Raw genomic sequence first — 57,671 nt, forward strand, 5'->3', positions numbered from 1 at the left:
AACATTTACTTAGTGTAGATTGATTTGATACAATTTTGTTATCCATAAAATTCTCCTTATTGTAAAAGTCACGGATAACTTTGGCTTTGCTTTTACAATAGGAGAATTTTTTTTATTCGTCTAGTGTTTTCTTCAAATTTTCACTTTGTTAGTTGAAATGTAAAGCATAAAAATATAGTGATTCCACTGAGTGAAATGGAGCGAAAGCCACTCGACTCCTGCGGGAAAGAGAGGAGCGGCGAGACCCCACAGGCGTTAGCCGAGGAGGCTCGCCACCTCCCCGCGGAAAGCGAGTGGCTGTAGCGCAATGGAACGGATATGTTATTTGTGCTAACTAGAAGCTAGGTAAGAATTAAACCTGTGGATATATTTGCAACGCCAGTGAACATACGTCCGATAAAGCAATAAAAATACAACCCACTTGTCTTCCACAAGTGGGTCATATTACTAATGTATATATTTCAAAATGAGCGCAATAAGCGGATGTTTACTTTCCAATCCACATACTTGTTGAATTGCCTTTTCATAGCCATTTTCCATAATGGTTTGTTGTAACGCTACAGCTTCCTCATCCTGTGCATAATCATACTGCAAAGCCGCAGCAATTGCTTTCGCTAAATAAACAGGCTCGCCTTCAACTACTTGAAAATATTGAACAGCCGGACTGACGAGGCGATCACCATGACTTAATTTGCGAAGCGGTCCTCTTGCTACCCTTGGAATTTCATCATTTATATGCGGGTTCGTAAAGCGTCCGATAATTTTTTTTCGATATTTCTCGTGTTCTATTGCATCGAATTGATATTTTCCAACTAACAATTCCCCAGTTTCCCGTATTGTTTCTTTTACTGCATGAAGGACATCAGGATGCTCCATTGCTTCTTTAATCGTTTGTAATCCAGCTTGATAGCCTATATACGCGCAAACAGCATGCCCTGTATTGACTGTAAACAGTTTTCGTTCAATATAAGGAGTTAAATCATCGACATATGTCACACCCTCAATCACGGGGACATTACCAACCATCGCTGCTCTGTCGACAACCCACTCAAAGAAAGGTTCCACTTTAACCATCAGTTTATCGTCATTCGTTTGATTCGGAACAATGCGGTCAACCGCGGCATTTGGAAAGCCATAAATACGGTCAAACTGTTCTTTTTCCTCTGGCGTTACGTTTTCATAAATCGCTTCTTTTAAAAACACACTGCCGCCGACCATGTTTTCACAAGCAATAATATTAAGTGGGGCTTCAGTTTGCTTCGCACGTTCTTTCAACCCTTTTCCCAACACCCCCGAAATAATCTTTAAAATCGTTGGCCCAACGGCTGTTGTTACTAGGTCTGCTTTTTGAATCGCTGCAATAACTTGTTCTGGATGTTCCATACTATTAATGGCACTTACGTTCGTCACCATCGTTTCTTCACTTTTTTCATCTGCTAACACTACACGATATTCTTTTTTTTCATTTAGCAAACGGACGACTTCTTCATTTACATCTACAAAACATACATCGTACCCTGCATCAGATAGCAGTTTCCCAATAAACCCTCTACCAATATTACCTGCACCAAAATGGACGGCTAACATATTAATTCACCTCAGAAAATAAAGCTAAAATTTCAGCTTCAGTTTGTGCTTCTACAATCTTTTCAATGTTTTCTTCTTCTGAACAAACAATCGCAATTTGCGATAAAATTTCTAAATGCTCTCCATCTTTTCCAGCGATTCCGATTAAAACTTTTGCAATATTCCCATCACCAAAATCTACACCTTCTGGAACTTGAACGATCGATAAACCTGAAGCAAGAACAGCCTTTTTTGCATCTTCTGTACCATGTGGAATCGCAACAAAATTCCCCATGAACGTAGAAGTTAATTGTTCTCTTTCTAGCATTTTTTCAATGTATTCTTCGTTAACATATCCTTTATCGACGAGAATTTGCCCTGTTTGACGAATCGCTTCTTCTTTTGATGTGAACTGTTGGTTTAATACGACATTTTCTTTTGCTAAAATTTCTTTTGTCATGTTGTCCCACTCCTTGTGAATGTTTTATATCTTTTTCTTAAAAAACGATGATAGTTCTTCTACTAGTAATGTTTTTACTTCTTGCTCTGTTCCTGTTTCAAAGAAACGAATCGTTGGCTCATCTCGAATGACGAGTGCACTAATTGCACTTAACATTTCATTTGTTTCTTCGTTACTATTCAATGGTGATAACAATAATAGAATCGTGTGCATCGAAAGGTCATCGCCATCCATCGCTTTTACTTGAAGCGGTTCTTCCAGATGCCCTACTGAAAATGTTGGGGTTTGAACAGATTCGCTTTTTGTATGATATAAAGCAAGTGATGTATTTGGGATACCAAGTCCCCCTATTTGTTCTCGTCTTAAGAGCTCGGTTACGACTTGTTCTTGACTGTTAATCGTCTGTTTTTCCTCCAATGGTTCACAAAGCATTTGTAAAGCCAACTCCACTGTCGATACCATTTCTAGCTTACGAACATTAAATTGAGCCAAAAGCGAATAAATGGCAGTTGAATAGTTTTTTATTTTTTCAACATATTCGATAAAGTCCCTATCCGTGGCCCTTTGCCCTGCCCTGTTTGTCCGTTGTTTTTTTCGCGGTTGAACTAACTGCCGATTTTTTAACAACCGTTTCACTTTCTCGATTTCTTCTTCAGCTAAAAGCGGGCTTACAACTAAATACTCATGTTGAAAATTTTTTAATGGAATCGTAGAAATCACGGCATCAAAGTCATGAACATCAACATTTTCAAGGTCAAACAATGACGCATTTACAGTTGTTATCCCTTGAATCGCTTGTTGTAGCTTTGTTGATAACATTTTTGAAGTACCAATGCCACTTGAGCACACAACAAGCGTCCGATAATTCATCTTGTCTTCTTTGTTTAAAATGGCTGATGCAAAATGTAACACGAGATAACCAATTTCTTCTTTTGGTACGTGTAATTCAGGAAAAACCTCGCTAACCCCTTTTTCTAATACGACAAACATATCATGATAGTCAGATTCGATTTTCGATAAAAGCGGATTAGAGATACCCATATTCTGTTTGATACGATGTAATGCTGGTTTTAAATGGGCGACTAACCCATGAAACAATGATACATTGTCCTGTAAATCATAATCTAACTCTTGACTGACAAAACGGATTAACTGTTGCGCTAATAAACCAACATGAAGGCTGGAATCTTCCAACATGTCATCATGCTCATTTCTAAGTTTCGCTCCCATTAAATGCATCGTAATATAGCCAAGCTCTCCTTCAGAAATGTTGATGGAAAATAAAGATTCTAACCCGGCTACGATTTTTTCTGCAGCGTGATATTCTTTTGTTTTTTTGAGCGTTTGCAAATAGTCATGATCAAATGTTATCTCTTCACCTTGTTGAATTCGTTCGATTGCCAAAGCGAGATGAACAACTAGCCCAATATATGCACTGTCGGCTATCGAATACGGCAAGTCACTTTTAATCGAATCAATTTGCCTTTCAATCATAAGTAGTTTTTGTTTTTCTACTAGCCCTAGCAACCGGTCTGTCACCGTATCAATTGTTTGCGATGCCTTTTTTTGAATCGTCTCTTTTAAAATCGTAATAAACTCAAATTCATCGATATTCGTAATAATCAGCTTGCTCATCGCTTTTCGTTTTGCCGATTCAGGTCCTTGAATTTCTACCCCATAGCCTCTTTTTCTAACGAGTGACAAGCCAAAAGGCGTAACTTGTTCTTCGATTTTATTTAAGTCATTACTAATTGTTGCAATCGTTACATTTAAATCATGGGCTAGTGCAATTAATTTAACCGGATCTTTTGTTTCAAGCAATGATGACAATATCAATGTTTGTCGTTCTTCCGGTGTATATTCTTGATGTGATAACGTAAACAAAAGCTGTTGCAAATGTTCTTTACCGGCTTTGTCACCGCTCACTTGGATGCCAATACCTGACTTCTTTACAAGCTGTAGGCCATGTTCTGTTAAAATATCTTCTACCCCTTTTAAATCACGGTGAACGGTTCTTGGACTGACATCTAATTCAGAAGATATTTCTTTTACCGTTGTCTCTTCGGATTTCATTAAGAGCAACTCTAGTATTTTTCGTTCTCTAGCCGCTATATACATCATTCTCACTCCACTACTATGACTAATCATACGCTAAGCAAAGTTGATGACAAAATATAAATAACATCCTTCATACTTCTATTATCTATAATTTGTAACCTCTTTCTCAACAAAAGAAAGATTCAATTTCGCCTTTTGACTTGTTGCCAAAATTAAATAATATCGATTCGTTTTATAAAGAAAAACGCGGGATCTTCTTTTCTTTTCAAGTGAAGTACGGAGCCCTGCCAGCTTTTGAAAGTGAACCCAAAGTGTTCTACTTGGGGTGAAACGCGCAGGTGCACAGCCTTCGCTCTTAAAGATAAGCTTTCAAAGCATCGCTACTATACCAAGATTTTTCTTTCTTATATGCTAAAAACAAGACTAACTTTTTTTTGAAGTCAGTCTTGTTTTGATGTTATTTTAATTTTTCCATTAACTCATCATATTTTGGACTATTTAAGAAGTTTTCAACCGAAATATGATAAGCCGTAGGTAATTTTTCTTTCGCACGAGAAGTTAAATCTTTGTGAGTGATTACTATATCCGCATCATCTGGAATATTGTTAATCGACGTATTCGTAATGTTTACATCTAATTCTGCTTTCTTTGCTTTATTTTTTAAAATCGATGCTCCCATTGCACTTGAGCCCATACCAGCATCACAAGCAAAGATGATTTTCTTCACATTGTTCGGGTCAAAATCCGTTTTCGTATCAAATGAACTCGCTACTGAACTTTTCTTTCCTTTCAGTTGCTCCATTTTTGCAGCTGCTGCTGTCATATCTTCTTCTTCGTTTTTCTTACCTGTTTTTAAAATAATTGAAGCGACTATAAAGGAAACAGCAGTTGCCACAAGTACCCCTAATAGAACTCCTAAATGATCTCCTCTCGCTGTCATACCCATTAAAGCAATAATACTTCCTGGTGATGGCGGCGCTACTAATCCTACATTAAATAATGTGAAAGTGAAAACCCCACTAATTCCACCAGCGATAGCGGCTAAAATTAACATTGGTTTCATTAAAATATACGGGAAGTAAATTTCATGAATCCCACCTAAGAAATGAATGACGATAGCACCAGGAGCTGTTTGTCTTGCCGTCCCTGCACCAAAAATCATAATCGCTAATAATATTCCTAACCCCGGTCCAGGGTTCGTTTCTAATAAGAATAAAATTGACTTTCCAGCCTCTGCAGCTTCTTTTGCTCCTAATGGACTTAAGATTCCATGGTTAATCGCATTGTTCAAAAACAAAACTTTAGCTGGTTCAATAAAAATGTTTGCTAATGGTAATAACCCTGCATTCACAATAACTTCTACACCTGCTGCTAACACTTTATTTAATGCGAGCACAACAGGACCAATTCCTAGGAACGCCGCTAATGTCAGTAACATCCCTAAAATACCAGCTGTAAAATTGTTTACAAGCATTTCAAAGCCTTGACGGACTTTCGGTTGAACGACTTCATCAATTTTCTTAATGAGCCATCCACCAAGTGGCCCCATAATCATCGCTCCAAGGAACATTGGGATATCTGCTCCGACGATAACCCCCATCGTCGCTGTTGCCCCAACAACTCCCCCACGGTCACCATATACCATTTTACCACCAGTATAACCGATTAAGAGTGGTAGTAAATACGTTATCATCGGTCCGACAAGTTGAGCTAAACTTTCATTTGGCCACCAACCTGTTGGGATAAAAAGTGCGGTAATAAACCCCCAAGCAATAAAGGCGCCGATATTTGGCATAATCATGCCACTTAAATAACTTCCAAAACGCTGAATTTTAACACGGACATCTTGTTTTGAGCCGTTTGCTGAATTGGACATTGTAGTTCCCCCTTAAAAAATGTTTATGATAAGATAATTGCGATTTCTCTTACACCTTAATCATAAGCTCCGTGTGAAGCGTTTTCAATTTGAAGAAAAACGTATTTTGTCATGCACAATGTTGTCATTATTAAATAGCACCTCAGCTTGTCAACCCTTTTCTAAAGAAATTTCTATTTTTTTCAAATATCCATTGGCTTTTCGTACATAATAATAGCGAAAATTGAATCCAAAGGAGAAATGCCCCATGTTCTATCATGTCAAAGAGCTTCAATACAATGCAAAACCTTCTCAACCTGACCCGGTATATGCAAAAAAACTCCAAGAAATACTTGGTGGCCAATTCGGGGAAATATCTGTCATGATGCAATATTTATTTCAAGGGTGGAACTGCCGTGGAGATAAAAAGTATCGTGATATGCTTTTAGATATAGGAACAGAGGAAATAGCGCATGTTGAAATGTTAGCAACGATGATTGCCCAGCTTGTCGATGGTGCCCCTGCTCATGATCAAGAAGAAGCAGCAAAAAATCCTGTCGTTGAAGCGGTGTTAGGTGGAATGAATCCACAGCATGCCATTGTCAACGGCCTAGGCGCACAACCAAATGACAGTGTCGGATTCCCATGGACCGCTCGCTATATGATTTCAAGTGGTAATTTACTTGCCGATTTCCGCGCGAATTTAAACGCAGAATCCCAAGGCCGACTTCAAGCAGTTCGTTTATATGAAATGACGACAGACCCTGGTGTGCGTGACATGTTATCTTTCTTAATCGCTAGAGATTCGATGCATCAAAACCAATGGATGGCTGCCATTCATGAACTTGAACAAGCGGAAAGTGTAATTGTCCCGAGCACCTTTAACCGTGAATATGAAATACAAGAAGTCGCTAATCAATTTATGAACTTCTCAACAGGGGAAGAAAGCAGCCAAGGTCGTTGGGCAAATGGACCAACATTTGATGGTCAAGGGAACTTCGAATACGTCGCAAATCCTGAAGCAATGGGCCAACACCCACAATTGCAGCCAGGTCCTGCTTATATTCATGGAACAAACCCAACGAACATGCAAATGATGCAACAACAAGCAAAAATGACTGATAATCAACCATCTGATCAGTCGTTTATGCAATAATATAGAAAAAGTCGAGGTCACTAAGAAGGAAGTGACCTCGACTTTTTTCTCATGTAGTGTAACGGACATCTGTTCTGCTATCTTTCATTTTTTTCGACTTTTTCAAGTCGTATCGGACATCTGTTCCGTTACTTTGCCCATTTAGGGTGCAAAAGCTTGTATTTTAGTGTATTGCTGAAAAGATGTCCGATAGAATATTACGAATGGCAAAAATTAGTGAAATAACGGAATAGATGTCCACAAGAGTTTTCCTACTTTGAATAAAGTGCGATCATTTTTTCAATTTCCTGCTCTATCTCCTGTTGTAACGACAGCGGCGACACCACCTGAACTTGGCTCCCCCATGATAAAATCCAAGCTTTCAACCCGGCACTTTTTTTTGCCTTTGCTTTCACAAGAAACGATTTTTCACTTACTTGTTTAACATTGGAGTCCATACCAAACTTATCAAAAACACCATTTAACGTGACTCGGTTTAACTGAAATTGCAATGTAATCCAATCATCCTGACCACCAAACATATGAAATGAATGTTGAATATATTCACTTAAGTCTTTTTTTTGCTGTGTGAAGCTTTCATCTGATATAACAACATGTCGCATTCGGTCTAAGCGGTAATTTCTTGGGTTCTCTTCTTCCCCATAGTTCACATCATCACCTATTAAATAATAAAAGTCAGACTCCCATATTAATGCATGCGGTTTAATTTTATACAGTCGCCCATCATGACGTAGTGTAAATGTTTTCTCAAGATTAAAGTCACCGTATTGAAAATAGACGATTTTTTTCTGTGAAATTGCTTCATGTAGGATATCAATATGATGTTTAATAAGGTTGTAATTCGTATTAATCGATTGCTGGTATACAACCGGATCTGGTAGTGTTTTGGCGATTTGCTTACTCGTTAACTGTTTTAAACATGACACTAGATATTTTTTCTCCTCGGTTGTAATAAATCTAGCCGAAAGAACAGGATCTATTAAAAGTCGAAGCTGGTATGTTTCAAATAACCGGTCTTGATGGCTATAAAAGAGCTCACCATGTTTTCCTGTGTTTTCAATAATATCAAACCCGCTATCTCGTAATGTATGAATATACTTTTTCACCGTTTTTGCATCAGCAGGAAACTCTGGCACATACATTTTCAACTTGGCAATTAATTCTTTCATTGAAAGCTGATGGTGTTCATCTGTTTCAACTAGCAAAATTTCTCTTAAGGCAAGTAATCGCAAAGCCGTTTTATTCTCACTCATCTCTTCACATCCTATTAAGGAGAATTCATACTACTTTACATCATTTCAACTACTTGTTGATGCGTCACGTAATAGAGCAACACTTTGGCGACGTCTTCATTCGTTAGTTTTTCCCAAACTTCCTTGTACAGCTGTACTTGATTATTATAGTAGCTCGTCAATTTTGATAGTTGATTTATATCTTTAAGTCGGTCTGTTTTATAATCAACTATTTTCCATTGCCCCTCTATTTTATACACCAAGTCAATGATTCCTGATAAAAATATCTGTGATGTCCCTTGTGTGTCTAGCTGTTCATATAATGGGTCTCCCTGGTGAATTGGTAAAGTAAAAGGAACCTCAGTTAAAACTTCATCTGCCCTTTGCAACTCTCGCCATATATCCGTTTCTTCTAACTTTTCTACGAGTAAGCATACTTCCTCTTTTCGTTCAACCGGCAGTTGATGTTTTTGGAGACTTAAACGAATATGTTCGTCCGTTAAAATTTGCTTTACATGTTGTTCAAAAACATCGTGAATTACTAGCCCCCACTGCAGCCCACCACCTTCTTCTCTATCAATATCTCTAAAATGAATGGACTCTTTTTCATCCGTAGGACTGACCTTTAGAAAAGAAGGTGTTGCACTTTCTTGTACCCAATCAAACAAACTCTCCGTTTCCTGTAGGTAGGATTCAAGGGTAACAGTAGCTAGCACCGGTTCTTTTTGAATCGTACTTGCTTTATTAATTTCCACTTCTTCTAGATTAGGTAGTCCTTTTAACAGCAAAGTCCATGGGTTCTGACTATCTTTTTTTTCGCAACTACTTATAATCATTAACTTTTCTGCCCTAGTCGCTGCGACATAAAGAATTCGTATTTCTTCTTCTACAAGATACGCTTCTTCCTCTGCTTTATACTCATCCCAATTCTTTGGTTGTGCGATTGGTGTTTTTGTAAAACCGCTTTGTTTCGTAAAAAGAAAATAGCCTTTTGAAGCTTGTTGTTCCCGTTTAATATGAGAAGAAATAAACTTACCGACATCTGTTTTCTTCCCAGGATGAGCTAGAAATACAATAGGTGCTTCTAACCCCTTTGCTTTATGGACATTTAAAATCCGGACCGCATTCGCATCTTCATCTAAATTAACGACCTTCACTTTCGCTGATAAAAAAGTAGTCAAACTAGAAACGACTTCAAAATAAAGCGTATGACCGTTTTCCTCTTCTTTTCTAAGCGCCTCGATGATTTGTACAAATTGTGTATATTCTCGGGCTCCGTAACTATGCGCGACTAACAACGGATAAAACCCAACATCCTCAATGATTTTTTCAATCGCAACTAATGGAGAATAAGAGCGTACCCATTTGGCATATTGCTTAAGCTTGCTAAATGCCTTTTCAACCGGATGAATTGGCTCATGTTCTGCATTTGATAGAGAACTGTAAATAGAAAATGAACCACCTTTTTGTTTCCACTCATATAACTGTTCATCACTAATACCAAACCAACAACTTCGTAATGTGGCGACTAGAGCAACTGAATTAGTAAGATCAACAAATGTTTCTAGTAAAATAAGTAACTCTTGAAATACTCTACTCGTACCAATTTTCATTTCACCACTTACACTTATTGGAATTCCGGCTTGTTCTAACTTTGAACTATACACACCAATACCGGAATGATACCGTGTAATTATCATCATATCTTTTGGCTCATACCCTTGCTGTAACAGTGCTTGAATCGAAGCGCAAATATTTTCCGCATCTTTTTCGATAATCATCGCTTGATTTTTTGTAAAATCAACAGGAACAACAATTTTCTTAATCTTACTCGTTTCTTGTTCGCCGGCATGAAACGAGTGCAATGGACGATATGCAGCTTGGTATTTTGATTCCTGTTCTGGTAAATGCTCTTGAAATACTTGATTTAACTTCTCAGTAATACTGTCAATCGTACGAAAATTCATTGTAAGCTGTAAGACTTCCCCACCATGCAAACAAATCAGTTCTTTTACTTTATTATAAATATCAATATCTGCCCTGCGAAAACGATAAATCGCTTGTTTTGGATCTCCTACAACAAAAAGAGAACCAGATCGTGGCTTACATTTCACCCATTCTTGTTCTGTCACATTTTCCCCTGTTAAAAAAAACATCATTTGCGCTTGAATCGGGTCGGTATCTTGAAATTCATCAACAAGCATACATCTGTATTTCTCTTGAAAATAAGATCGAACTTCAGGATTGCACTGTAATAGCTTTGTTGTTTGAATAAGAAGATCTTGAAAGTTTAAGAGTGATTGCTCTTTTTTCATTTGCTCATACACTAGTAATGCTCCTTTTAGAAAGGAGATAATAATCGGATGGCAGTATTCACGCCAATGCTGTAATAAAGGGGCAATGACGTCTTCTACAAATAATTCAATTCGTGCTTTATATTCTTTAGCATCTTCTTTTGTTGTCCATTTCTTTTGAGTAATCGCCAAAGCTGATTTTGACTCAAACAGCTCAAATACCTCAATTATAAGAGCTGGGGTTTCTTTTCGATATCGAGCTTTTCGCAATGCTTGTAGGATGTTTTTTTGTAATGAATCTGGACCTTTTTCAACGATATCTGGAATCGTTCGTTTTGCTTCCTTAAGCAGTGTGATTAATCGGGTAAAAGCTGTTTCTAACTGTGGCATTTCCATTGGTGTTGCCACCCACTCGACATCAGGATAATGTTTTATCATTTGAAATCGGTCAAGAAGTACTTCTTCTGTTACACCAATCTCATGTAAAGTCGTTATTTTTTTCTCATCTTCCGCTTGTAGTTTAGAAAGATAGACAGTCCATGCTTCTTCGGCAAGTTGTTTGTCCTCTTCGTCCTCAAGTTCACGGAACATCATATCAAGATTTGCTTCAATCGGTCGCTCCCGAAGTAGCCGAGCGCAAAAAGCATGGACTGTTCCAATAAAACATCGTTCTACATTTTGAATAGCTTCCTCAAGCTTTCTTTTTGTTTTTGGGTTTCCTTCCTTCTTCCACACTTTTTCTAATTCGTTTTGAAATCTCGTTTTTAATTCATCTGCCGCTTTTCTTGTAAACGTAATGGCAACGATTTCTTCGATTTGATTTGTTTCTGTGTAAATCAGATTAACCATGCGGTCAACTAAACTTGTTGTTTTCCCTGAGCCTGCTCCCGCTTCAACTAAAAAATTTTGGTGTAAATTGAATTTGATTTTGTCTCGGTCTCGTTGGTCAACAATTTGTTTAGTCATATGCTCGTACCCCCTTAAAACTCCGTACACCTGCTGACTGTTGGTCTTGATGTTTCTTTTCAATGACGTCAGCCTCATACTGCTCTCTTCGACAGATTTGCTTAAACTGACAAAACTTACAGTCATTTTCGTCATCTGTCATTGCAAAATGACCCAACTCAATAATTGTTAACAGCTTTTCTAAAATGGCGTGACCATTTGTTCGTAATTCTTTTTCTTGTTTACGCTCAAAAGCTTGTCCTAATCCTTTTTTCGTTGGAAACAAGTAAGAACTTCTTTTTACCGTTCCTTCCTTTAATCCTAAATGATTTTCAATCGCTAACGAATAGAGGAAGTGCTGTAATTGCCGCCCTCCGTTAAACTGCTTTTGTTCGTCATATCCCCACGTACTGCCTGTCTTATAATCGATAATATGAATTGAATCATCTTGTTGAATATCCACTCGGTCAATTTTTCCTGACAGAGAAAATGGTCCAGAAGCTAATTGTATTGTCGCTGGGGGTTTCCCATCAACTCCAAACGTATATTCCAAGTATTTCGGTTCGGCTTCATGCGCTCGTTCTTCTTCAATTTTTAAAAAAGTCTCACAAGATTCTATGATTTCTTTTGTTTCCTTCCATTCAACTTGAGAGTTTGGTGGTGGTAACTGTTCTTTTACATTGTGTAAACAGTCTTGCACTATAGCGAGTAGTAATGAATGATGCAATTCGTACACAGGTTTTTGCATCTGTTCTTGAAGCATTCGATAAAAGCGCTCGAATATTTCATGTAATACAGTTCCTCTAGTTGCTGGGCCTAACCATTGTTTTTCGTTATATTCCAGCTCTTCTATCGGTTTAATCTTTAACACTTCTTGCAAAAAATACGAGTATGGGCATGTTGCAAGCATTTCTAATTTCCCTGCTGAAATTTGTTGTTCTCGATTTTTGCGTGGGTCCCATTGAGTCGTGTCACTTTCGACTTTGCCATCGTAAACAGTAAACGAACTACTATTACGAAACTCTTCAGCTTCCATCCCATGTATTAGTTGGTCAAACTGCTCGAGCAGTTCCCATTCGATTTCATTTGTTTCTCTTCTAGTTAATTTTGTTGTCCACCAGTCTTTTTCTGTTACTAGATCAACCTCTTTGCAAGGAAACTCTTTCTGCAGATGTGTAAAATCGATATCGTGCTTACCAGTTACAAAGCGATAACATTGCAAAAACAAATGGGACGGTGCTAACATTCGATTGTCATTGATATTAAACTGACTACAACTTAAATGAACATGACCAGAGCTTGAAGCAATGAATTGCAGCATCGCATAATTTTTTTCTATGATGCTATTTTGGAGCAATGGGATGTTTTTGCCTAAGTTCGTTCTTTCTTTGTCAAGCAGTAACGGATTTTCACTTTGACTTTTTGGAAAACGGTGTTGATCTAACCCCACAACAAATCTATGATGGCGACTTATATATATTCCTTTTTGATAAGAAGAAACATGCAAATGCCCAGGTTTTGCCCGAGATGCTCCAATATTTATGGTGATTAACAGCTCTTCAATATGAAACAATGCTTCTTGGACTGGTATGACCTCATGTATATAAGGAATCATTTGTTCAATTTTTTCTAATAAGCTCGTTTTAGCAGCTTCATCATAAAAGGATGTGCTATTTGCCATTTTTGAAATGATAAAATGTAACCCTTGCAAAAGTTCTCGTAGTGAAACCTGATTATCATTCACCGATGTTGGCAAAGCACTGAAAATCGAATCATACCATCGTTTCATCCATACTAAGTCTTTATGTAATTGTTCTAAGTAAGGTTGGTGTTGTTCATTTTCATCAAGTCGCTCTTTTACTTTCTTTATTTCAGTTTGTAATCGTTCCGAATACCTTGCTTTTCCCCAGCCAATATCCAACTGACGAAGAAGTGTTGTCCATCTTGTTTTTGAAGGTGCATCATCTTCTAAATGAAACAAACCTTCTTGTAATAGCTTTACAAAAAATGAAGTTTCGTACGATGTTCTTATCCATTGAACTACACCGTTTATCAGCTTACCCGGCTTTGTAAATTGAACAGGAATTCCATCTTGAAAGGTGACAGGGATGTTATATGATTGTGAAAGATGGAATATCGTTGCTACATATGGATGAGGTGTTGTATAAAACATCGCACACTCATCCAAACGCAATTGTTTACATTTTATTTGAAATAACACTTCTTTTATCTCTTGTTCTTCTGTTTTACATTTACTTAACGTTATCGATTGATTTTCTTTTTCACATGAATTGAGTTGATAAAGATAACTGAGTGTGGTCGGTTCACCTTCCGCAATGAAAGAGTATTTCGTTTCTTTTGGTTTTGGCACTCCGTAAACAGGGGGGACAGGCATAAATAACATGGTAGGACATAGATGTTCAAGAAATTGTTCTTGGACATATGCTAAAGATAACTGACTTTGTAGTAAAAATAGACGTTCTGAACGAGCTACTTTTTCTTTAGCTTGTTTATATAAGCTCGCTTCATCTTTGATTTGATAATCCACCATCACTTTTTCAAACCGTTGCATAATCCGAATGATATCTTGTCCTTTTTGTTCGGAAACAAAGGCGTTTGGCTGTATCGTTATGCTCGTAAATCCTGCCAGTCGCAAATCTTGAATCAAATTGAACATGTGATAACTAAATGCTGTTGTTATTTCTAACTGTTGAAAATAGTGGAGTTTCTTTTCTTGTTGCATTGATTTTACGATAGAATACATAAAATGAGCTCCTAGTGTTGTTGTTATATATTCACTATGTGTCTGAATCGTATCTAAAGCTAAATCCCGGACTGTTTTTATTTTTACATTGATCGCATGATGACCGCTTTTTACATAATCGAGCATGATTTGATCCCCAATAAGATATGAATCGACTACGAGGATTTTTTCTTTTAGTGGATGTTGTTCACAAGTTTCCCGTAACATTTCAACTACTTCCTTCAAGCGCCGTCACCTCTCAACTTGAAATGTATTTTTTACATTTTTACTATAACGAAAAAGGTATACCAGATTTGGGATAGCTAATTCATTAATTTCGATAATCTATCAATCTCTTAATCCAGATATCATGATATTTCTATTTTTAACAACTATACGTCTTTCCATACAAAAAGCGGAAAAGTTAACGGCCAGCCTTGTTAAAAGGAGTTGAAGAGGATTTTGTGGAAGAGTAGGAGTTTTTTTGAGGAACTACTTAAGAAAAACACGGAGCGTCTTTTCTTTCAAGCGAAGTACGGAGCCCTGCCCGCTTTTGAAAGTGAACCCCAAGTCCTCTTCCTGGGGTGAAACGCGCAGGTGCGCAGCCTTCGCTCTTCTTGAAATAGCTTTCAAAGCTTCACTGCAATACTAAAATTACTTTCTTATCTCTTAATAAAATTTGTAACATATCCTAAGCTCATAATTCATTTACATATTTTTTTACGAAACGAAAAAAATAAAGCTATACTTTGTTTGAAAGGAGGACTTACAATGGGAAAAAAATCAAAATCAAAACGTAATATGATCGAAAGTAAAGATGCGGCTCAACCAAACAATGGAAAAGAAAGAGAAACGATTTCAAAAGTGAGCCGAGAGCTTGAGGACCGCGAACGCTAAAGCAGGACTCCCTCCAAGGAGGGATCACTCTACTCTCTCTTCCTTTATTCTTCATCAGGTGCCGCACTAAGAAGTGTTTCTGGAGCCATCGTAAATCCTTCAATAACCGCATCTTCATCAATTTCAATAAGCAAGCAACGTTTTCCGTTATAGTTCACTTGCTTCACATACTTTAAATCTTGAGGGCTTACTGAAATATTTGCTACTTTTGTATTAATTTTAATTGATTTTGATTTATAACTTGGAACAATATTGCTTGCTTTCAACTCATATTTCTCATCATCAATCACTTTTTTATATGCCATCTCGACTTTATCGAGATTGACATCTTCAACCCCACTTACTTTTAATACTCGTTCTACATCTTTATAATCAAGTTTCGGGATATCTTCTTCCTCATTTTCATCCATGACCTTTTGAATTTCTTCATAGACGTTTGAAAGTGTTCGAGTATTAAACTGCTCACCAACTACATCTTTTACAATTTCCTCAAACACGGCTTTGTCTTCCTGTGCCGTTAGAAATGTTTCTGCATTTAAGACTTCTTCTACAAAATGTGGGTCAGGTTCATTTGCTTTTCCTGACGAGTATAAAATATGGTTTACATCTGCTGAGTTTTCAGTAAAACACGGGTACATAAACCCAGCCATCGGAGCAGTCAAATTAATAATCGGATCAACAACTACATTATATTTAAACTCTTTTTCCACATAGTCAAACACTAATGACTTTTGTGGTTCTTCTGTTTTGTTAATGCTGCACAAAGCAAACGGATGTGTATACACTTCGTCAGTTGCTTGATGTTCTGTTTCTTCGTTACTTGCTTTTGTCGGCTTATAATAGCTACCACGAATAAACGTAACGACGACATCATGTTTATATTCTACATCTTTAAACATTTTTGCAACGAGTTGTAGCATATGCTCTTTCCAATCTTCTACCTCACTTGCTTGCAAACCATTGTAAAGGATATGTTGAGTATGATCTTGAATTGCTTCTTGCTGAAATCTTAATTCAAATAACTTTGAATCTAATTGACCTGTTAAGATTTTTTTGAAATTATTCATAAATAACTCTTGGTGTTCGTCATCAAGCAATGGAAAAGGTTGACATTCTTGATGGTATATATCACTACTTTCTTTTTGAACATACACGTTGAAAATATCGGTTATTTTTAATAACTCATTATTTAGTTTGAATTGTTTGCGAATATTTGCCACATCTTTTTTATTCATATGTTTGTACAACTCCTATGTCATTTTGAACCGTACTAGATCCATTTTTGAGTCCACTACAAATTATACTATTTAAGTTTGTCTCCTTGTAAGATCTTTTTTCTCTTTAAAAAAAGTTCTTCCATATAATTTGCAAAGCCATAACAAAACAAATCGTTATCACTAACGGTCGAATGAGCTTTACCCCTTTTTCTAGCACCATCTTTGCTCCTATATAAGCCCCAATAATTTGTCCAATCATCATTATAATTCCAATAAGCCATGCGATTTGTCCATAAAAAAGAAAATATAGAAGAGCTGCCATATTACTTGTAAAATTTAAAATTTTCGCATTCGCTGTCGCCTTTGGAGCACCAAATCCACATAATGCTATAAATGCGACAGCCATAAGACTTCCCGTTCCTGGACCAAAAAATCCGTCATAGAAACCTAATAACGGAGCTATTGTGATTGAAAATATCGATAATTTCATCTTGGCTTTTCTGTCGATATTATCAATTTTTGGGGAGAGTAAAAAGTAAAAACCAATAACGATGAGCAGTATAGGTAAGAGTAACACTAAATACTCGGCATTGATTTGTAAAACAAGCCATCCTCCAATAACCGCACCGATAAAAGTTGTAATGACAGGTATAGTTATTGTTTTACGATCAATAGCTCCTTTTTTAATAAAATACATTGTCGCCACAAACGTGCCACTACTTCCTTGTAATTTATTTGTAGCAATCGCTGTTGCTGGTGGCATTCCTACTAATAACATTGAAGGAATTGTTAATAACCCTCCTCCACCAGCAATCGTGTCAACCCAGCCCGCAATAACCGCAACGATTAATAAGAATAAAATGATTTCAAGACTAATTTCCACGCTACAACCCTCCCAATGCGTTCTATTCTCATATTCTAGCATTTTTATTGGAAGTTACAGCAAATATTTACCAGGGGGCAAGGATTATTTTCTTTTTGACGTACGGACATAGATTCCGCTATTTCCTATTTTATGCCCGTTTCTCAGGTAGCTTTGGACATATGTTCCGCTATTTCACTTATTTTCAAGGAATTCGTGCTCTTTTTCGCAAAGTAACGGAACGTATGTCCGATAGCGAAAACTTTAACGACAATTATGGATAAATAACAGATCCTATGTCCGAACGCCCTAACTCATACAATACGCCAACAAAAAAGAAGCCGCAGCCAACTGACAAACGACTTCCTACTAGCTATGTTTTAACGGAACTACGAATATACCCTCAACTTATTATGATGTCTACCAATGGGGATTACTGACGGAGTACATGAAACCGGATCGCTTATTACCGTACAATGAAGCCCAAATATATCTTCAATCAAATCACTAGTAATCACCTTTGATGGCTCTCCTTCAGTGACAAGTTTTCCCTTATGCAACGCGAAAATATAGTCGGCATAACGTGCTGACAAATTAATATCATGAAGAACCATGACAATCGTTGTTCCGTATTTTCGATTAAGGTCTGTAAGCAAATCAAGGATTTCGATCTGGTACGTGATATCTAAATACGTTGTCGGTTCATCAAGAAACAGAATGTCTGTTTCTTGGGCAAGTGCCATCGCAATCCAAACACGCTGTCGTTGCCCACCAGATAGTTCATCAATATTTACGTCAGCAAATTCTGTAATATTCATCATATCCATGGCCTCAGCTACAGCTTCATAGTCTTTTTTCGTCCACCCTTTTAAAAATGTTTGGTGCGGATATCTTCCTCGCCCCACTAAATCTGCCACTGTAATCCCTTCAGGAACAATAGGAGATTGCGGTAAAAGACCTAACACACGAGCCAATTGTTTTGGTGGAATCCGGTGAATCGGTTTTCCATCCAATGTTACTTGTCCAGATGTAGGTTTAATCAATTTAGCCATCGTTTTAAGCAATGTTGATTTTCCACAACCATTGGCCCCAATAATAATGCTAATTTTATTGCTTGGAATGGAAAGACTAACATCATGTAATATTGCTTTATTCTCATATCCTGCTGTAATTCCTTCAACTTGAAAAATATGTGTTGGTTTCATTACAAATCTCCTTTGCGATTAATACGAATGAGCAAGTAGAGCAAGTAAGGCGCACCAAGTATACCGGTAATGACACCAACAGGGTACCTAGTAGCAAAAGCAAATTGTCCTATTAAATCGGATGCTAATACTAAAATGATGCCAACCAAACCAGCTGGTATCATGTTTGAAAATCCAACACCGACCAATCTTTTGGCAATCGGTCCTGCTAGAAAAGCGACAAAGGCAATAGGTCCTGTCGTTGCCGTTGCTAAAGCAATGATAAGAACCGAACTAATAACTAAAACAAGCCTCGTTTTATCTGTATGAATGCCTAGGGAGGTTGCTGCTTCCTCTCCAAGCTCTAATAAATCTAATCGTTTTCCAAGTGCAATAATAATCGGTGTAAAAATCAAAACGGTTAAAACAAGCGGAGAAAGGGTTTCCATTTTCACTCCATTTAAACTCCCACTTAACCATCTCATCGCCGTAGGTAAGTCTTGTTGCCGACCAATCAGTAACAAATAGGAAATAACCGCATTTAACATCGCTTGAATCCCTATCCCTACTAAAATCAACCTTCCAATAGAAAAAGATCTTCCTTTTGATAATAGAAAAATGATGATTGCGGTAGCAAGCCCTCCTACAACTGAAGCAATCGAAACAACCATATTACTCGCATGAAGAACAATAATACAAAAAACAGCAGCTGCACTTGAACCAGCTGTAATTCCAATGACATTTGGATTCGCTAGCGGATTTCGAAGCATCGTTTGAAAAATATACCCTCCAACCCCAAAAGCAAATCCAGCAAATACTCCTGCAATCATTCGAGGAAGGCGAATTGTACCGATAGCAAAAGATGCGCCTTGTACGTCTTCTCCTACTAACACTCGGATAACATCACGGACCGGATATATCGTATTCCCTAACATGAGCATTGCACAACAAAGGGCAACCGCGATGATTGCCAATAAAGAAGTCATGAAAATAAAACGACGACGTCTCTTTTTTCTTCCAACCATTATAAGATTAATAGATTCATTTATCATAGCGCACGCATTTTCGCTTTCATCGTTATTAAGATTAAAATAGGAGCACCAATAAACGCTGTCACAACACCAACTTCTAACTCACCTGGACTCCCGATAAGCCTACCACATATGTCTGATATCGTTAAAATAATCGCTCCTGCTAAAGCTGACATTGGGATAATATAACGTAAATCTGGCCCAATCATAAGCCGGATAACATGAGTAGCTAATAACCCAATAAAACCAATCGGACCAGCTAAAGCTGTTGCAGCTGCACATAATAAAACACCACCAAAAGCAGCAATCAATCTAAGCATACCCGTACGTACGCCCAACCCTGTAGCCACTTCATCGCCTAATGCTAATGCATTTAAAGCCGGAGCTGTGAAAACGGCAATGAGTAAACCGACAAGTAAAAACGGGAGAAACGTTGAAATCGAATTCCAGCTTCCTGAGCCAACACTCCCAACTTGCCAAAATCGAAATTGGTCCATCACATTTGTACGAGGAATCATGATGGCCATAACTAAAGACGATAATGCCGCACTTGTGGCAGCCCCCGCTAAAACTAATTTAAGGGGCGTGGCACCGCCACTCCCCAAAGAACCAATTCCGAATACAAAAATGGCAGTTACTATTGCTCCCGCTAGTGCAAACCAAATATATTGACTAGCCGAACTAATATTTACAAAGGAAATTCCAATAACAACAAAGAGGGCTGCACCAGTGTTGACACCTAAAATACTAGGGTCAGCAATTGGATTGCGAGTGACAGACTGCATAAGAGCTCCTGAAACTCCTAATGCAGCACCGCACATGAGACTAAACAACGTTCTCGCAATTCGTTGCCGAACGACACTCGATTCATGTGACTGCACATCGAGGTGAAATAACCCCTCCATTAATCCTGTCCAGCCAATCGTCCGTGAGCCAAAAGCAAGTGAAGCTAAAGCACTTATTGCTAATAAAATGATAAGCAATAAAAGAACGCTAAGGAAATATTTTGGAACATGTAACTGCTTTATTTCTGAAACGGATGTTTTCATCATTTTAGTTTAGTTTGCTAACAGCTTCTGAGATTAAAGTTAAATACTCATCTATCGAATATTGGATCGAAAGTGGGTTCGGATTTCCTGCTGCTGCAAGTGGTGTATTATCACCAATCACGACAACTGATCCTCGTTCAATCGCTGGTACTTTCCCAAGGATAGAGTCAGCTTGAAGCGCAGCTAATGTATTCTCATCACCATATGTGATTAACACTTCTACATCATTAAGAGCATCTGCATTTTCAGCACTTAATTCAATATAAAAACTATTCGGGTCAGGAATATGGTTTATTAAGCTTTCTGGATATTCCATTCCTATTTCTCCAAGAAACTCCCCACGAGGATCTGCTGGTGTATACACATAAAACTTCGATAAATCAGCTACTGAAATCATTGCAAATGCTGCTTTTTTTCCTTTGATTTCTTCGTGTTCGTTTGCTTTATCTTGAATCAGCTTTTCTGTATCGGCAATCAATTGTTGACCTTTTTCTGCCATCCCCATACCCATAGAATTCAATTTCACTTGGTCACGCCATGAAGTTACCCAAGGTCCCGTTTCATAGGCAACAACGGGAGCTATCTCACTTAATGTCTCATATTCTTCTTGTGTAATTCCTGAATATGATGCAAGAATGACATCTGGATTCGCGTCTGAAATAGCTTCAAAATCTAAACCATCCGTATCTTGAAAAATATTTGGGCTTTCTTCCCCAAGTTCCTTTAATTTTTCTGCCGTCCAAGGCAACATCCCACTATCATCTTGAACACCATAGTTTGCCGCTGAAAACCCTACAGGGACAACATCAAGAGCAAGCACAACATCATGGTTTGCCCATGAAATCGTAACAATTCTCTCAGGTTTCTTTTCAATGACAGTTTCGCCTAGGGCATGCTGAATTTTGATTGGATATTCAGCTGTTACCTCTTCAGAATCTGTTGTTTCTGTGTTCGTTTCATCACTCATTGCTGGTTCTGTGTTTGATTGCTCACTTGAACAACCGATTAGTGAAAACATAAGCATAGCTATTAATAATGTAACGATTACTGATATTTTTCGTTTTGTATTCATTTGTGTACTCATCCTTATCTTCATTTAATTTGATAATGATTATCAATATCATTTATTATATTTTTTTAAGCATATTTGTCAATGGTAATTTTATAGAGATAGGCAATAGCTCGTACAATGCATTGATTTTTTTACACTATTTAGTAATCAACCTTCCTTCTGCATTCGTTTTTGAGTAAAAGTCTTAACAAAGCAATGATTACTTTGCCTTTAGTATCTGTTTGTTCTCCCTATGTTTAGATCACCCTAGTCAAAATAGATTGACTTCAAGTACAAGCTTAATTGTATATGATAATCATTCTCATAGAAATATCTACACCTATTTTCATTATTTTTGCAACATATCGAATTGAACACTATTCTCACATGGACTATACTTATTTTTAAAGGAGAGTAGAAAATAATGATAACCTCTTATCAACAATTTAAATCTAAGTTTATAGAAAAACTAACATTCACTAAAATCGATTGTGGCTATTACACTTTATACACGAATAAAGCGAGACCTGAGCTTGGTCACCTTATTAATTATTCCAGAGAAGGTTATTATGAATTTTTTATCGCTGACTATACAATTCCTGAAGATTTCTCGTTCAAATTTGATAATCCAGAGCAATTGATGAGGTTTGGGGTCGTTTATGAAGGTGTAACACAGTTTAAAATGGAAGAAAACCCTGTCTATACGTTTACTCCTTCCTCCTTTTTTGTGATTGAAAAAGATATTAAAGTGACAACAACATGGACAAAAGGGCAACATTTTCACGGAACTGAAATCACAATAACGGAAAACTATTTTAATGAAATCCTAAAGCCTAACTTTCCAAATATCATTGATTTTCAGTCACTAATTAAAAACTATACTTATTTATATCTACCACTGGAAATCACTGAAATTATTGGACAATTACAAGGGTTACATCATGACGATTCTTTAACAAGTATTTATGTGGAAAGTAAAATTTTAGAGTGCATTGCCATATTCATAAATGAAGTGACAAAGTCGAAGGAAAATGCGTTTACAAACCAAATTGACTACGGAAATATTCATATTGGTACAAACAGAATTATGAAATTAACCTTTTCGGACATTCAAGCGATTCGAAAAGCCCATGATATTTTACAAAAAAACTATTTTAACCCTCCTACAATTAAGGCGTTAAGCAAGATGGTCTTTTTAAATGAACAAAAGTTAAAGGCCGGGTTTTCAAAGCTATATCACACATCGATCGGTGAATATATAAATAAACTACGAATGTCGGTTGCAGCAAATCTCTTATCAACAACAGACTTCAGTATTGACGAAATCGCTCATAAAGTCGGTTACAACTACTCCGCAAATTTTGCTAAAATGTTTAAAAAGACTTATGGGAAAACACCGTTGCAATTTAGAAAGACAAAATAGTGATAAGAAATTCCTTTCTTGCACGGACCATTTTTTAAAACGAAAACCCGCATGACCATTGTCATACGGTTTTTCGTTTAACATGATTAACAACTTCTTCTATGTAATTAATAGCCGGAAGCAAATAATCCGAATGATTCTCATTTAATTTTTTATTCATAAAATTAAACCAAGTAATAATAAGAGAATATACCATAAATACCTGTTCAATTGGTTTTAAATAATTTGTAATTTCTGATTTCAATAAAAAATATTGTTTTATTTCTTTGAAATTTAATCCTTCTCTTCGAAAATATTTAACTAAATCTACACCCTTAACCCCGTATCCACAATATGCCCAATCAATTACTTTATAATTTTTTTCATTACTATCATATATAATATTAGTGCTTTGGAAATCACCATGTATAAATGTGTAGTTCACCTTTGGTTCTAACTCTTTATAAAAACCATTACCAATAATCAACTTCTCCAATCGTTGAATTAAGGATACACTTTCTAGTGAGTAATTTCTTTCCCTTGCTTGATAATATAACCACTCAAAAACTTTTACATTGGTCTCTCTTTTATGAAGCATCGTAAAAATTTTAGATAGCGTAAGCGGTTTTGAAGAGAAATCTATTTCTACATCACTCGGAAAAATATCCTTAATCTGGTTGTATTGAATACCATTTATTGCTTTGTTAACATTATATACATCCTCAAAATGTTCATAAAAGTTAGGGTAATCACCTTGGATTTTTTCCAGTGTCAAAAAACAAACTTGAGGACCTTCAATTTCTTGAAAATGTATCAATTCTGGGCTAAAAATCTTCAACTCACTAAATTTTTCTCTAATATTATCATAAAATAGCCGTTCATTACTTAATTTCTTAGATTGAACTATTTTTGTAAAGTACTTTTGGTCGTTACTTATATCAATATGCTCTATAAATCCAAGGTTGTTTCCGCCAAACTCAACACATTTATAAGTTGACTTCACTAATGAGGTGTCCACATTTATAGCCTTTTTAATAATAGCTATAATATCATTTATATTTTCATTAAGGATTATTTCCAAATACTTCTTCATTGATTCGGTCGCTTTTCTCGGTCTTTTCAACCTCCTATAACAAGTACTTAATTCTTTATAGTAATCGGGATGCTTTGGATTATAATCTACAAGTGCCTTTGCACATTCCAAAGCCTTTCTCCATTTCCCCTTATTTTTATATGCTTTAAGTAATTCATATGTTTCTTTTTCGTTCATCGTTCCCCTCCATAATCATATATCTTTTACGGTATTTTAACATAAAATTTACATTCTTTACATGAAATATACGTTTATCTAACTAGATTCACCTTTTGATAGAACAGTTTTCACAATTACGTTACAACTATTTATCCCCCACTTCCACAAACCAAAAAAAGCCGTCCTCACAATAGAAGACGGCTTCCAAACTATATAGTTTTGTAAGTATAACTAAATTCGTTACCATTAATGTAACCACAATTTTTAAAACTCTTGTTCCACCAACATTTACTATGTATTGGTGGAGACGGTGGGAATCGAACCCACGTCCAAGAATAACGCAACTTAAGCTTCTACGAGTGTAGTCACCGTATTCTCATTTCGCCAACTCATCTGCCCAGTGACAGGCGACCGAGTGGCTAGTCTGATTAATCTCTTCCTTCGCCCTCAGACGGAGAGCAACCGGCGTAGCCCACTAAGAGTGAGTCCCTGACCCTACCACATGGGCGATGGAGGGAGGAACCGCATAGTGCTATTAAGCAGCTAGTGCGAAGTTGTTGTTTTCTTTGCCAGTTATAGGCGTTGGCGTTTTAACGAGGCCGACCCCCTCGACTCGCAACTTAAGCCCGAACTATCCCTGTCGAATCCTAAACGTCCCCAGGATTAGTAAGGCTAAGAAGCCTTATTCAATTAGAAGAGCGGTTTTTCACGCCCTTGGATTTATAATTATAGCATACCAAAGTGAAAGATCCAACTTCTAAATTATCCCTTTTGTCGCTCACGAAAAGCTCTTTCGATTTCACGCTTTGCATCTTTTTGCTTTAACGATTCGCGCTTATCAAAATTCTTTTTCCCTTTGGCAAGCCCAATTAATAGCTTTGCAAAACCATTTTTCACATACAGCTTTAATGGGACAATCGCATAGCCTTTTTCTTTTGTCGATCCAATAAGTTTCGCGATTTCTTTTTTATGAAGCAACAACTTACGTGAACGTATTGGGTCATGGTTATAACGGTTGCCTTGTTCATAATGACTAATATGTCCATTAATCCAAAACATTTCCCCGTTATTGTCAATTCGAGCAAAAGAATCTTTAAGCTGAACTTTACCCGCTCGAATCGACTTAATTTCCGTTCCTTTTAAGACAATTCCCGCTTCATATGTTTCTTCGATATGGTAATCATGTCTCGCTTTTTTATTTTGAGCTAACACTTTTCCTTCAGTTCCGGCCATTATCAACGCATCCTTTATAGAATGATTCAATAGTTAATAATAGCAAAAAAATGTCATTTAAGCAATTATTCAGGCTCAACCAAATCGGCAATGAGAACATAACGCTCTGGAGCAGAACCAATAAAGTCAAATGGATAACAAGTTGTCACGGTTAACGTTGCTTTTGGTCTTGGTACAATGACCGTTCGATCGTCTTCATCAACAATTCGTACTTTTCTTACTTTATACGTAAACTCTCCTGCTTCAGTAGTCACAACCAAAAGGTCGTCAACTCCAACTTCTCCTAATCTGCGGAATACTGTATCACGATGTCCAGACAAGACGGAATTATCTTTTAATCCAGGTAACACACTTCCGGCATAATGTCCGACCCCTTTTTCTAACTCATCTTCGCTCGTCCCATAAAAAATCGGGAGCTCTGCGTTTAGCTTCGGAATCGTAAGTACTCCAATCTCATCGCCAATATTCGGTTTATTCGGATATATCACTTCTGCTTTAGTCTCGTTTTCAACTGGATCTTCTTCCACTACTTCTTTTTCTGTTATCGGGCTAACTGCTGTATATCCTCTAAAAAAAGGAGGAAAGTGCTGAAAAAACAATGCAATCCCAAAGCCAATACATACGATAGATAAGGAAAGAAGAATCAATGATTTGATTCTTCTTTGTTTGACCTTATTCATTACGATAATGCCTTCCCTTTACGGTATAAACCAAATCCAACCGTGACAGCCATTAAAGCAAACAACATGCCAAGACCATGGTCAGTTGCTGTTTTAGGTAATTTACCACCTTTTACTGTTTTATCTGATTGAATCGGTGCAGCACCCGTTGCTTCTTCTGTAATTTCTTTTATCACGTCAGAGCCGAACATATCTGATGTAATTAAAATGTCAGCTAAAAATTCACCTTGAAGATTGTAAAGTTCGATTAATAAATCAGCTCCATCAACACTATCTAAAACAATTAAATCACGAAGAGAAATCGCTTCTTTATTACCGTCTTTTACTAAAAAATATTTTGCTTCCATTTCAAACACACGTAATAATTCTTCCCAAATTGATGCTAATTCTTCTAACTCAGCATCTGTTAAATCATCAGCGCTATCAAAGTCAGGTAAAGCCATAATACGTGCTTCTAGTGCTTCTAAATTAGCAAGAACTGTTTCCCCATCTAAGGCAGAAACATGGTCAAGCAATCGAATAAGCTCGTCCTCTGTTAATCCAAATAAAGCAAATAATTCAGTTAGATCGTCTAAACTTATTTCATCAAATTCCGCATCAAAAATAATCATTTCTTCTAATTCCTCTATTGATTCGTAATCTGCCAATGTATCGCCATATTCAGCTAACATTTCCTCAAGTTCCACTAATGTTAACTCGTACTTATCAAGTAGTTCTTGAAGATTTTCATCTGTAATTGGTGTTGCTGCAAAAACAGTTAAATTAGGTATAACAAAAAGAATAGCTAAAAATAAAATAAAGACCTTTTTCATTGTGCTCCCCCTAGGATTTTAATGTGAATCAATTTATTATAAATGATAATTTAAAGGATAAATATCTATTTCATTCGACAAAAACCAAAGATGTTTCGACAAACTAAAAAGAGGTTACTATTAAAGGAAAGTCCCTCTAATAATAACCTCTTTTTCACTTTTATTTCGGCTTCTTTTTGCCTTTTTTACGTTTATTTCTCGGAGCGTTTTCATAAAACTTTTTCTTCTTCTTTGGTGCTTTTTTATCACCTGCTCCGGATGCACTTGCTCCTTTTTTACGATCGCCAGGCTTTTTACGGCGCTCGCCTCCAACAATCACTTTTGGACGTTCTTTTCTGACTGTTTTTCGTTCACCTGTCATGCCTACAATTTCAAAGTCAATGGATGCCTCATCGACGTTCACATTCACACAACGAACTTCTAGCCCATCACCAATTCGAAAGACATTTCCTGTACGTTCGCCGATCATTGCATATTGTTTTTCATCATAATGATAATAGTCATCTGTTAAGTAACTAACATGAACGAGTCCTTCAATCGTGTTTTCCAATTCAACAAAAAGTCCAAAGTTGGTGACACCGCTAATCATCCCTGTAAACGTTTCACCAATTTTATCTTCCATATATTGTGCTTTTTTCACTTCATCTGTTTCACGTTCTGCTTCAACAGCTCGACGCTCCATTTCAGACGAATGCTTCGCAATTTCTGGAAGCTTTTCATTCCATAAACTTTGTGTTTGTTCATCGACTCGTCCTTCGACTAAATACGTACGAATGAGTCTGTGTACGATTAAGTCAGGATAACGACGAATTGGCGATGTAAAGTGCGTATAGAATTCTGTTGATAAACCAAAATGCCCTAAGCTATGTGGGTCATATTTGGCTTGCTGCATCGACCGTAACATGACCGTACTAATAACGGTTTCTTCAGGTTCACCCCGAACTTCCTCTAACAATTTTTGTAATGCTCGTGGATGGACTGTGTTTGCATTTCCTCGCACCACATACCCAAAGTTCGTTATGAATTCAAGGAATTTCGTTAGTTTTTCTGCATCAGGGTCTTCATGAATACGGTAAATAAATGGAACTTTCATCCAGTGGAAATGCTCGGCAACAGCTTCATTTGCTGCAAGCATAAATTCTTCAATGAGCTTTTCTGCAACTGAACGTTCTCTGATCACGACATCTGTCGGTTTTCCATCTTCTTGCACAAGCACTTTTGCTTCTTTAAAATCAAAGTCAATGGCGCCACGTTCAAAGCGCTTTTTCCGTAATATCGCTGCTAACTCTTCCATTAATTTAAAAAATGGAATAAGAGGCTCATACCGCTTCATGACTTCTTCATCAGCTTCTGTTAAAATATCCCGGACATCCTTATACGTCATACGTTCTGTTGTACGAATAACACTTTCAAAAATTTCATGATGGACAACTTGCCCATCTGGTGTAATTTCCATTTCACACGACAATGTTAGCCTGTCCACTTTCGGATTTAAACTACAAATCCCGTTTGACAAACGGTGAGGAATCATTGGAATTACACGGTCAACTAAGTAAACGCTCGTTGCACGCTCTCTTGCCTCTAAATCAATTGGTGAACCTTCTTTTACATAATAACTAACGTCAGCAATATGGACGCCTAGTTTATAATTCCCATTGTCTAATTTTTCTACATTTACAGCATCATCTAAATCTTTCGCATCGGCACCATCAATAGTAACGATCGTTTTATCGCGTAAATCACGACGTTTTCCAATTTCATCTTCTGAGATCGAATCTGGAACTTTTTCTGCTTGATCAATGACATCTTGTGGGAACTCACCTGGCAGACCGTGTTTATGAATAATCGACAAAATATCGATGCCCGGGTCGTTTTTATGGCCGAGAATAGTTACAACTTCCCCTTCTGCACTCATTTTGCCTTCAGGGTATTTTGTGATTTTTACAACGACTTTATGGCCTTCGACAGCACCCTTATCTGCATTTTTGGGGATAAAGATGTCATTGGGAATTCGTTTATCATCAGCAACAACAAAGCCATAATGTTCGCTATCAACAAATGTTCCTACGACTTCTTTTAATCCACGTTCAATAATACGAATAACTTCGCCTTCTGGTCTAGCACCCGTTGACTTCGGATGAAGACGGACAAGAACCGTATCTCCATTCATGGCGTTTCCTAAATCTAAGTTAGATACGTACACATCTTTTCCTTCAAATTCTTCTTCTGGAATAATAAAGGCAAATCCTTTTGCATTTGCTTGCACCCGACCGCGAACAAGGTTCATTTTGTCAGGAAGACCATAACGATTGCTTCGTGTTCTCACGATTAAACCTTTATCTTCCATATCATTTAAAAGTTTGACGAATTCTTTAAAATCACTTGAATCTTGCAATCCAAATGCTTCCTCTAATTCTGTCACTGAAACTGGTTTTGTCACTTCTTCTCGCATATAATGCAATATTTTTTCTACTTGCTGTTCAGACACACCCATTCACTTCCTTTTCATTCATTAGTTAGAAGACCAATCCAATGTTTCTAAAAAATGATAAACATCCTCGTGGAGTTGTTCTTTTTCCTTATCAAGGGTGATGACATGACTGGAATGTTCATACCATTTTAGTTTCTTATTTGTTGCTTCAACGGTGTCATGAATAATAGAAGCACTCTCCAGATCAATCATTTCATCATGGCGAGCTTGCGCAACAAAGACTGGGGCATATATATGATCTAAATGCTCGTGGACATCCGTAATTAACTTCTGTAGAGCCTGTAATGTATTCATCGGTGTTTGTTTAAATTTCTCAATTTCCTCTTCAATTTGGTCCTCAGGTTTCCCTTCAAACTTTTTATATTGCCGAGCATAATCAACAACACCTTCGTACATAACCTCTTCACTTTTCGTTTTTACGGGAGCACACATTGGAATAATTCCCTTTACTGGATAAGTATACCCTATCTTTAAAGAAAAGACGCCTCCAAGTGAAAGTCCACATACTGCAATCTCTTCATAGCCTTTACTTTTTAACCATTCATAGCCTTCAACAACATCACTCCACCAATCTTCGGGTCCTGTATGAACCAATTGTTCTGGTGGAACACCATGACCTTTATAAAGAGGCGCATAACATGTATATCCTTGTTTTTGTAAGTATCGCCCTATCATTCGCACATCAGCAGTTGTCCCTGTAAACCCATGTAAAAGAAGAACCGCCCGTTCTCCTCCTTCAAACATAAACGGCTTTGGAGCTACTGGTTTCATTATTCATCATCCTTTACTTCATAGTGTTGCCTGTTTTTTTGATTCTACTATGTATATAAGCATATTTTATTCCCAACCAACTGTATCAAGTAAAAAAGAAAGCAGCAAGTTTCCTCGCTGCTTTCTGAATGGTTATTATCCTTATGCAAAATAAGCGACAGCAATCGTTAATACAAAAAACAAAATCGCTAGTACAACAGTAGCTTTAATTAAAACCGCATCAATTCCTCTAGCTTTTTGTTTCCCTACTAATTGCTCAGCTCCACCAGAAATCGCTCCAGATAAGCCCGCACTACGACCAGATTGAAGTAAAACAACGATAATTAATGCGACAGCATTAATTCCAAGTAATACAGATAAAAATCCCACGACTTACACCTCCATAAGTACAGTATGCGCTTTTATAAACATACCATAAAACTAGCTGTACAAGCAAGAGGAGAGTGAATGGTTTGGAGCAATTCATTCTCCTTAAAAGTACACTTTTTTTCATATTTTTTCATTATTTTAATGTTTTCTGTTGAAATATTAGGTATTTTAGACTACACTTGAATTTGATTTTATCATACTAAAGCAGAGGAGCTTACACATGAGTACAGAAACAACAACAAAAGTCATCATTGAAAAACCAGAAGGTAATGGACTAGCCACAGCAGGTCTTGTTTTAGGTATTATTGGGGTTGTCCTTAATCTCATTCCATTCATTCCATATATTCTTGGTGGACTTGCCATTGTTTTTGGGTTTGTCGGGTTAAACAAACCAGTAAAACAAGGTGTAGCAAAAGCTTCGTTAATTCTCGGTATTGTTACAATTGCACTAAAAATTGCATTTTGGGTTTTTATTTTCATTGTAGGTGGCATTGGCTCACTTTAAGAGGGATGTACAAAAGGGTCTGTAAAAGACCTTTTTGTACTTCTTTTTTTGAAAGATAAGAGAGTATAAAAATTTAAACGAAAAGATGCTCCGCGTTTTTCTTATTCGGACATTTGTTCCTCTATTCACTAAGGAACAAAGCTATTTCGATGGCTAACGGACATCTGTTCCGCTACTTCCTCATTTTTAGCCTATTCACCCGTCTTTTTGCACAATAACGGAACAGATGTCCGATACACTCCCAAAAACGCTGGTTTTTCATAAAATTTGTCCGTAAGCTTAAGCTCACTCTGCAACATAGAAAAGACTGCGAATCTATTCGCAGTCTTCCCTAACGTCAAACTTATTTTTTATTAGCCAAATTGTAGAATGCTTCTTTTCCACCGTATTGTCCAACTGGACCAAATCCATCTTCAATACGAAGAAGTTGGTTATACTTCGCTACGCGGTCTGTACGAGATGGTGCACCTGTTTTAATTTGTCCTGCATTTGTTGCAACTGCGATGTCTGCAATTGTGCTATCTTCTGTTTCACCAGAACGGTGAGAAATAACAGCCGTATAGCCTGCACGTTTTGCCATTTCAATCGCATCAAAAGTTTCTGTTAATGTACCAATTTGATTTACCTTGATTAAGATAGAGTTCCCGATTCCTTTTTCAATACCTTCAGAAAGCTTTTCAGTATTTGTCACGAAAAGGTCGTCTCCGACTAACTGAACTTTGTCACCAATGGCTTCAGTTAGTTTTTTCCATCCATCCCAGTCGTTTTCATCTAAACCATCTTCAATTGAGATGATTGGATATTTAGCGACTAGCTGGCTGTAAAACTCAACCATTTCTTCGGATGTACGAACGACACCTTCACCTTTTAAGTTGTACTTGCCATCTTCATAAAACTCAGACGCAGCCGCATCCATAGCAAGAACAATTTCTTCACCTGGCTTATAGCCAGCTTTTTCAATCGCTTCAATGATTGTTTGAAGAGCTTCTTCGTTTGAAGCTAAGTTTGGAGCGAATCCACCTTCATCACCAACAGCTGTGTTTAGCCCTTTTGCTTTAAGAACTGATTTTAAGTTATGGAAAATTTCTGCACCCATACGAAGTGCTTCTTTAAAGTTTTCTGCACCAATTGGCATAACCATAAACTCTTGAATATCAACGTTATTATCTGCGTGCTCTCCACCATTTAAGATATTCATCATTGGTACTGGTAATGTTTTGGCATTAAATCCACCTAAGTACATGTATAAAGGTACACCTAAAGCATCAGCAGCAGCACGAGCAACAGCCATAGAAACACCTAGAATCGCATTGGCACCAAGATTTCCTTTATTGCTAGTTCCGTCAAGTTCAATTAAAAATTTATCAATCTCAACTTGCTCTAACGCGTCATAGCCGACTAATTCAGGAGCAATTACTTCGTTTACATGTTGAACTGCTTTTAAAACACCTTTACCCATATAACGGTCTCCACCGTCGCGTAATTCAACAGCCTCATATTCACCTGTTGACGCACCACTTGGTACAAGTGCTCGTCCCATAGCGCCTGACTCTAAAAATACTTCTACTTCCACTGTCGGATTACCACGTGAATCTAATACTTCGCGTGCATATACATCAGTAATAATTGTCATTGATTGTTCATCTCCCTAACATTTTTTATTCAATTTTTTCGTCTACAATAGGTTGCGTTTGTTCCTATAAATCATTCGCTATCCCTTTGTAAACTCCTACAGTAATTTTCAAATTCACAAACTCTTTACTTTATTAACGATTTTCCTGTCATTTCAGCTGGTTGTTTGCCACCAATGAGTTCAAGTAAAGTCGGAGATAAATCAGCTAAAATCCCACCTTCTCGTAGCTCCACTCCATCTTTTGTAACAATAACAGGAACTGGATTTGTCGTATGGGCTGTCATTGGATTACCTTCAAGTGTAATGACTTCATCAGCATTTCCATGGTCTGCTGTAATAATCGCATACCCACCTTTGGCAATAATGGCATCGACAATTTTCCCAAGACATTCATCAACTGCTTCAATCGCTTTGACTGTTGGCTCTAACATACCAGAATGTCCAACCATATCAGGGTTGGCAAAGTTTAAAATAATCGCGTCATGTTTGTCAGCTTCAATTTCTTTCAACAGTGCGTCTGTCACTTCATAAGCACTCATTTCCGGTTGTAAGTCATACGTTGGAACTTTTGGTGAATCGATTAAAATTCGTTCCTCACCAGGAAATGGCTCTTCTCGTCCACCGCTAAAGAAAAATGTAACATGTGGGTATTTTTCAGTTTCAGCAATCCGTAATTGTTTATAGTCTTGCTGTGAAAGAACTTCCCCTAGTGTATTATCTAAGTTTGTTGGTTCAAACGCAACAAAACCTTTTACCGTTTCACTAAAATGCGTTAAGCAAACATAGTGAAGATTTATTGGATGTTGGTCCCCACGGTCAAACCCTCGGAAGTCTTCATTTGTAAACACTTGTGACATTTGTATCGCTCGGTCAGGACGGAAGTTAAAGAAAATGACAGCATCATCATCTTTTACCGTTCCAACAGGTTTGCCAGCATCATCAACAATAACAGAAGGAATAACAAACTCATCGTTTATGTCGTTTTGATAAGAGTCTTTAATGACTTCTAGTGCTGTTTTATACATCGGGCCATCACCATACACCATCGCACGATATGATTTTTCAACACGTTCCCAACGTCTATCGCGATCCATTGCATAATAACGTCCGTGAACAGATGCGATTTGCCCGACTTCAAGCTCATGAATTTTATCCTCTAAGGCACGAATGTAAATCTCAGCTGAAGTTGGACCGACATCACGACCATCAAGAAAACCGTGAATAAACACCTTGTCAACTTGTTTTGCTTTCGCAAGCTCTAGTAACGCGAATAAATGTTCAATATGACTATGCACACCACCATCGGAAAGAAGTCCGTAAACATGAAGATTGCTGCCTTTTTCTTTCACATGGTCAATCGCTTTTAAAAAGGTTTCATTTTCAAAAAATTCACCTTCACGAATCGCTAAGTTTACTCTTGTTAAACTTTGATAGACGATTCGGCCAGCTCCAATGTTTAAGTGGCCTACTTCTGAATTTCCCATTTGTCCTTCAGGTAAACCAACCGCTTCACCGTCAGCTCGAATCGTGGTATGAGGATAGTTATCCCAATAGCGATCGTAATTTGGCTTCTTCGCATGAGCAACAGCATTCCCTTTTGTTTCCTCACGCATACCAAAGCCATCAAGAATAATCAAGGCTACTGGTTTACTCATTTTCCTGCCTCCAATAATTGAAGGAATGAATCATGTTCAAGACTCGCTCCACCAACTAAAGCACCATCAATATCAGACTGTCCTAAGTATTCTTTAATGTTAGCTGGCTTCACACTACCACCATATTGGATACGGACAGCATCTGCTGCTTGTTGTGAAAATTGTTCAGCCACCACTTGGCGAATATAAGCACACGTTTCATTTGCTTCTTCTGCTGATGATGATTTTCCAGTTCCGATTGCCCAAATTGGCTCATAGGCAATAACAGTCGTTTTCACTTGTTCTTCTGTTAATCCAGCTAATCCTTTAACGACTTGCTCACCAACGATTTCATTCGTTTTACCAGCTTCACGCTCTTCTAATGTTTCCCCGCAGCACATGATTGGTACAAGGTTATGAGTAAAAGCGGATTTTACTTTTTGATTTACTGTTTCATCAGTCTCCGCAAACATTTCGCGACGCTCCGAATGACCAATAATCACATATTTCACACCGATATCAGCTAAAGCAACTGGGCTAATTTCACCTGTGAATGCACCACTTGGTTCAAAATGCATCGTTTGTGCTCCAATTTCAACATCACTTCCGTCAGTTTCTTTCACAAGTGCATCTAAAAATAGGGCAGGTGCACAAACGACAGAATCAACAACAGACTGAGCTGGAACAGCATTTCTTACTTGTTCAATAAAATCTAACGCTTCCCCTAACGTTTTATTCATTTTCCAGTTCCCAGCAATAATTGGTTTACGCATCATTTTCACCTCTTTTTTATTTATCGTTTAACGCAACAACACCAGGTAGAGCTTTACCTTCCATAAATTCTAGAGATGCTCCTCCACCAGTAGAGATATGACTCATTTGTTCCGCTAAACCGAATTTTTCAACAGCCGCTGCAGAATCTCCACCACCGATAACAGAATAAGCATCTGAATCTGCTAGAGCAAGTCCGACTGACTTTGTTCCATTTTCAAAACTTTGTAGTTCAAACACACCCATCGGTCCGTTCCAGATTACAAGCTTTGATTCTAAAATCACGTTACGATATGTATCAATCGTTTTTGGTCCAATGTCTAATGCTTCCCAATCTGAAGGAATCGAATCAATGTCGACAACTTTTTTATTTGCACTATCAGAAAAATCATCAGCTACAATAACATCTTCAGGGACATAAAACTTTACGCCTTTTTCTTTTGCCTTATCCATAAAAGACTTTGCTAAGTCGATTTTATCTTCTTCAAGTAGTGACTTTCCTACTTCGTGACCTAACGCTTTCACAAATGTATACGCTAATCCGCCACCAATGATAAGATTGTCTACTTTTTCAAGTAAGTTTTCAATTACACCAATTTTATCTTTTACTTTTGCTCCACCGATAATGGCAGTAAATGGGCGGTCCGGATTAGACAACGCTTTTCCTAATACATCAAGCTCTTTTTCCATTAAGAACCCCGATACAGCAGGAATATGGTGCGCAATTCCTTCGGTTGAAGCATGTGCACGGTGAGCTGCACCAAATGCATCGTTTACATAAAGATCCGCTAATTGAGCAAATGCTTTCGCTAATTCTGGGTCATTTTTTTCTTCTCCTGCATAAAAACGTACGTTTTCGAGCAATAGGACATCACCTTCTTGCATTGCACTAACCGCTTCATCAACTTCTGTTCCAAAAGCTTCATCGGTTTTCGTCACTTCTTTTTGAAGTAGGTCACTTAAACGCTTTGCAACAGCATCTAATCTTAGTTCTTCTACAACTTGACCTTTTGGACGTCCTAAATGGCTCGCTAATAAAACTTTTGCGCCTTGATCAACTAAATGTTGAATCGTTGGAAGTGCTGCACGAATACGAGTATCGTCTGTTACTTCTCCATCTTTCATCGGTACATTAAAATCAACACGGCAAAAAACTTTTTTCCCTTTTACGTCGACATCTCGAATGGACTTTTTGTTCATGTCAAATGAACCCCCTTAACGATTGTTGTAAGATGATAAGCATTGGAAAGAGGAGAATGGCGCTTTTGCTTCTCCTCCTCTTTCCCATTAAATTCTACTTTTCATTATAGTCCTTGCTTTGCAATATATTCAACTAAGTCTACAACACGGTGAGAGTAACCAGACTCATTATCATACCAAGAAATAACTTTTACCATGTTCCCTTCCATTACCATTGTTGATAATGCATCAATTGTTGATGAAGAAGGGTCTCCATTATAGTCACCAGAAACAAGTGGCTCTTCACTGTAAGAAAGCACACCTTTTAATGGACCTTCTGCTGCTGCCTTAAATGCAGCATTAATTTCTTCAGCTGTTACTTCTTTATCAAGTTCAGCTACTAAGTCTACTAAAGAAACGTTTGGTGTAGGTACACGCATTGCTCCACCATTTAATTTCCCTTTTAACTCAGGAAGAACTAGAGCTACCGCTTTCGCTGCACCTGTAGTTGTTGGAATAATGTTTTCCGCAGCTGCACGAGCACGACGGTAATCTTTATGTGGTAAATCAAGAATTTGTTGGTCATTTGTGTAAGAGTGAACTGTTGTCATCATTCCACGACGAATACCAAATTGATCATTTAGTACTTTTGCAAAAGGCGCTAAGCAGTTTGTTGTACAAGAAGCATTTGAGATAACATGGTGGTTTGCTGCATCATATTTATCTTCGTTAACACCCATAACAACAGTAATATCTTCATCTGATGCAGGAGCTGAGATAATAACTTTCTTCGCTCCAGCTTCTAAATGTTTCGCAGCATCTGCACGTTTTGTGAAGAAACCAGTTGATTCAACAACAACTTCAACTCCACGATCTGCCCAATTAAGTTTAGCAGGATCACGCTCAGCAGAAACGTTAATTTCTTGTCCATTTACAACGATAGAATCTCCATTTACAGAAACCTCTGCGTCTAGTTTTCCATGAACAGAATCATATTTTAATAAGTGAGCTAACATATTAGCATCAGTTAAATCATTAATTGCTACAACCTCAACATTCGGGTTTTTTAAAGCAGCACGGAATACGACTCGACCGATACGTCCAAATCCATTAATACCAATTTTAGTTGCCATAATAAAATTTCCTCCTTAAAATGCATTCATTCTCTAAATTTTTTATTTCAAAGGGGGGATAACCCTACGAAAACAAACTACTCTCTACTATTTTCTACAATTTTCTTTGCTGCGGCTTCATCAGTAATTAAAACATGGCTCGTTCGATGTTTGACATAAGCGGCAATAGCATCTGCTTTAGAGGCACCACCTGCAACCGCAATGACATACTTAGATTTTGTTAAATCCTCGAGCTGTAAGCCAATTGTTCTTTCCCTATGAATAATATTTCCAGTTTGGTCAAAATAATAACCAAAGGCTTCTGCAACAGCATGATGTTTCTTTAGCTTTTCAACGAGTGCTTCTGGTGAACCTCGTCGTTTTGCCATAGTCGTAGCATCTCCAATCCCATGAATGACGATGCATGAAGACCGGATGATCGACAATATCTCTTTAATGGAAGGTTCTGCTACTAAAGAAGCGTATGTTTCTTCACTGAGTAAATCAGGAACATGCATTAATCGATAACTTGCTCCTGCCCGTCTTGCCATTTCGGCACTTATCGTATTCGCCTGGTTTTCCACTTGCTCGCCTAATCCACCTCGAGCAGGGACAAACATCGCTTCATGTAAAACAGGGTCAGGCGTCATCATTTCTGCAATCGATGCCATTGTCGTTCCACCAGTAACTGCAATGACATTTTTCGGGGTTAAATGCTGCTTTAAACGATTGACACAAGCACGCCCCATTTCTTTTTTCACCCAATCATACTGGTCGCTATCGCCAGCAACAACAATGACATTCTCAATTTGTAATTGCTTTGATAATTGTTCTTCCAGTGTTCGAAGTCCAAGTAAATCTTTCATCACATCTTCTAGCTGAAATAACGTCGTTTTTCCTTCTTCGGATAAACTCATCCCAGCTGGGGAAATCTGAATAAGACCTTGGTCTTTGAGAAACTCAACTTCACTCCGAAGTACACGTTCGGAAATTTCAAGGCTTGATGCTAAATTTCGTCGTCCAATCGGTTCCATTAACCTTATCGACTGCAAAATTCGAAATCGCTTCGCCATGACATCGAGCATATCAGGTAATAATTTTCGTTGAAGCTCTAATAATACTCGCATTGTTCAATCTCCTTACATTAAGCAGAAATTTAATCGGGTCACAAAAAGTCCCTAGGTGACATTTATTGTCCCGATGCGGGTAAAAAAAAGACCAGTTCCTGCTTACAGTTTTTATTTTAACAAGGAAATGATCGTTCTACAAGTTAATTTTATCCTTTTTTCTCAAGTAAACGCTTTCTTATCTTATTTTTTGACAAAATTCCGAAATCAACATCTTCCCCATCAATAACAACCACTGGAATCATAATTTGATACTTCTCAAGTAAATCTTCATTTTTGTATATATCAACGACATGAATGTCCAGTGGAAATTCTTCTGTTAGTTGCTGTAAAACTGAAAAGCCTTTATCACATAAAGAACAATTTTCTTTTGAATAAAAAGTCATCTTTATTTTCTTCATCGTTCCTCCTGCTATTCATACCTCTTTCGTTTTGATGACGCTGGAATATTCAGCTCATCACGGTATTTCGCTATCGCTCGTCTAGAAATTGTAATATTAAACGATTCAGAAAGCAAGCGAACGATCGATTGATCAGATAGTGGTTTAGTTTTATCTTCTCCCTCTACTATCGCTTTTATATGTTGCTTCACTTTATCACTTGATGTATCTCGATTTACTTTTGACACAAAAAATGATTTCAGTTCAAACACCCCTTTTGGTGTTTGAACATATTTATTTGTTGTAACTCGACTTACCGTTGATTCATGCACGCCAACTTCATCAGCAATTTCTTTTAATGTTAGAGGTTCTAGACTTCCATCTGTGAAAAATGAGCGTTGTTTTTCCACAAGAGCTCTAGTTACCAAAAGAATCGTTTCTTGACGTTGCTGAATACTTTTCATAACCCATTGCACTTGTTCAAATTTCCGCTTCACATACTCTGTGACCTCCGTTTTCTCCTTGCTTGTCAACAACTTTCGATAGTGGTTATTAACTGTAATTTGAGGAAGAATGTCATCATTCATCATGACAATAAATTCACCGTTCGTGATTTCCACAGTAACGTCAGGAACAATATATGTTGTTGCCTCTTCATGAAAATGACTGCCTGGCTTAGGATCCAAATCTTGAATGACATCATACACATCTTGAATTTCTGCTGCCGTTACGGCTAGCTCTTTTGCAAGCTCTCTCCATTTTCGTTCAGCAAACATCGGCAAATAGTGTTCAACTATCATCTCAGCTAATGGGAAGCGTCTTCTTCTTGCTTTTAACTGGAGTAATAAACATTCTTCTAGACCACTTGCACCAATCCCAGTAGGCTCAAGTGATTGAAGAAGCGCAATATCGGTTTCGATTGTGTCTTCTTTTACTTTCAATTCTCTTGCTAATTCTTCTCGTTGTATTGGAAGGTAGCCGTCCTGTGATAAATGACAAATCATATAGTAGAGGCGCTTGTATTGTTGTTTTTCAATGTTCATAAACCGTAGCTGTTGACATAGATGTTCTGTTAGCCCTATTGGTTTGTTCCGAATATAATCTAAAGCCGTTACGTTTGAATTGGTGGAATTTCTTCCTTCAAACCTATAATCCATTTCATTGCGATCCGCCCCTAAGTCAATTAAAGGGTTTTCCAGCGCTTGTTCTTTAATAAAGTGGATGAGCTCTATCGAAGAATATTGCAGCAAGGAGATCGCCTGTCTCAACTCACGGGTCATATATAAGTTTGTACTTTGATAAAGACCAACGTTTAAGTTTAACTCCATCCAATTTCTCCTCTCTACACATCTATTGTAAACGCTTACCATATATATACGTCAAGGTTTTTCTCATATACACAATTATAACAATTTATTTAGTATATTTGTGAAATTTGAAATTAAATCTAACAAATTCGTTTGAAGTAACTTGAATTCGGTTATCATGAAAAGGTATTCTAGGAAGAACATAGAAATAATATAGTAGTAGAAATGGTCAGGTATATCATTTGACCTTTCTTGACCATTTAGGTATGATGTGTACATAACGAAATATTAAAAGAAATGAGGAGGATATTCAAATGAATTTAATCCCTACAGTTATTGAACAAACAAATCGCGGAGAAAGAGCTTATGATATTTACTCTAGATTGTTAAAGGATCGTATTATTATGTTAGGAAGCGCGATTGATGACAATGTCGCTAACTCCATTGTTGCTCAGCTTCTTTTCTTACAAGCAGAAGATCCTGAAAAAGACATCTCTCTTTACATTAATAGCCCTGGTGGATCGATTACAGCAGGTATGGCGATCTATGACACAATGAATTTCATTAAGCCAGCCGTTTCTACGATTTGTATCGGGATGGCGGCTTCCATGGGAGCTTTCCTTTTATCTGCAGGTGAAAAAGGAAAACGTTATGCTCTTCCAAACAGTGAAGTTATGATTCACCAACCACTTGGTGGTGCACAAGGGCAAGCGTCTGATATCGAAATTCATGCAAGAAGAATCATTGAAATGCGTGAGCACTTAAACAAAATTTTATCAGAACGTACAGGTCAACCTCTTGAAGTGATTGCCAAAGACACTGACCGTGATAATTTCATGAGTGCTGAACAAGCGAAAGAATACGGTTTAATTGATGGTGTTATTACGTCAGAGCGTACAAAAAAATAAGAAGTCACACAAAAAGCACAGGCTTCTGTGCTTTTTGTGTTCTATCGAACGTATCGGACATTTATTCCATTATTTTACGTTTATTCGGGTAAAATGAAAACCTATCGGACATCTTTTCCGTTATTTCCTCATTATTACAGGAAATTCAGAGAAAAACCATATAGTAGCGGCATAGATGTCCATTAGTCTGCCTGAAAACAACAAAACAGTGAAAATAACGGAACGAATGTCCGAATGGGATTCTGGCATATACGAAAAAACAAGCACAGCCATGTGTGCTTGTTTGTTGTTATTCTTCTTTTCCAATGAAGTTTTCAAGAGCAGCAATTGCTTCTTCTTCATCTTTTCCATCCACAATAACGTTGATGGTAACACCTTTACCGATTGCTAAACTCATAATACCCATAATGCTTTTCGCATTCACTTTTCTTCCTTCTTTTTCAATAAAGATATCAGAAACAAATCGATTCGCTTCTTGTACAAATAATGCAGCCGGACGAGCCTGCAACCCTGTTTTTAATTTCACTTCCATTTGTTTTTCAACCATCTTCTTCTCCTCCATTCATTCTACTATATATGATAAATTAAATAAGCACGTGACAAAACGTTTCCTAAATTTCAATTTTTGCTCCCGAACGAATTCGATCTGCAATTTCATCTAATTTTCGTAAACGATGATTGACACCAGACTTACTTACTTTCCCACTTGACATCATTTCACCTAGTTCTTTTAATGTTACATCTTGATGTTCCACTCGGAGCTTCGCGATTTCGCGCAATCGTTCTGGTAATTGGTCTAAACCAATTTCTTCGTCAATCAGACGAATATTTTCAACTTGGCGCATCGCCGCCCCAACCGTTTTATTTAAATTAGCTGTTTCACAATTGACAAGTCGATTGACTGAATTTCTCATATCTTTCATTATGCGCACATCTTCAAAATAAAGCAATGCTTGGTGAGCTCCAATGATGTTTAAAAATTCCGTTATCTTTTCACTTTCTTTGATGTACGTAATAAATCCTTTTTTTCTTTCTAAAATTTTTGCCTTTAAATCAAAAACGTTCATTAGTTCACATATCGATTGATTATGTTCTTCATACAAAGAGAAAATTTCTAAATGATAACTTGACGTCTCAGGATGATTCACAGAACCACCAGCTAAAAAAGCACCTCGTAAATAAGCACGCTTACAACAAGTTTTTTCAATAATGTCTGGAGAAATCTCACGGATAAACGTAAACCCTTCTCCTATAATACTTAATTCTTCTAATAAAAGCCTTGTATTTTCCGTAATCCTCACTAAATAGACATTATTTTTCTTTAACCTCATCTTTTTTTGGACAAGAAGCTCAATATCAATCGTTCGGTATAATTTCTTAATTAAAATATATATCCTTCTTGCAATGGCTGCATTTTCGGTTGAAATATCCAGGCTAAGTTTTTGACTACTATATGACAATGTGCCATTCATCCGAAGCAATGCTGCTAATTCTGCTCGAACACAACATTCATCACTTTCTAATTGAGTGAGTTCTTTTTTTGTTTTTGCTGCAAAAGACATTGCCTCACCCCTCTATTTTTAAATTATCCCCTGTTATGCTAACGTTAATATCGCTTCAGACACTTTATGGGCATCATGGCGAATTAATTGTTCCCTGTAATGGATAAAGGAACCGTTTATGACGGATAAATCCATCTTCTCTAATTTTTCTTTATCAAACAGAACGGGTACTGCCCCTTCTTCAGCATATTTATATATAATATGTTGAGGAATTTCTTGTTGATTTACGATGATATGATTCACTAAGCCTTTACCACAATGACTGATAATCGCATGTACATGGTCAGATGCATGGTAATGATCCGTTTCTCCTTGTTGAGTCATCACATTACAAATATAGACTTTTTTTGCTTTTGATTTTTTTACTTCATCAGCAATTCCAGGAACGAGCAAGTTAGGAAGGATGCTTGTATAAAGACTTCCAGGTCCAATCACGATACAATCCGCTTCTCGTATCGCTTCAATACTTTCTTCAAGTGGTGTTATAATTTGTGGTGATAAAAAGACTCGCTTAATCTTTTTACCTATAGTCGGGATTTTCGACTCTCCCGTCACCACGGTTCCATCACACATTTCTGCATGAAGCACAATACTATGATTGGCTGCTGGTAACACTTTTCCCCTAACATTTAACACTCGACTAATTTCTGATATCCCTTTTGCAAAATCTCCGGTAATCGATGTAATCCCTGCTAATAATAGATTTCCTAACGTATGTCCAGACAATCCATTTCCATTTTCAAACCGGTGTTGAAATAACTCTTCCAATAACGGTTCCACTTCCGAAAGCGCCGTCAAGACATTTCGGACATCCCCGGGTGGTGGAATATCTAATTCATTTCGAAGTCGTCCTGAACTTCCCCCATCATCTGCAACCGTAACGATTGCAGTAATATCAACCGGAAATGTTTTCAGTCCTCGCAATAGGACCGATAACCCTGTTCCTCCGCCAATAACAACAATTTTTTTTCTATTCACTAATGAGATTCCTTACCTTTCTCAATATCTCGATGACTCGTGTGTACGACATATTCTTCAGTAAATTCTTTACTAAAATATTCTGCTAATGTTACGGACCGATGCTTTCCACCTGTACACCCAATCCCAATGACGACTTGGCTTTTTCCTTCCCGCTTATATTGGGGTAACATATACGTAAATAAATCTTGTAACTTCTCAATAAACTGTTGTGTCTCAGACCATTTCAATACATATGATGATACTTCCTCATCCAAGCCTGTTTTCGGTCTCATATGGTCAATATAATGTGGATTTGGCAAAAAGCGAACATCAAAAACAAGGTCAGCATCGATCGGAATCCCATATTTAAAACCAAAGGACATAAAGTTAATTGAAAACGGGTGTTTCTCAGTTGACGAAAAACGTTGAATAATTTTTTCTCTTAATTGAATCGGCTTTAAATCAGTTGTATCAATTATTTGCTGTGCTCTTCCTTTTAAATCCTCTAATATTTCACGCTCAGCTTTAATTCCATCTAGCGGTAATCCTTTAGGTGCTAATGGATGAGCTCTTCTCGTTTCCTTATATCGTTGCACGAGTTTTGCATCTTTTGCATCTAAAAAGAGAATTTGTGGTGTGACATGAAATGTTCGTGTTTGACTTAATGAGTCAATCGCTTCAAACATATCCTGAAAAAATTCTCGTCCACGCAAATCAATAACTAAGGCGACTTTATTCATTTTTCCACCAGAGTTTTCGATTAAGTCAATAAACTTCGGAATAAGAGCAGGCGGTAAATTATCAACACAGAAATAACCTAAGTCTTCAAAGCTTTGGACTGCCACTGTTTTCCCAGCACCTGACATTCCCGTGATAATAACGATTTGAATATCTTCTTTAAACTCTTCCATCATTCAAATCACCCTCTCTATAATTTAAGAGCATGTCTCACTAACAAACTTTTCATTACTTTGTTGGTTCTGGATTTAAACGGTACGAAAGTAAAGAATACTCTTGTGTATAATAAAACGTTCCATATATCGGTGTTGATTGATAAAGAAGATGCTGGAAAACATATCGGTCTCCTTCTGCCATCGGTAATTCAGTCACATCATCTTTTGAAAACCATTGTAATGTGCCTTCCGGAGAGTGAACAATCGATTCGCCTTCATGCTGGGTAGCTTTAAAGGTAAACAACATCCACTCATCTATAACGGTATTTTCATCTTGTACAATGATCGTAAAAACACCAAACAGCTCTGGTTTTTTTATCCTTATGCTTGTTTCTTCGTAATATTCACGTTTTACTGATTCTAGGACAGATTCCTCAGGCTCCATTTTTCCACCTGGGGCAACCCACCATCCGCGTCGAGGCTTTTGTAACAAAAGAACTCGGTCGCCGTCCATTAATATACAATTCGTTACCCTCTGCACTGTCTTCACCTCACTGTAATACTTCTTTATTATACTATTACGTTGATGAAGAAGAAAGAGAGTCGTGCGGATGTAACAAGTATGTAAAGAAAAACGCTGGATCATCTTTTCTTTTCGAGCGAAGTGCGGAGCCTTCGCTCTTCTATAATAAGCTTCAAAAGCTTTACTGCTATACGAATTTTTTATATTTTCCTGTATGTAAAAAAAAAGGGCACGGACGCAAAATGTCCGTGCTAACAAGTAATATATAAAAAAGGGGGTCAATTACTTATCTATATAATACCCCGTTATTGTTTCACGACTGTTACAAAAGAGTTAAAATGGAATTACGTTTTATTAAGTTAACGTAATATCCATTAAGAATTTGACGCTTTTTCTTTTTCTTGAATTGACTCTACGTAATGTTGTGCTGTTTGAGCCGCAATACTTCCATCACCAGTAGCTGTTACAATTTGACGTAATGATTTTTCACGAACGTCACCAGCCGCAAATATTCCTGGAACTTTCGTTTCCATTTCTTCATTTGTTTCAATGTAACCTTCTGCATTTAAAATGCCTAATTGTTTAACGGATTCATTTAATGGTAACATTCCAATATAAATGAACACACCATCTGTTGAGAAGTCTTTGGTTTCTCCCGTTTCAGTGTTTTCAATTGTCACACTACCGACTTTCCCGTCTTTATCATTGATTGTTTTTACAACATGGTTCCAGACAAACTCAATCTTTTCATTATTGAAAGCTCGTTGCTGCAAGATTTTTTGGGCACGGAGTTCATCACGACGGTGAATAACGGTTACTTTCGTTGCAAATCTTGTTAAATACACAGCTTCTTCTACTGCCGAATCTCCGCCACCAACGACGACAAGCTCTTTTCCTTTAAAGAAGGCTCCATCACAAACGGCACAGTATGATACTCCACGGCCACCAAGTTCTTTTTCACCAGGTACACCAAGCTTTTTATACTCTGCTCCCGTCGATACAATAACCGCACGTGCTTTAAACTCTTTGCTTCCTGCTTTTACAATTTTATAGTCACCTTCATCAACAATTTCTTTAATATCACCATACGCATATTCTGCGCCAAATTTCTTCGCATGTTCAAACATTTTATTTGATAAATCAGGACCTAAAATATGATCAAATCCAGGGTAATTTTCTACATCTTCTGTATTTGCCATTTGTCCACCTGGAATACCACGCTCAACCATTAATGTTGATAAATTTGCTCTCGAAGTATAAACAGCTGCTGTCATCCCTGCTGGCCCTGCCCCTGCAATGACAACGTCATAAATCTTTTCCTCACTCACAACAAACACCTCTCTCCTAGTTCATCCTTATCCAATCTATTTGGATTTATGTTTCAAATTTACCGTATTTAAAACAACAAAGTCCACCATTCTGCTCAAATATTCATCATAAATGACGTATAGTAAACATCGTTAGCTTCCAATGTTTTTTCTAATAAACGAATTAATAATGTTTCTGCTTCTTTATCGCCTAATAATGCAGCTCGATTCCAAGCTGCTTCCGCCTTATTGAAATCAGCACAATGATAAGCGGCAACAGCGAAACATTTTAAAAATGGGATGCTTTCTCGGTAATGATGTTTTTGTAATGTTATGAGTGAATCATAACTTTTTTTGAACTCTTGTGCTTTCGAAAACACCGTTGCTATGCGAAAGCGATGGTCTAAATCAATCGGTTTTACGGTACAAAGAGCAGAAACAATTTTCTTTGCTTCTTCATTATTCCCAATTTCAAGGTAAAAATCAGCTAGATTACATAAAGCCATAAGATTACCTTTGTCTTTTTCAATAACTTCTAATGTAATCGAAATCGCCTTATCCACTTCATGATTTAAAAACAATGCTTGTGCTAATTGATTATACGCAGCCCAAAAATTCGGATGCTCAGCAATGATCGCTTCTAATTGTTGAATTGCTTCCGAAAATTTTCCACTTTCCATATATCGTCTTGCCTTGTCATGTTTATTTATAATGATTGTTTCTTTATCAACTTCAGTAAAAAACTCACTTTCTTCCCGTTCAAATTCAAGAACTTCTAATAAGTCAAGCGCATCATCGTAAAAGTCACCGTCAGGTTGTTCTTCCAAATACACATGAACCATTTTTTCTGCTTTGTCAATGAACCCTAAATGAGCATAATTATTCGCTAAAAAGAAATAGCATTCTGCTAATGTCGGGTCAAGTTCTTCTAACACATACAAAAGTTGTTCATTCGACCGTTCAAACTCCCCAAGCTCTGCTAAAACAGCGGCTAACTGGCAATAAAAAGCAGGTTCACTTTCTTTCATTTCTACTGCTTTTTGAAGAAAAAATAACGCTCGTTTCATATTGTTTTTTCGATACGCTTTAATTCCCTTATCAAAAAAGTAATCACCAGTTTGCCGAAACGGGATCACTGTTCCTCGTTTTTTTGTTGTCTCCTCATGATCGCTAACTTTCATTTCTGTTGATTTCCCCCTTTACGAGCATAGAGCTTAGGACAGTATCAGAAGTATTAAGTGTAGCATAACCTGTAAAACCCCGCTATGATTTTCCTTCATAGCGGGGGATTTCTTTTAGCGTCTTTCTTTTAATACATGTAACACTTCATCTAATGGCAAATTTTGTTCGCGTAACAAAACAAGCAAATGGAATAGCAAATCCGCAACTTCCCACTTTAATTCTTCTTGATCACGATTTTTTGAAGCTATGATCACTTCACTCGCTTCTTCGCCGACTTTCTTTAAAATTTTGTCAACACCTTCTGTAAACAAATAAGTCGTATAGGACCCTTCTGGTCGCTCTGCTTCTCGTTTCGCAATTAGTGCCTCAAGCTCATTAATAATCGCAAAACGGTCCCCATCTCCACTTTTATCAACAGATTGAATTAATGACTCTGAAAAACAACTATATGCCCCTGTATGACAAGCAGGTCCTTTTGGTTCTACAAGGACAACGATAGAATCAGCATCACAATCGTATTTGACATCAACGATCGTTTGCGTATTACCTGATGTTGCACCTTTATGCCATAATTCTTGACGTGAACGACTCCAAAACCACGTTTCCTTTGTTTCCAATGTTTTTTGTAGAGATTCTTTATTCATATAAGCTAGTGTTAATACTTCCTTACTTTGAACGTCTTGTACGATCGCAGGTACAAGACCTTTCTCATCAAATGAAATCATATCAATATTCATCGAATCTCCACCCCTTTCTCTTTCAATGCCACCTTCACTTCTTGAACAGATGTTTCTTTATAATGGAAAATCGAAGCGGCTAAAGCTGCATCACAACCGGATTGTTCAAAGATTTCATAAAAGTCATCTTTGCAACCAGCCCCACCTGAAGCAATTACGGGTACCGTAACCGCATCATTAATCGCTTTTGTTAAGCTCACATCAAAACCCGCTTTTTCACCATCACAGTCCATACTCGTCAAAAGAATTTCTCCCGCTCCACGTTTCACCGCTTCTTTTGCCCATGCAACAGCTTCCCACTCTGTTGCATTTCTGCCACCGTGTGTCCATATTCGCCAAGACCCAAGCTCGTCATCATATTTAGCATCGATCGCAACAACAATACATTGTGAACCAAAATAATCAGCCCCTTCGGTAATGAGCTCAGGTCGTAACACGGCAGATGTATTTAAAGATACTTTATCTGCACCAGCCCGCAATACTCGTTTCATATCGGCTAACGAATTAATTCCACCACCAACTGTGAATGGAATCGCTAAAGTACCCGCAACTTCTTCAACAACTTCCACCATTGTTTCTCGTCCTTCATGGGAAGCAGAAATATCTAAAAAAACAAGTTCATCTGCGCCTTGCTCATCATAAAACGCCGCTAATTCAACAGGGTCTCCCGCATCTTTTAAATCAACAAACTGAACACCTTTCACGACACGACCATCTTTCACATCCAAACAAGGAATAATCCGCTTAGTTAGCATCTTTTCTCTCCTCCTGTAATGCTTGAGTAAGAGTAAATTGATTCGTATACAGTGCTTTTCCGATAATTGCACCAGCTACCCCTTTAGAAGCTTCTTGGCGTAAATCAACTAAATCTTGAATTTGACTAACGCCCCCAGAGGCAATTACCGCTTTCCCCGTCGCTTCAGCTAACTCAGCACACGCGGCAACATTTGGTCCAGATAACATACCATCTCTTGAAATATCTGTAAAAATAAACGTTTCAGCCCCATATTTCGCTAGCTCTTTACCTAATTTAACCGCTTTTACTTTTGAAGTTTCTAACCAGCCATTTGTTGCGACATAACCGTCTCTCGCATCAAGGCCAATCGCGATTTTATTTCCGTACCTGGCTAGTAACTTTTTTGTAAATTCAGGCTGATTGACCGCTATACTGCCTAATATCACACGATCAACACCTTGATTTAAATAAAACATAACATCTTCTTCTGTCCGGATCCCACCACCAATTTGAATATACGCATCAAGCTCTTTTGCCGCTTTAATAACATATTCGTGGTTTACTCTTTTCTTTTCTTTTGCTCCATCTAAATCAACCATGTGAATCCATGTTGCTCCACCATCTGCAAATTGCTTTGCCATATCAAACGGAGAATCTCCATAAACCGTTTCTTGGTTATAGTCGCCTTGAACTAAACGGACACATTTGCCACCTCGCATATCAATGGCTGGATATATTTGAAACGTACTCACCGGCATTCTTCCTTCCTTCTACAATTGCTGTCCAATTTTCAAGCATTTTCATTCCAATGACACTGCTTTTTTCTGGGTGAAACTGAGTGCCCATTACATGTCCACGTCCAACAACTGCAGGTACGATTTGATGATAGGAACTACTTGCAATTAGCACATCGACATCAGAGGTTTGTACCGCATACGAATGGACAAAATACACGTGTCCTTGCTCTACTTCATCTAATAACGGGTGGTTCGGCTGTTGAAAGTCTAATTGATTCCAACCCATATGCGGAACTTTATATGAATCACCTTCTTCAGTTACACCAGAAAAACGACGAACAGACCCAGGTAATAATCGCAAGCCCTTCGTTACACCATTTTCTTCACTTTCTTCAAACAACAATTGCATGCCTAAACAAATGCCAAGTAATGGTTTTCCTGACGTTGCCCATTGTACGATAAAATCAGCTAAGCCGTCTTGTTGTAAAATCGCCATCGCATCTTTAAATGAACCGACGCCAGGTAAGATTAAGCCGTCCGCTTTTTTGAGTTCATCGACTTTTTCTGAAACAAAATATGAGACATTCAAGCGTTCTAGTGCCTTACTGACACTATGAAGATTACCCATTCCGTAATCAATAATGCCGATCATCTATAACATCCCTTTCGTAGATGGAATCCCTTTAACACGCGCATCAATTTGTGTAGCTTCATCTAATGCACGAGCTAGCGCTTTGAAAATCGCTTCAATCATATGATGTGTATTGTGGCCGTAATGAACGATAACGTGTAAGTTCATTCTCGCTTCAATCGCAAGCTTCCATAAAAACTCATGCACAAGTTCTGTATCAAACGTTCCTACTTTTTGGCTCGGAAACTGCGCTCGAAATTCTAAATGAGGACGATTGCTTAAATCAACAACAACTTGAGCAAGTGTTTCATCCATCGGAACAAACGCGGAACCATAACGTTTAATTCCTTTTTTATCACCAAGTGCTTCTTTCAGAACATGACCTAAACAAATTCCAATATCTTCTGTCGTATGATGATCATCAACTTCTGTATCTCCATTTGCTTCAATCGTTAAATTAAAATGTCCATGTTTTGTAAATAAATCAAGCATATGCGTTAAAAACGGAACTCCTGTTTCTAAGTTTGAAACACCTTCTCCATCAACAGCAAAATCTAATTTAATTTTTGTTTCATTCGTATTTCGTTCAATACTCGCACGCCGCTCTGTCATCATTTATCCTCCAATCGAATATCTATCGCTCTTGCATGTGCTTCAAGTCCTTCTAACCGTGCCAATGTAGTAATTTTATCGGCATTCGCTAAAAACGCTTGCTTACTATATGAAATAATACTTGATTTTTTCGTAAAATCATCGACATTTAACGGACTAGAAAACCGCGCTGTTCCATTTGTCGGAAGAACATGGTTTGGCCCTGCAAAATAATCGCCAACCGTTTCGGCGCTATACGGCCCGAGAAAAATTGCTCCAGCATGACGAATTTGGCCTAAGTATAACATTGGTTCTTCAACTAACACTTCTAAATGTTCAGGAGCTAATTTGTTAACGACATCAACAGCCTCAGCCATAGACGCTGTCACATAAATCGCCCCGTAATCTTCAATCGATTTTTGTGCTATTTCTTTACGTGGAAGCTTTTGTAATTGCTTTTCCACTTCAATTTTTACGTTTTCTGCAACCTCGTTTGATGGGGTAACAAGAACAGATGAAGATAATGGATCATGTTCTGCTTGAGAAAGCAAATCCGCAGCAATAAACGCGGGATTTGCCCCGTCATCTGCTAAAACGACAATTTCACTCGGCCCAGCTATCATATCAATGGCCACTTCTCCAAACACGGCACGCTTTGCTAACGCGACATATATATTACCTGGACCTACTATTTTATCTACTTGAGGAATCGTCTCTGTCCCGTAAGCTAAAGCCGCAACCGCTTGAGCACCACCGACTTTAAACATGTCTGTTACACCAAGTTCATGGGCTGTCACTAACACACCTGCAGACCATGATCCATCTTGCTGAGGAGGAGAGACCATCACCACTTTTTTCACCCCTGCGACTTGTGCGGGGATAACATTCATCATAATTGATGACGGGTATGCAGCCGTTCCACCTGGCACATACACACCTACAGAATCAAGCGGCGTAATTTGTTGGCCAAGAATCGTTCCATCTTCTTTTGTCGTCATCCATGATTGACGTTTCTGCCTCATATGGAAATCACGAATGTTTTCAATCGCTTCTCGAATCGCTTCTAACACGTTTTCATTGATTTGTTCATATGCTGCATCAATTTCAGCTTGTGTGACAACAAAAGAGGATAACGAAACACGGTCAAATGTTTCCGTCAACTGAGCAACGGCTTGATCACCATCTTGTCGCACTTGTTCGATAATGGCTTCCACCGCTTTACGTTGTTTCTCTGTTCCTGTATCAATCGTTCTTTTTAATGATACATTTTCCGTCACCTTAATGATTTTCATTGCTCATCCTCCTCAATGACTTTCGCTAACCGTTCCACAAGCTCATCAATTAATTTATCTTTCACACGATAACTAACAGGGTTAACAATTAATCTCGATGTAATTGGGACAATCGTTTCTAATTCAACAAGGCCATTTTCTTTTAACGTTCGTCCGGTTGATACGATATCAACAATTCGATCCGCTAAACCGACTAAAGGAGCAAGTTCAATAGAACCATTTAATTTAATCACTTCAACTTGCTCGCCTTGTTCTTTAAAATATTGTGTTGCAAGGTTCGGATATTTTGATGCTACTTTTGGAGCGATACCTTTTTCCACATACCCAGGCAATCCCGCTACCGCTAAATAACATTCACTAATTTTTAAATCTAATACTTCATATACATCCCGTTCTTCTTCAATCATCGTATCTTTTCCAGCAACACCGACATCTGCAACACCATGTTCGACATACGTTGGAACATCCATCGGTTTCGCTAAAATAAAACGCATGCCCGCTTCAGGAGCATCGACGATTAATTTTCTTGAATCATCAAATTCTTGCGGTAACCCATATCCTGCTTTCCGAAGCAATTCAGCAGCTTCTTCAAAAATCCGTCCTTTTGGCATTGCTACCGTTAATAACTCATTCATTTCCTTGGCCTCCTTGCTTCGCTTTCCCGATAAAATAAATGACATCTTCGAATTGTTCACTTAAAATATCTACATTTCTCACACCTGATAAATCTTGAAGGATAACTGCTTTTCCTTCCGCTCTTTTTTCTTGAGCTAGTTGGATAGCTTCTTTTCTTCGTTCCGTACTAAAAATAATACATGTTTGTTTCTTTGGTGAGTTTGAAGCTCCTATTGCTTCAACTAGCAAATCAAGCCGGATACCGAATCCTGTTGCTTGAGCAGGACGGTCGAACTTCTCAAGTAATTCATCATAACGACCACCACTACAAAGTGGTGTCCCTAGTCGGTCACCATATCCTTCAAACACAACGCCAGTGTAATAACTCATATGCATCACAAGATTTAAATCGAGCTTCACGTATTGTGCGACTCCGTAATGGTCAAGAACTTCAAACAATTCGACAAGCTCTTTTAATGCTTTTTGACCTTGTTCTGTTTGCACTAAATCTTTTGCTGTTGCAAGGTTTTCTCGTCCGCCACGTAATTGCAGTAACGTCAATAACCGGTCCTTATCTATGGAAGATAAATTTAAGCTTTTTACATGCTGACGATAGCCTACATAATTTTTTTCATATAAATATCGACGTAATCGATTTGCACGCTCTTCGTTTCCAACGACATCAAGTAGCAACGCATTGACATAACCAATATGACCGATTGCCACTTGAAACGAATCTAACCCCGCTTTTTGTAAAGCGGCAATCATAAGTGCAATCACTTCTCCATCAGCACTTGACGTTCCATCACCTACAAGTTCTACCCCTAACTGTTCAAACTCTGCAGGTTTCCCACCTTCATGCTGTTGTGCTCGAAACAAAGTAGAATGATAGGATAAGCGAAGCGGATAGGCTTCATTTTTCAAACTAGATGCTGCAAGTCTCGCAATCGGTGCTGTCATATCCGGACGTAATACAAGTGTTCTTCCTTGTTGATCTAATAATTTAAAAAGCTGTTGGTCCAATATCGCTGATTCCACCCCAACGGTTTCGTAATATTCTAATGTTGGCGTTTGAATCGAACGGTACCCCCAGCTTGTGAATTCTTCTTTCATTTCATGCGCCATCCGCTCTTTCGTATCAAACAACGTTGGCAATATATCACGCATACCTAATGGCTTTTCAAACATAAACGGCTTTGTCATTTTTTCACGCTCCATGCTTTAGTTCGCTAATGAGATAAAGACTAATTATTGATAGTGTAACATTTGATTAAATTATCAGTCAATGAAAAACATGATTAATTCTATTTTTTCCAACACGCAAAAGAAAATCCTATATTTGACGATCACAGCAAGCGTAAGCCTAAAAAAAATGAAGTCCAATTCAAACATGAATTGGACTTCGTTCGTAACGGACATCTGTTCCGTTATTTGTCATTTTTACCGTGCTTTCACGGACTGTTCGGACATCTGTTCCGCTATTTCCTTAGTTCCCCTTTGTTTAAACATCGTTTTCGAGTAAGTAACGGAACTGGTGTCCGAGCAACCTCCGAAATGATGCAATTTTCACAAAATAACGGATTATACGTCCGTTACGGTCTCGCCATTTCTACAATCAAAAGATTTCTTCCCGTTTTCGTTCTAGCATTTGTTCTTTCGTATAAATGACTTTCATCGGATTCCCACCGACAAACGCCCCTGGTGGAACATCTTGGTGAACAAGTGTCGCCGCTGACACGATCGCACCATCCCCAATCGTCACTCCTGGCAAAATCGTGGAATTCGCCCCAATCATCACTTCATCACCTATGACAACATCTCCTAAGCGATATTCACCGATTAAATATTCATGAGCTAAAATCGTCGTGTTGTATCCTATGATCGAGTTTTTGCCAATCGATATTTTCTCCGGAAACATAATGTCCATCATCACCATTAAGGCGACAGCCGTTTGGTCCCCAACTTTCATTCGTAAAAACGTCCGATACAACCAATTTTTCACAGGAATAAACGGCGTGTATCTTGATAGTTGGATGACAATGAAATTTTTAACGACTTTCCAAAAAGGAACGGTCTTATAAATTTGCCAAAGAGAGTTTGCTTCATGAACTGGATAACGGGTCGTTTTTCTCAATTCGATTCAACTCCAACAATCTCAAGAAGCTCATTCATTTTCTGCAACACATAGTCTGGCTCATAAGAACGGATAAACTCTTCTCCTTTAATTGCCCACGCCACACCCGCTGTTTTTGTGCCCGCATTTTTACCACCATTAATATCATGATGGTTATCTCCCACCATAATCGTCGTGTCTGGTTTTGACCCCAATGCATCCATAGCGAGTTGCAGCGGTTGCGGGTCAGGTTTCACTCGGTCCACTTCATCTAGTGAAATGATGACGTCAAAATATTGATCTAAGCCTGTTAATTGAAGACCCATCATCGCCGTTTTCCTAATTTTCGTCGTTACAATTGCTAGTTTTATCCCTGCTTGATGAAGTTGTTGAACGGTTTCTTTTACACCTTCATACTCTTCTACTAACTCATCATGTTTTTCATGATTAAATGTTCGATATCGTTCAATCATCTCATCGACTAAATCAGGATCAACCGTTTTAAAGCTATCTACTAACGGTGGTCCGATAAACTCAAGTATCGCTTCTCTTGTATACTCACCAGGTCGATAATGTTCTAGCGTATGTAAAAACGAAGCAATAATCAATTCATTCGTATTAATTAGAGTTCCATCTAAATCAAACAAAACCGTATCAATTTTCATAGGTTGCTTCCTTTCCATCCATTCGAGCTTTTTTTTCTACTCGATTCCAAATCGCTGCGACTAGCATTGTTAACAAAATAGCAGTGACTAATCGAACGAGCAATAATGGCCAAACAGGAATCCCGAGCGGAATAAAAATCAATGTATCCTCTATGACTGCATGACAGGCAACAAGGAAAATAAAAACTAAATACAAATCTTTCTTACTAACCCCATCTTCTTTTGCGGCCTGAATCATCACACCAGCCCCAAAAGCTAAGCCAAACATAAGTCCTGATGCTAATGTTGTTGATGTGTTTTCTTTAATGCCCAACATTTTCGTAAAAGGGGCCATCCACTTTGAAAAAACTTTTAACCATTGTAACTCTTTCATAATTTGCACAAATATCATTAACGGAATTACGATAGCCGCTAATTGCAAAATCCCTATCGTCGCACTTTGAACCCCTTGCCATGCAATTGCAGCCCAGCCCGTAATCTCCTCTGCTGACGCAGAAGGAACAAAGCCATACTGAGCCAGCTCTGTTCCTCCTTGCCAAAACCAATGAATCATAAGTGCTGAGAAAAAAGCAAGGCCAAGACGCACAAGGAGAACGACAGACATCCTGATTCCAACCTTTGCTGCCACGGCAGATTCCACAAATAAATTATGGGAAAAGGATAGCATCACTGCGAGGATAAACACTTCTTTCACCGTTAAGTCCATTGTCAAAATTGCACCAATGGCTGCATATAAATTCAACACATTTCCTAAAACAAGGGGAATGGCTGCCTCACCAGGCAAACCAATCCATCCCATAATCGGAGTTAACAAATTTGCAACCCAACTAAGCACAGGGGTATATCCTAAAATTGTAATGATGAGCGTAATTGGGAAAATGATTTTTCCTAAGGTCCATGTCGTCTGTAGCCCTACGACTAACCCTCGTTTTAACATTCCCATGATGTGACTCCTCTCCACTTGCGTTACCGTTTCTTTTTCTTTTTCTTTTTTGTTGCTCCTGTTTGTTTTGGAGGATTCACTTGTGGCTCTTCATCTAAATACCGTGGAATCGCATCCCCTTGTTTTCGTCGGTACACCCAAAGCACGATCGCACCGATAATTAATAGGATAGACATAATTTGAGCTGTTTTTAAACCAAACACTAATAAATTATCGAGACGCATTTCTTCAATAATGAATCTCCCAATAGAATACCATATTAAATAACTGAAGAAAATTTCCCCTTGTTTCAAATTCACTCTTCTTAAATAAAGTAAAATTGCTAGTCCGAGTAAATTCCACAATGATTCATATAAGAACGTCGGGTGATAATATTGCCCGTTGATATACATTTGATTGACAATAAACTCCGGTAACATGAGCCCTTCTAAAAACTCTCTAGTCACTGGACCACCGTAGACTTCTTGGTTCATAAAATTGCCCCAGCGGCCAATCGCTTGCCCGATTAATAAACTCGGTGCGGTAATATCAAGAATTTTCCACGCTGATACATTACGTTTCCTGCAAAATACAATGACCGTGGCAACCCCACCAATTAAGCCACCATGTATCGCTAACCCACCTTCCCATATGTAAAACATACGAATTGGATTATCAGCAAATTGCTCCCAACGAAAAATAACATAATAAAGTCGTGCTGAAAGAATCGCGATTGGAAGTGCATAAAGCAATAAATCAGCAAACGTATCTTTAGGTAACCCTCGTTTCACTGTTTCTCTTGTCGCTACAATATAACCGAGTAATACACCTAACCCAATAAGTAGACCGTACCAATACACACGAATAAATCCAAATTCAAACACAAGTCGATTCAGCGGTTGAATCGTTTCCTCCATCCTCTTTCACCTCTCCTATTGAATTAAAATTCTCTATCTACATCTTCAATGACATCTGTTAGGCGGTCAGAAAATTGCTGCGCTGCATTCATCCCTAAACGTTTCAAACGGAAATTCATCGC

At 37.8% G+C, this 57,671-nt stretch carries 53 protein-coding genes and 1 other RNA gene (1 of these 54 running past the window's edge); 5 read left to right on the plus strand and 49 right to left on the minus strand.

Annotated features, from left to right (window positions below):
* Positions 1–447: 447 nt before the first annotated feature.
* The 4 genes from T323_RS0104930 to T323_RS0104945 form a co-directional block, all read right to left on the minus strand.
* The gene (locus T323_RS0104930; RefSeq protein ID WP_026672271.1) at positions 448–1,587 is read right to left on the minus strand and encodes a mannitol-1-phosphate 5-dehydrogenase; all 1,140 of its coding nucleotides are present in this window, start codon (positions 1,585–1,587) and stop codon (positions 448–450) included.
* A 1-nt stretch (position 1,588) separates the two neighbouring features.
* The gene (locus T323_RS0104935; RefSeq protein ID WP_026672272.1) at positions 1,589–2,026 is read right to left on the minus strand and encodes a PTS mannitol transporter subunit IIA; all 438 of its coding nucleotides are present in this window, start codon (positions 2,024–2,026) and stop codon (positions 1,589–1,591) included.
* A 24-nt stretch (positions 2,027–2,050) separates the two neighbouring features.
* Entirely contained in the window at positions 2,051–4,144 is a 2,094-nt protein-coding gene (locus T323_RS0104940) for a BglG family transcription antiterminator (RefSeq protein ID WP_026672273.1), read from the minus strand.
* 397 nt (positions 4,145–4,541) lie between these two features.
* Positions 4,542–5,960, minus strand: coding sequence for a PTS mannitol transporter subunit IIBC (locus tag T323_RS0104945; RefSeq protein WP_026672274.1), 1,419 nt, complete (start codon positions 5,958–5,960; stop codon positions 4,542–4,544).
* Between the two features lie 247 nt (positions 5,961–6,207).
* Here T323_RS0104945 and T323_RS0104950 point away from each other — a divergent pair, with 247 nt between their 5' ends.
* Positions 6,208–7,095: a manganese catalase gene (locus tag T323_RS0104950; protein WP_026672275.1), complete on the plus strand. Its 888-nt coding sequence runs from the start codon at positions 6,208–6,210 to the stop codon at positions 7,093–7,095.
* A gap of 251 nt (positions 7,096–7,346) precedes the next feature.
* Here T323_RS0104950 and T323_RS0104955 read toward each other — a convergent pair whose 3' ends face one another.
* From T323_RS0104955 to T323_RS0104965, 3 genes are read right to left on the minus strand one after another with little or no spacing between them, the layout of a single operon-like run.
* Complete coding sequence (locus tag T323_RS0104955; RefSeq protein WP_026672276.1) at positions 7,347–8,348, minus strand: helix-turn-helix transcriptional regulator; 1,002 nt, start codon at positions 8,346–8,348, stop codon at positions 7,347–7,349.
* A gap of 35 nt (positions 8,349–8,383) precedes the next feature.
* On the minus strand, positions 8,384–11,587 hold the full coding sequence (locus T323_RS0104960) for a UvrD-helicase domain-containing protein (protein WP_026672277.1): 3,204 nt from the start codon (positions 11,585–11,587) through the stop codon (positions 8,384–8,386).
* Entirely contained in the window at positions 11,580–14,555 is a 2,976-nt protein-coding gene (locus T323_RS0104965; RefSeq protein ID WP_026672278.1) for a PD-(D/E)XK nuclease family protein, read from the minus strand. Before T323_RS0104965 ends, T323_RS0104960 begins: the two co-directional genes overlap by 8 nt.
* Before the next feature lie 525 nt (positions 14,556–15,080).
* On the opposite strand from T323_RS0104965, the gene T323_RS29520 reads away from it, so the two are divergent.
* Positions 15,081–15,206 (plus strand): hypothetical protein, encoded by a 126-nt coding sequence (locus tag T323_RS29520; protein ID WP_281175715.1) that lies wholly within the window; start codon positions 15,081–15,083, stop codon positions 15,204–15,206.
* A 44-nt stretch (positions 15,207–15,250) separates the two neighbouring features.
* On the opposite strand, the gene T323_RS0104980 is transcribed toward T323_RS29520, so the two are convergent.
* The 6 genes from T323_RS0104980 to T323_RS0105005 form a co-directional block, all read right to left on the minus strand.
* Positions 15,251–16,441, minus strand: coding sequence for a DUF4317 domain-containing protein (locus T323_RS0104980; RefSeq protein WP_026672279.1), 1,191 nt, complete (start codon positions 16,439–16,441; stop codon positions 15,251–15,253).
* 106 nt (positions 16,442–16,547) lie between these two features.
* A complete protein-coding gene (locus T323_RS0104985) occupies positions 16,548–17,306 on the minus strand; it encodes a TSUP family transporter (protein ID WP_026672280.1) in 759 nt (252 codons plus the stop codon).
* Positions 17,307–17,674: 368 nt separating this feature from the next.
* Complete coding sequence (locus T323_RS0104990) at positions 17,675–18,490, minus strand: ABC transporter ATP-binding protein (protein ID WP_026672281.1); 816 nt, start codon at positions 18,488–18,490, stop codon at positions 17,675–17,677.
* Positions 18,490–19,521, minus strand: a complete 1,032-nt coding sequence (locus T323_RS0104995) for a FecCD family ABC transporter permease (protein ID WP_026672282.1) — start codon at positions 19,519–19,521, stop codon at positions 18,490–18,492. The genes T323_RS0104990 and T323_RS0104995 overlap by 1 nt, the downstream gene beginning before the upstream one ends.
* Positions 19,518–20,552: a FecCD family ABC transporter permease gene (locus T323_RS0105000; RefSeq protein WP_026672283.1), complete on the minus strand. Its 1,035-nt coding sequence runs from the start codon at positions 20,550–20,552 to the stop codon at positions 19,518–19,520. The genes T323_RS0104995 and T323_RS0105000 overlap by 4 nt, the downstream gene beginning before the upstream one ends.
* A 1-nt stretch (position 20,553) precedes the next feature.
* A complete protein-coding gene (locus T323_RS0105005) occupies positions 20,554–21,621 on the minus strand; it encodes an iron-siderophore ABC transporter substrate-binding protein (protein ID WP_026672284.1) in 1,068 nt (355 codons plus the stop codon).
* Positions 21,622–22,024: 403 nt separating this feature from the next.
* On the opposite strand from T323_RS0105005, the gene T323_RS0105010 reads away from it, so the two are divergent.
* A complete protein-coding gene (locus tag T323_RS0105010) occupies positions 22,025–23,023 on the plus strand; it encodes a helix-turn-helix transcriptional regulator (RefSeq protein WP_035177801.1) in 999 nt (332 codons plus the stop codon).
* 61 nt (positions 23,024–23,084) lie between these two features.
* Here T323_RS0105010 and T323_RS0105015 read toward each other — a convergent pair whose 3' ends face one another.
* The 8 genes from T323_RS0105015 to secG all read right to left on the minus strand — a co-directional run bounded on the left by T323_RS0105015 (position 23,085) and on the right by secG (position 30,610).
* Positions 23,085–24,272: a phosphotransferase gene (locus T323_RS0105015; protein ID WP_026672286.1), complete on the minus strand. Its 1,188-nt coding sequence runs from the start codon at positions 24,270–24,272 to the stop codon at positions 23,085–23,087.
* 281 nt (positions 24,273–24,553) lie between these two features.
* Positions 24,554–24,913: a transfer-messenger RNA gene (gene ssrA / locus T323_RS28290) on the minus strand.
* A gap of 103 nt (positions 24,914–25,016) precedes the next feature.
* Positions 25,017–25,487: an SsrA-binding protein SmpB gene (gene smpB / locus T323_RS0105020; protein WP_026672287.1), complete on the minus strand. Its 471-nt coding sequence runs from the start codon at positions 25,485–25,487 to the stop codon at positions 25,017–25,019.
* Positions 25,488–25,552: 65 nt separating this feature from the next.
* Positions 25,553–26,167 carry a class D sortase, LPxTATN-specific gene (srtD, locus tag T323_RS0105025; protein WP_035177805.1) on the minus strand — a complete coding sequence of 205 codons (615 nt, stop codon included), beginning with the start codon at positions 26,165–26,167 and terminating at the stop codon, positions 25,553–25,555.
* Positions 26,167–26,979, minus strand: coding sequence for a processed acidic surface protein (locus tag T323_RS26020; RefSeq protein ID WP_051556381.1), 813 nt, complete (start codon positions 26,977–26,979; stop codon positions 26,167–26,169). Before T323_RS26020 ends, srtD begins: the two co-directional genes overlap by 1 nt.
* A gap of 160 nt (positions 26,980–27,139) precedes the next feature.
* Positions 27,140–29,431, minus strand: coding sequence for a ribonuclease R (gene rnr, locus T323_RS0105035; RefSeq protein WP_373279323.1), 2,292 nt, complete (start codon positions 29,429–29,431; stop codon positions 27,140–27,142).
* A 60-nt stretch (positions 29,432–29,491) separates the two neighbouring features.
* Positions 29,492–30,241, minus strand: a complete 750-nt coding sequence (locus tag T323_RS0105040; protein ID WP_026672290.1) for an alpha/beta hydrolase — start codon at positions 30,239–30,241, stop codon at positions 29,492–29,494.
* Between the two features lie 141 nt (positions 30,242–30,382).
* Positions 30,383–30,610: a preprotein translocase subunit SecG gene (secG, locus tag T323_RS0105045; protein ID WP_026672291.1), complete on the minus strand. Its 228-nt coding sequence runs from the start codon at positions 30,608–30,610 to the stop codon at positions 30,383–30,385.
* A gap of 220 nt (positions 30,611–30,830) precedes the next feature.
* Here secG and T323_RS0105050 point away from each other — a divergent pair, with 220 nt between their 5' ends.
* On the plus strand, positions 30,831–31,115 hold the full coding sequence (locus tag T323_RS0105050) for a hypothetical protein (RefSeq protein WP_026672292.1): 285 nt from the start codon (positions 30,831–30,833) through the stop codon (positions 31,113–31,115).
* Between the two features lie 343 nt (positions 31,116–31,458).
* On the opposite strand, the gene eno is transcribed toward T323_RS0105050, so the two are convergent.
* The 8 genes from eno to rpoN form a co-directional block, all read right to left on the minus strand.
* Positions 31,459–32,748: a phosphopyruvate hydratase gene (gene eno, locus T323_RS0105055; RefSeq protein ID WP_026672293.1), complete on the minus strand. Its 1,290-nt coding sequence runs from the start codon at positions 32,746–32,748 to the stop codon at positions 31,459–31,461.
* 125 nt (positions 32,749–32,873) lie between these two features.
* Positions 32,874–34,403 (minus strand): 2,3-bisphosphoglycerate-independent phosphoglycerate mutase, encoded by a 1,530-nt coding sequence (gene gpmI / locus T323_RS0105060; RefSeq protein ID WP_035177811.1) that lies wholly within the window; start codon positions 34,401–34,403, stop codon positions 32,874–32,876.
* Positions 34,400–35,155, minus strand: coding sequence for a triose-phosphate isomerase (gene tpiA / locus T323_RS0105065; protein ID WP_026672295.1), 756 nt, complete (start codon positions 35,153–35,155; stop codon positions 34,400–34,402). The genes gpmI and tpiA overlap by 4 nt, the downstream gene beginning before the upstream one ends.
* A 16-nt stretch (positions 35,156–35,171) precedes the next feature.
* Positions 35,172–36,353, minus strand: coding sequence for a phosphoglycerate kinase (locus T323_RS0105070; protein ID WP_026672296.1), 1,182 nt, complete (start codon positions 36,351–36,353; stop codon positions 35,172–35,174).
* 104 nt (positions 36,354–36,457) lie between these two features.
* The gene (gap, locus tag T323_RS0105075; protein ID WP_026672297.1) at positions 36,458–37,465 is read right to left on the minus strand and encodes a type I glyceraldehyde-3-phosphate dehydrogenase; all 1,008 of its coding nucleotides are present in this window, start codon (positions 37,463–37,465) and stop codon (positions 36,458–36,460) included.
* 77 nt (positions 37,466–37,542) lie between these two features.
* Positions 37,543–38,571 (minus strand): sugar-binding transcriptional regulator, encoded by a 1,029-nt coding sequence (locus tag T323_RS0105080; protein WP_026672298.1) that lies wholly within the window; start codon positions 38,569–38,571, stop codon positions 37,543–37,545.
* Between the two features lie 149 nt (positions 38,572–38,720).
* Positions 38,721–38,972 carry a glutaredoxin family protein gene (locus T323_RS0105085; RefSeq protein WP_180320838.1) on the minus strand — a complete coding sequence of 84 codons (252 nt, stop codon included), beginning with the start codon at positions 38,970–38,972 and terminating at the stop codon, positions 38,721–38,723.
* 11 nt (positions 38,973–38,983) lie between these two features.
* On the minus strand, positions 38,984–40,279 hold the full coding sequence (gene rpoN, locus T323_RS0105090; protein ID WP_026672300.1) for an RNA polymerase factor sigma-54: 1,296 nt from the start codon (positions 40,277–40,279) through the stop codon (positions 38,984–38,986).
* Between the two features lie 287 nt (positions 40,280–40,566).
* On the opposite strand from rpoN, the gene clpP reads away from it, so the two are divergent.
* Complete coding sequence (gene clpP / locus T323_RS0105095; protein ID WP_281175718.1) at positions 40,567–41,166, plus strand: ATP-dependent Clp endopeptidase proteolytic subunit ClpP; 600 nt, start codon at positions 40,567–40,569, stop codon at positions 41,164–41,166.
* Between the two features lie 289 nt (positions 41,167–41,455).
* On the opposite strand, the gene T323_RS0105100 is transcribed toward clpP, so the two are convergent.
* From T323_RS0105100 to hprK, 20 genes are all read right to left on the minus strand, one after another.
* Positions 41,456–41,713 carry an HPr family phosphocarrier protein gene (locus T323_RS0105100; RefSeq protein ID WP_026672302.1) on the minus strand — a complete coding sequence of 86 codons (258 nt, stop codon included), beginning with the start codon at positions 41,711–41,713 and terminating at the stop codon, positions 41,456–41,458.
* 64 nt (positions 41,714–41,777) lie between these two features.
* A complete protein-coding gene (whiA, locus tag T323_RS0105105; protein WP_026672303.1) occupies positions 41,778–42,728 on the minus strand; it encodes a DNA-binding protein WhiA in 951 nt (316 codons plus the stop codon).
* 33 nt (positions 42,729–42,761) lie between these two features.
* Complete coding sequence (mgfK, locus tag T323_RS0105110) at positions 42,762–43,706, minus strand: gluconeogenesis morphogenetic factor MgfK (RefSeq protein WP_026672304.1); 945 nt, start codon at positions 43,704–43,706, stop codon at positions 42,762–42,764.
* Positions 43,706–44,602 carry an RNase adapter RapZ gene (gene rapZ / locus T323_RS0105115; protein WP_026672305.1) on the minus strand — a complete coding sequence of 299 codons (897 nt, stop codon included), beginning with the start codon at positions 44,600–44,602 and terminating at the stop codon, positions 43,706–43,708. Before rapZ ends, mgfK begins: the two co-directional genes overlap by 1 nt.
* A gap of 52 nt (positions 44,603–44,654) precedes the next feature.
* Positions 44,655–45,122, minus strand: coding sequence for an NUDIX hydrolase (locus tag T323_RS0105120; protein WP_026672306.1), 468 nt, complete (start codon positions 45,120–45,122; stop codon positions 44,655–44,657).
* Between the two features lie 356 nt (positions 45,123–45,478).
* Positions 45,479–46,432, minus strand: coding sequence for a thioredoxin-disulfide reductase (gene trxB, locus T323_RS0105125; protein ID WP_026672307.1), 954 nt, complete (start codon positions 46,430–46,432; stop codon positions 45,479–45,481).
* A 95-nt stretch (positions 46,433–46,527) separates the two neighbouring features.
* Positions 46,528–47,592, minus strand: coding sequence for a tetratricopeptide repeat protein (locus T323_RS26025; protein ID WP_051556382.1), 1,065 nt, complete (start codon positions 47,590–47,592; stop codon positions 46,528–46,530).
* A 114-nt stretch (positions 47,593–47,706) separates the two neighbouring features.
* Positions 47,707–48,330, minus strand: a complete 624-nt coding sequence (gene hisIE / locus T323_RS0105135) for a bifunctional phosphoribosyl-AMP cyclohydrolase/phosphoribosyl-ATP diphosphatase HisIE (protein ID WP_026672308.1) — start codon at positions 48,328–48,330, stop codon at positions 47,707–47,709.
* The gene (gene hisF, locus T323_RS0105140) at positions 48,327–49,085 is read right to left on the minus strand and encodes an imidazole glycerol phosphate synthase subunit HisF (RefSeq protein WP_026672309.1); all 759 of its coding nucleotides are present in this window, start codon (positions 49,083–49,085) and stop codon (positions 48,327–48,329) included. Before hisF ends, hisIE begins: the two co-directional genes overlap by 4 nt.
* A complete protein-coding gene (gene hisA, locus T323_RS0105145; RefSeq protein ID WP_026672310.1) occupies positions 49,075–49,818 on the minus strand; it encodes a 1-(5-phosphoribosyl)-5-[(5-phosphoribosylamino)methylideneamino]imidazole-4-carboxamide isomerase in 744 nt (247 codons plus the stop codon). Before hisA ends, hisF begins: the two co-directional genes overlap by 11 nt.
* A complete protein-coding gene (gene hisH / locus T323_RS26030) occupies positions 49,787–50,455 on the minus strand; it encodes an imidazole glycerol phosphate synthase subunit HisH (RefSeq protein WP_051556383.1) in 669 nt (222 codons plus the stop codon). The genes hisA and hisH overlap by 32 nt, the downstream gene beginning before the upstream one ends.
* Complete coding sequence (gene hisB, locus T323_RS0105155; protein ID WP_026672311.1) at positions 50,456–51,046, minus strand: imidazoleglycerol-phosphate dehydratase HisB; 591 nt, start codon at positions 51,044–51,046, stop codon at positions 50,456–50,458.
* Positions 51,046–52,317 (minus strand): histidinol dehydrogenase, encoded by a 1,272-nt coding sequence (gene hisD / locus T323_RS0105160; RefSeq protein WP_026672312.1) that lies wholly within the window; start codon positions 52,315–52,317, stop codon positions 51,046–51,048. Before hisD ends, hisB begins: the two co-directional genes overlap by 1 nt.
* Complete coding sequence (hisG, locus tag T323_RS0105165; RefSeq protein WP_026672313.1) at positions 52,314–52,952, minus strand: ATP phosphoribosyltransferase; 639 nt, start codon at positions 52,950–52,952, stop codon at positions 52,314–52,316. Before hisG ends, hisD begins: the two co-directional genes overlap by 4 nt.
* The gene (locus T323_RS0105170; protein ID WP_026672314.1) at positions 52,945–54,135 is read right to left on the minus strand and encodes an ATP phosphoribosyltransferase regulatory subunit; all 1,191 of its coding nucleotides are present in this window, start codon (positions 54,133–54,135) and stop codon (positions 52,945–52,947) included. Before T323_RS0105170 ends, hisG begins: the two co-directional genes overlap by 8 nt.
* A 412-nt stretch (positions 54,136–54,547) precedes the next feature.
* Positions 54,548–55,066 (minus strand): acyltransferase, encoded by a 519-nt coding sequence (locus T323_RS0105175; protein ID WP_026672315.1) that lies wholly within the window; start codon positions 55,064–55,066, stop codon positions 54,548–54,550.
* Positions 55,063–55,710, minus strand: coding sequence for a pyrophosphatase PpaX (gene ppaX / locus T323_RS0105180; RefSeq protein WP_026672316.1), 648 nt, complete (start codon positions 55,708–55,710; stop codon positions 55,063–55,065). The genes T323_RS0105175 and ppaX overlap by 4 nt, the downstream gene beginning before the upstream one ends.
* Positions 55,700–56,653, minus strand: coding sequence for a nucleoside recognition domain-containing protein (locus T323_RS0105185; RefSeq protein ID WP_026672317.1), 954 nt, complete (start codon positions 56,651–56,653; stop codon positions 55,700–55,702). Before T323_RS0105185 ends, ppaX begins: the two co-directional genes overlap by 11 nt.
* A 23-nt stretch (positions 56,654–56,676) precedes the next feature.
* The gene (lgt, locus tag T323_RS0105190) at positions 56,677–57,549 is read right to left on the minus strand and encodes a prolipoprotein diacylglyceryl transferase (RefSeq protein ID WP_026672318.1); all 873 of its coding nucleotides are present in this window, start codon (positions 57,547–57,549) and stop codon (positions 56,677–56,679) included.
* A 23-nt stretch (positions 57,550–57,572) separates the two neighbouring features.
* Positions 57,573–57,671 carry the final stretch of an HPr(Ser) kinase/phosphatase gene (gene hprK, locus T323_RS0105195; protein WP_026672319.1) on the minus strand. The gene runs 834 nt beyond the window's last position, so the window shows 99 of its 933 coding nt (coding positions 835–933); its start codon lies off the right edge, out of view; its stop codon occupies positions 57,573–57,575.

It is taken from the genome of Alkalihalobacillus bogoriensis ATCC BAA-922 (assembly GCF_000621445.1).
In the GTDB taxonomy this organism is placed as follows: domain Bacteria; phylum Bacillota; class Bacilli; order Bacillales; family Bacillaceae_F; genus Bacillus_AO; species Bacillus_AO bogoriense.

Coding starts and splice junctions, on each gene's coding strand:
- T323_RS0104930 (WP_026672271.1), bottom strand. CDS start 1,587: ATGTTAGCCGTCCATTTTGGTGCAGGTAATATTGGTAGAGGGTTTATT.
- T323_RS0104935 (WP_026672272.1), bottom strand. CDS start 2,026: ATGACAAAAGAAATTTTAGCAAAAGAAAATGTCGTATTAAACCAACAG.
- T323_RS0104940 (WP_026672273.1), bottom strand. CDS start 4,144: ATGTATATAGCGGCTAGAGAACGAAAAATACTAGAGTTGCTCTTAATG.
- T323_RS0104945 (WP_026672274.1), bottom strand. CDS start 5,960: ATGTCCAATTCAGCAAACGGCTCAAAACAAGATGTCCGTGTTAAAATT.
- T323_RS0104950 (WP_026672275.1), top strand. CDS start 6,208: ATGTTCTATCATGTCAAAGAGCTTCAATACAATGCAAAACCTTCTCAA.
- T323_RS0104955 (WP_026672276.1), bottom strand. CDS start 8,348: ATGAGTGAGAATAAAACGGCTTTGCGATTACTTGCCTTAAGAGAAATT.
- T323_RS0104960 (WP_026672277.1), bottom strand. CDS start 11,587: ATGACTAAACAAATTGTTGACCAACGAGACCGAGACAAAATCAAATTC.
- T323_RS29520 (WP_281175715.1), top strand. CDS start 15,081: ATGGGAAAAAAATCAAAATCAAAACGTAATATGATCGAAAGTAAAGAT.
- T323_RS0104980 (WP_026672279.1), bottom strand. CDS start 16,441: ATGAATAAAAAAGATGTGGCAAATATTCGCAAACAATTCAAACTAAAT.
- T323_RS0104990 (WP_026672281.1), bottom strand. CDS start 18,490: ATGAAACCAACACATATTTTTCAAGTTGAAGGAATTACAGCAGGATAT.
- T323_RS0104995 (WP_026672282.1), bottom strand. CDS start 19,521: ATGATAAATGAATCTATTAATCTTATAATGGTTGGAAGAAAAAAGAGA.
- T323_RS0105000 (WP_026672283.1), bottom strand. CDS start 20,552: ATGATGAAAACATCCGTTTCAGAAATAAAGCAGTTACATGTTCCAAAA.
- T323_RS0105005 (WP_026672284.1), bottom strand. CDS start 21,621: ATGAATACAAAACGAAAAATATCAGTAATCGTTACATTATTAATAGCT.
- T323_RS0105010 (WP_035177801.1), top strand. CDS start 22,025: ATGATAACCTCTTATCAACAATTTAAATCTAAGTTTATAGAAAAACTA.
- T323_RS0105015 (WP_026672286.1), bottom strand. CDS start 24,272: ATGAACGAAAAAGAAACATATGAATTACTTAAAGCATATAAAAATAAG.
- smpB (WP_026672287.1), bottom strand. CDS start 25,487: ATGGCCGGAACTGAAGGAAAAGTGTTAGCTCAAAATAAAAAAGCGAGA.
- srtD (WP_035177805.1), bottom strand. CDS start 26,167: ATGAATAAGGTCAAACAAAGAAGAATCAAATCATTGATTCTTCTTTCC.
- T323_RS26020 (WP_051556381.1), bottom strand. CDS start 26,979: ATGAAAAAGGTCTTTATTTTATTTTTAGCTATTCTTTTTGTTATACCT.
- rnr (WP_373279323.1), bottom strand. CDS start 29,431: ATGCGAGAAGAAGTGACAAAACCAGTTTCAGTGACAGAATTAGAGGAA.
- T323_RS0105040 (WP_026672290.1), bottom strand. CDS start 30,241: ATGAAACCAGTAGCTCCAAAGCCGTTTATGTTTGAAGGAGGAGAACGG.
- T323_RS0105050 (WP_026672292.1), top strand. CDS start 30,831: ATGAGTACAGAAACAACAACAAAAGTCATCATTGAAAAACCAGAAGGT.
- eno (WP_026672293.1), bottom strand. CDS start 32,748: ATGACAATTATTACTGATGTATATGCACGCGAAGTATTAGATTCACGT.
- gpmI (WP_035177811.1), bottom strand. CDS start 34,403: ATGAGTAAACCAGTAGCCTTGATTATTCTTGATGGCTTTGGTATGCGT.
- tpiA (WP_026672295.1), bottom strand. CDS start 35,155: ATGCGTAAACCAATTATTGCTGGGAACTGGAAAATGAATAAAACGTTA.
- T323_RS0105070 (WP_026672296.1), bottom strand. CDS start 36,353: ATGAACAAAAAGTCCATTCGAGATGTCGACGTAAAAGGGAAAAAAGTT.
- gap (WP_026672297.1), bottom strand. CDS start 37,465: ATGGCAACTAAAATTGGTATTAATGGATTTGGACGTATCGGTCGAGTC.
- T323_RS0105080 (WP_026672298.1), bottom strand. CDS start 38,571: ATGCGAGTATTATTAGAGCTTCAACGAAAATTATTACCTGATATGCTC.
- T323_RS0105085 (WP_180320838.1), bottom strand. CDS start 38,972: ATGAAGAAAATAAAGATGACTTTTTATTCAAAAGAAAATTGTTCTTTA.
- rpoN (WP_026672300.1), bottom strand. CDS start 40,279: ATGGAGTTAAACTTAAACGTTGGTCTTTATCAAAGTACAAACTTATAT.
- T323_RS0105100 (WP_026672302.1), bottom strand. CDS start 41,713: ATGGTTGAAAAACAAATGGAAGTGAAATTAAAAACAGGGTTGCAGGCT.
- whiA (WP_026672303.1), bottom strand. CDS start 42,728: ATGTCTTTTGCAGCAAAAACAAAAAAAGAACTCACTCAATTAGAAAGT.
- rapZ (WP_026672305.1), bottom strand. CDS start 44,602: ATGATGGAAGAGTTTAAAGAAGATATTCAAATCGTTATTATCACGGGA.
- T323_RS26025 (WP_051556382.1), bottom strand. CDS start 47,592: ATGAAAGTTAGCGATCATGAGGAGACAACAAAAAAACGAGGAACAGTG.
- hisIE (WP_026672308.1), bottom strand. CDS start 48,330: ATGAATATTGATATGATTTCATTTGATGAGAAAGGTCTTGTACCTGCG.
- hisF (WP_026672309.1), bottom strand. CDS start 49,085: ATGCTAACTAAGCGGATTATTCCTTGTTTGGATGTGAAAGATGGTCGT.
- hisH (WP_051556383.1), bottom strand. CDS start 50,455: ATGATCGGCATTATTGATTACGGAATGGGTAATCTTCATAGTGTCAGT.
- hisB (WP_026672311.1), bottom strand. CDS start 51,046: ATGACAGAGCGGCGTGCGAGTATTGAACGAAATACGAATGAAACAAAA.
- hisD (WP_026672312.1), bottom strand. CDS start 52,317: ATGAAAATCATTAAGGTGACGGAAAATGTATCATTAAAAAGAACGATT.
- hisG (WP_026672313.1), bottom strand. CDS start 52,952: ATGAATGAGTTATTAACGGTAGCAATGCCAAAAGGACGGATTTTTGAA.
- T323_RS0105170 (WP_026672314.1), bottom strand. CDS start 54,135: ATGACAAAGCCGTTTATGTTTGAAAAGCCATTAGGTATGCGTGATATA.
- ppaX (WP_026672316.1), bottom strand. CDS start 55,710: ATGAAAATTGATACGGTTTTGTTTGATTTAGATGGAACTCTAATTAAT.
- T323_RS0105185 (WP_026672317.1), bottom strand. CDS start 56,653: ATGGGAATGTTAAAACGAGGGTTAGTCGTAGGGCTACAGACGACATGG.
- lgt (WP_026672318.1), bottom strand. CDS start 57,549: ATGGAGGAAACGATTCAACCGCTGAATCGACTTGTGTTTGAATTTGGA.